This window comes from Nocardioides sp. (genome assembly GCF_036493135.1).
Taxonomy (GTDB): domain Bacteria; phylum Actinomycetota; class Actinomycetes; order Propionibacteriales; family Nocardioidaceae; genus Nocardioides.
In genome coordinates, this window is record NZ_DASXQG010000048.1 from 1 (window position 1) to 55,622 (window position 55,622).

Consider the following 55,622-nt stretch of genomic DNA (forward strand, 5'->3'; position numbering starts at 1 on the left):
CACCCGGACCGGCTCTCGGGCGGCCAGCAACAGCGCGCGGCCGTCGTACGAGCGCTGGCGACCGAGCCCTCGCTGGTGCTTCTCGACGAGGTGACCTCCGCGCTCGACCCGGAGCTGGTCGGCGAGGTCCTCGACATCATCCGGGACATGGCCGGCGCCGGGACCACGCTGATCCTGGCCACCCACGAGATGGCGTTCGCCCGGGACGTCGCCACCGCGGTCTGCTTCCTCGACGAGGGACGCATCCTCGAGCATGGTCCTCCCGCCGAGATCTTCAGCCAGCCACGCGAGGAGCGCACGAGGCGGTTCTTGACGCGGGTGCTGCCCCCGTCATGAGCCCGGCATGATCGAGGTCATGGAACTCGGCCAGGGGACAGGTCCGCTGCGAGGCGTCAAGGTCGTGGAGCTGGCAGGGATCGGGCCGGGACCGCACGCGTGCATGATCCTGGCCGACCTCGGCGCCGACGTGATCCGCATCGACCGTCCCGGCGGTCAGGCACTGACCGGCGGACCGCACGACCTGCTCAACCGCGGGCGCCCCAGCGTCGCGCTCGACCTCAAGCACCCCGACGGCGTCGCCACCGCGCTCGACCTCGTCGCGGGCGCCGACGTGCTCGTCGAGGGCCTGCGGCCCGGTACGACCGAGCGGCTCGGGCTCGGTCCCGACGAGTGCCTCGCCCGCAATCCGCGGCTGGTCTACGGCCGGATGACCGGCTGGGGCCAGACCGGCCCGCTGTCCCAAACCGCGGGCCACGACCTCGGGTACATCGCGATCGCCGGAGCGCTGTTCGGCCTCGGGCAGGACAAGAGCCGCCCGCACTTCCCGGCCAACCTGGTCGGAGACTTCGGCGGCGGCTCGACGTACCTCGTGATCGGGATCCTCGCCGCGCTGCTCGAGTCGCGCCTCTCCGGCGAGGGACAGGTGGTCGACGCCGCGATCGTCGACGGCACCGCGCACCTCAACGCGATGGCGACCGGCTTCCTGGCCGGTGGTGTCCTGCGCGAGGAGCGGGCCGCCAACCTGCTGGACGGCGGTGCGCCGTTCTACGACCTCTACGAGACGGCCGACGAACGACACCTGGCCATCGGGGCGCTCGAGCCGCAGTTCTACGACGAGCTGGTCGCCGGTCTCGGCATCGCGGACACGGCCCCCGGCCGGAACGACCCTGCGCACCACCCCGAGCTCCGCCGGCTCATCGCGGACGCCGTACGTGGGCGTTCGCAGGCCGAGTGGGTCGAGGTGTTCGACGGCACGGATGCCTGCGTCGCGCCGGTGCTGCCGATGACGGAGGCGTTCGGCCATCCGCACCTGGTGGCGCGCGGCACGTTCGTCGAGCGCGACGGAATGACCCAGCCGGCACCGGCCCCGCGCTTCTCACGGACGGCGCCGTCGTTGACGAGCCCGCCACCGGCCAAGGCCGGGCAGGACACCCGCGACGCCCTGCGCGCGTGGGGGATCGTCGACGTCGATGCCCTGCTCGAGTCCGGAGCGGCGGTGCAGGCCTGATGGGCGACCACGTCGACGTCCTGATCATCGGCGCCGGGCTGTCCGGCATCGGCGCCGCCGCGCACCTGACCCGTGCGCTGCCACGCACGTCGTACGTCGTGCTCGAGGCGCGCGAGGTGAGTGGCGGGACGTGGGACCTGTTCCGTTACCCGGGCGTCCGCTCGGACTCGGACATGTACACGATGGGCTACCGCTTCCGCCCGTGGCGGCACGAGGAGGCACTCGGCTCGGGCGAGCGGATCCTCGAGTACCTCCGCGAGACCGCCCGTGAGTACGACGTGGAGCGGCACGTCCGCTACTCCCACCGGGTCGTCCGGACGTCGTGGGACTCCGGCGAGGCCCGGTGGACCGTCGAGGCCGAGCACGGCGGCAGGACGGTGACCTTCACCGCCGGGCTGGTCTGGTCGTGCCGCGGCTACTACGACTACGAGCACGGACACCGGCCGGAGTTCGCCGGCGAAGGCGAGTTCACGGGGACGATCGTCCACCCGCAGCACTGGCCCGCCGAGCTCGACTGGGCGGGCAAGGAGGTCGTGGTCATCGGCAGCGGCGCGACAGCAGTGACTCTCGTCCCGGAGATGGCGCGGCGCGCGTCGCACGTGACGATGCTGCAGCGGTCACCGTCGTACGTGCTGAGCCTCCCGCAGCGCGACCCCTTCGCCGCGCGAGCCCGGCGGTGGCTCCCGGCCGGTCTGGCCCATCGCGCTGTGCGCTGGAAGAGCATCCTGGTCCAGACGGTCTTCTACCGGCTCTCGCGCCGCCGTCCGGAGACCGTGCGGCGGCTCGTGCGCAAGCAGAACGTGTCGCTGCTCCCCGAGGGGTACGACGTCGACACGCACTTCACACCGCGCTACGACCCGTGGGACCAGCGCATGTGCTTCGTGCCCGACGCGGACCTCTTCGACGCCGTACGTCGCGGCGACGCCGAGATCGTGACCTCGACGATCGAGCGCTTCGACTCCGACGGGATCGTGCTGGCCGACGGCCGGCACCTGCACGCCGACGTGGTCGTCACCGCGACCGGCCTGACGCTGTCGCCGTTCGGTGGCATCGAGCTGATCGTGGACGGCGAGAAGGTCGACCCGTCGACCGCGATGACCTATCGCGCGCTGATGCTCAGCGAGATCCCGAACTTCGTGTTCACGGTCGGCTACACCAACGCCTCGTGGACGCTGAAGGTCGACCTGGTCGCGGAGTTCACCTGCCGGCTGCTGACGTACCTGGCCGAGCACGGCTACCGCCGCGTCGTACCCCGGCGCGATCCGACGGTCGGCGAGGTGCCGCTGATGGACTTCACCTCGGGCTACGTGTTGCGTGCGCTGGACCAGCTCCCCCACCAGGGCGACCGCGAGCCGTGGCGGCTGCGGCAGAGCTATCTGCGCGACCGGCGCACGATCCGGCGCGCTCCGCTCGACGACGGCGTCCTCGACTTCTCCTAACCCTCCGGTGAGACAGGGCTCGCGCATGCCGGCGTGGTGCGCGGGTACGTGGTGCGCGAAGGACGACCTTCCAGAGACGAAGGAGCGCACGTGGGACTCGACGACAAGATCAAGAACGACGCCACCGAGGCCAAGGGCAAGGCCAAGGAGGCGGCCGGGTCTGCGACCGGGGACGAGAGCATGGAGTCCGAGGGCAAGGCCGACCAGGGCGAGGCCAAGGTCAAGGAGGCCGCGCGTCACACCAAGGAGGCCGCGAAGAACGTGAAGGACACCTTCAGCAGCTGAGCCGCACGCCGACGAGCGGGGCCTCCGGGGAGGAGACCCCGCCGTGCGTCTCAGGGACGGTCGGACCGGTCCCGGTCGCGCGCGTCGTCGACCAGCCGCCACAGCGACACCAGCCCGACGTACCCGCCGAACACCCCGAACAGCGGGAGGTGCTGGGTGAGTCCGAGGGCGACCATCGCCGCCCCGAGCAGCATCCCGAGCGGGGCGTTCCCGCCCAGCAACCTGACCATGTCCTACGTCCTCTCGAATCGGGCCGCGAGCTCCCTGAGGAGCGCGACGACGTGAGCGATCTCGTCGGCGTCCTCCAGGCCGAGGGCCGGCCCGAGCACGTCCTCGAGTGGCGTCGTCGCCACCCGTGCCGTCAGCGCGGGGATCCTGGCCGAGGGGCGCACCAGCGTGCGTCGCCGATCGGCCGGGTCGGTCTCGGTCAGCAGTGCGCCGCCGTCGCGAAGCCGCGCGACGGCGGCGGAGACCAGGCTCTGCGGCAGGCCCGTGCGCGCCACCACCTCGGAGACCGAGGTGCCGGGATGATCGCCGACGTCGACGAGCACCAGCTGCACGCTGCTCGGCAGCCGGTGGATGCCGGCGCTCGGCGTGGCCTCCTGCCCGAGCCGCATCAGCCGACGGCCCAGGATGTAGAGGTCGAACCCATTCACATCGGAAATGATGCATCGGTTCCGATGCAAAATCAATCCCCGGGTGGTGCGTAGGGTGACGAGCGTGCTGGACGGCGTACGGCGCGGGGTACGCCGCAGCCTGTGGGACCAGGTCCCGCGCGACCATCGCGAGTCCACGCGCGACCTGCGTCGGCGGCAGTGGGTGACGGGCGCGGTCCTCGTGGTCGGCGCTGTCGTGCTCGGGGTGTCGCTGCGCATCGAGCCGGGGAACGACTGGTTCTACCCCGCGACCTTCGGGCTGGCACTCGTCTGGGCCGTCGGCGCCTTCGCCTCCGGGCCGTTGCACCTCGGCCGGACGCTGCACGGGGAGGAGCCGGGGCCGCGTCCGGTCCTGGTCCCGCTGCTGTACGGCGCCCTGCTCGCCGCGTTCTTCGTCGCGGGGGCACTCGGCGTGCGCGAGATGCCGTGGCTCGATCACCAGGTCCAGCACGTGCTCGACCACGCCGACCAGGGCTCGGTGCCGCTGCTCGCGCTGGTGACCGCGGTGAACGGCGTGGCGGAGGAGCTGTTCTTCCGGGGCGCGCTGTACGCCGCGACGCCTCGCTACCCGGTGGCCGTGACCACCGCGGCGTACACCCTCGCGACGCTGGCCACGGGCAACGTGATGCTCGCCTTCGCCGCAGTGGTCCTAGGTGCCGTGCTCGGCCTCGAACGCCGCGCCACCGGCGGCATCCAGGCCCCGGTGATCACCCACGTCGTCTGGTCGCTCACCCTCCTCCTCGCCCTCCCGGCGGTCTTCGGCTGAGCCGAACAGTCCCGCCAGATCGGCTCCTCTGGCCCGACCTCAGCGGCGTTCCAAATGCTCCTCAACCCGAGTCCTCGGCGTCCTCGAGGGCACGCCGAACGGCCTCGGCGTACCGGATCGGGTCGCCGGGGACGATCTCCTCGATCGAGCGATCGGTGACGACGACCTCGGTGCCCATGGAGTCGATCAGGTTGCGGCCGGTGGTGACGTCGACGTCGGTCACGAGCGCGAGCCAGTACGACGAGAGCCGCGGCGTCAGCACCGGCACCTTGACGATCGGCACCGGGTGCCCGCCGGTGACTGCGGAGGCGATCTGGAGCATCTCGAGGTACGTCAGCTGCTCGGGACCGCCGATCTCGAACACGCGGCCCAGTGCCCGGGGCTCGTCGGCCACGCCGACCAGGTACCGGATCACGTCGTCGACGGCGATCGGCTGCGTCCGGGTCGCGACCCATCTCGGCACCACCATCGCCGGCAGGTTCTTGACCAGCTGCCTGGTCAGCTCCCAGGAGACTCCTCCGCGCCCCACGACGATCCCCGCCCGCAGCACCGTGACCGGAACGCCGGCCGCACCGAGCAGGCCCTCAACCTCCCGCCGCGAGCGCAGGTGAGCAGACAGCTCGGCGCTCTCGGCCCCCAACCCGCCGAGGTAGACGATCTGGTGCACACCGGCCGCAGCGGCCGCCTTCCCGAACGTCTCCGCTGCCCGTGCATCACGGTCCTCGAAGTCATCGGCATCGAGCGAGTGGACGAGGTAGTAGGCGACACGGACACCGCTCAGCGCCGCATCGAGCGTCGACTGGTCCTGCACGTCCCCGCCCACGGGGGTGCCGGGCCCGTCGTACTCCTCCGGCCGCCGCGTCATCGCGCGGAGGTCGTGCCCGGCGGCGATCAGGGCGGGCACCAGCCGGCCACCGACGAAGCCGGTGGCGCCGGTCACCAGGATGTCCGTCACGTCAGGCGCCGTACCCCGCACGTGGCGCCCGACACCCGCTCATCGCGCGCGCTTGGCGATGTTGGCGCGCCGGGTGTCGTCCATGCCGGCCTCGTAGGCCTGCACGAGCGAGGCGATCGACAGCGGCTTCAGCCGCTCGACGACCTCCTGGATCTTCTCCGGCGAGACGCCTTGCTCCTTGTAGACCGGCCAGACCCGTGTGCGGAACAGCTCGTACAGCTCCTCCGCGATCGCGCGCCCGTGCGTGGCGTAGACCTCGGCCGCCGCGCGCGCCGCCTCGATCGGGTAGCCGAGGTCGAGCAGGCCGAGCCCGACGCCGAGCTGTGAACGCGAGACCCGGAACCGACCGCGGCTACTCGTTCGCAGGACGCCCAGCGCCTCGAGGGTGTCCAGGTCGGCCGTCGTCAGGCGTCGTCCCGCCTGGCGCTCGAGCTCGGTCCGCGTGCACTCCTGCCAGGAGTCGGCCATCCAGGGCGCGAGCATCGCGCGGTGCAGGGCGATGTCCTCGGGAGAGGCGTTCTCGGGGATGCGCGCGACGTACCTCTCGATCGCCGACAGCGTGAAGCCGTGGCCCTGGAGCTCCTGCACGAGCTGCAGGCGTGCGACGTGGTCGGCGCTGTAGTAGCCGCTGCGACCGCGTCGGATCGGCGGAGGCACGAGCCCCTTGGTGGTGTAGAAGCGCACGTTCCGGACACTCATCCCGATCCGCTCGGTGAGCTCTTCGAGAGTCAACAGCGTGAGCGTCCCCACAGCAGCACCGTCTACCTTGACGACCATGACAGTAAGAGTGTCACAATCGGGAGTATGGCTCCATCCCCACAGCAGACACCCAGGGAAGCATTCGTCTACGACCACCTGCGTACGCCGCGCGGCAAGGGGAAGGCGGTCGGCTCCCTGCACGAGGTGAAGCCGGTCGATCTGATGGTCGGCCTGCTGGACGAGATCCAGACCCGCAACCCGTCGCTCGACACTGAGCGCGTCGACGACGTCGTGCTCGGCGTCGTCTCGCCGATCGGCGAGCAGGGCGGTGACATCGCCAAGACCGCGGCCCTCGCCGCCGGCTACCCCGAGACCGTTGCCGGTGTCCAGCTCAACCGCTTCTGTGCCTCCGGCCTCGAGGCCGTCAACCAGGCGGCCGCTCGCATCCGTAGCGGTTTCGAGGACCTGATCCTGGCCGGCGGCGTCGAGTCGATGAGCCGCGTGCCGATGGGCTCCGACGGCGGTGCCTGGGCGGCCGACCCGGCCACCGCCTTGACCACGGGCTTCGTCCCGCAGGGCATCGGTGCCGACCTGATCGCGACGCTCGAGGGGTGGAGCCGCTCCGACGTCGACGCGTACGCCGCGGAGTCCCATCACCGCGCGGCCAAGGCCTGGGCCAACGGCTACTTCGCCGACTCGATCGTCCCGGTGAAGGACGCGAACGGCGTGACCGTGCTCGACCACGACGAGCTCATCCGCCCCGACACCTCGGTCGAGGGCCTGGCCGGCCTCACACCGAGCTTCGCCTCGATCGGGAAGGATGCGGGCTTCGACGACGTGGCTCTGGAGAAGTACCACTGGGTGGAGCGCATCGACCACGTCCACCACGCCGGCAACTCGTCCGGGATCGTCGACGGAGCCGCCCTCGTGGCCATCGGCTCCGAGCAGACCGGCGCCGACCTCGGCCTCACCCCTCGCGCGCGGATCGTGATGACCGCGGTCTCCGGTGCCGACCCGACCATCATGCTGACCGGCCCGGCCCCGGCGGCTCGCAAGGCCCTGGCCAGGGCCGGCCTCGAGGTCGGCGACATCGACCTGTGGGAGATGAACGAGGCCTTCGCCGCCGTCGCCATGCGCTTCATGAAGGACATGGGCATCACCCACGAGATCACCAACGTCAACGGCGGTGCGATCGCGATGGGTCACCCGCTAGGCGCCACCGGCGCGATGCTGCTCGGCACGCTGATCGACGAGCTCCAGCGTCGCGACCTGCGCCGTGGCCTGGCCACGCTCTGCATCGGCGGTGGCATGGGCATCGCCACCATCGTCGAGCTGGTCTGACGACCATCTGTGACGCGTCGACCGACCATCTGTGACACCTCAACGGAAGAGACCATGACCCAGACCGCCTCTGAGACGACCGCCGTCCGCTACGAGAAGGATGCCGAGGGCATCGTCACGCTCACGCTCGACGACCCCACAGCGAGCGCGAACATGATGACCGAGCTCTACCGCGACTCGATGCATGCGGCGGTCGACCGGCTGTACGACGAGGTGGACGGACTCACCGGCGTCGTCGTCACCAGTGCCAAGAAGACCTTCTTCGCCGGCGCGAACCTGACCCTCATGATGCAGGCGACGCCGGCCGACGCGGCGTCGCTGTTCGCCGGTGTAGAGGCGATGAAGTCCGACCTGCGGCGTCTGGAGAAGCTGCCCCGCCCGGTCGTCGCCGCGATCAACGGGGCTGCCCTCGGCGGCGGCTACGAGATCGCGCTCGCGTGCAACCACCGGATCGTGGTCGACGACCCCTCCGCAGTGGTCGGCCTGCCCGAGGCCACCCTCGGCCTGCTGCCCGGCGGCGGGGGCGTGACCCGCGTGACCCGCATGTTCGGCATCCAGTCCGCGCTGATGGACGTCCTGCTCCAGGGCCCGCGGTTCAAGCCGAACGACGCCGAGGCCAAGGGCCTCGTCGACGCCGTCGTCGCCACTCGCGACGACCTCATCCCGGCCGCGAAAGCCTGGATCCTCGAGCACCGCGACGACGCGGACGCCGCCACCAACCCGTGGGACCGCGAGGGCTACCGCATGCCTGGTGGTACGCCGCGGTCGCCCAAGCTCGCCGCGTTCCTCCCGGCGTTCCCGGCGCTGCTCCGCCAGCAGAACAAGGGCGCGGTCTACCCCGCCCAGCGCGCGATCCTGTCCGCCGCGGTCGAGGGCGCGAGCGTCGACTTCGACACCGCGAGCCGGATCGAGAGCCGCTACCTGACCACCCTGCTCGTCGGACAGAACTTCAAGAACATGACGCAGGCGTTCTTCTTCGACCTGCAGGCCATCACCGCCGGCAAGCTGCGCCCCGAGGGCCACGACCAGTTCAAGGCGACCAAGGTCGGCGTCCTCGGCGCCGGCATGATGGGCGCCGGCATCGCCTACTCGTGTGCCCGCGCCGGGATGCAGGTCGTGCTCAAGGACGTCACCCTCGAGGCGGCCGAGCGCGGCAAGGGCTACAGCGAGAAGCTCAACGCCAAGGGCCTGGAGCGGGGCAAGCTCACCCAGGAGAAGAGCGACGAGATGCTCGGGCGCATCACGCCGACGAAGGACCCGGCCGACCTGGCCGGGTGCGACCTGGTGATCGAGGCGGTCTTCGAGGACCCGAGCCTCAAGCACCAGGTCTTCGCTGAGGTCGTCCCGCACGTCAACCCGGACGCCCTGCTCTGCTCCAACACCTCGACCCTGCCGATCACCGAGCTCGCCACCGGCGTCGAGCGACCCGAGGACTTCATCGGCCTGCACTTCTTCAGCCCGGTCGACAAGATGCCGCTGGTCGAGATCATCAAGGGAGAGCAGACCTCCGACGCCGCTCTGGCCAAGGCGTACGACGTCGTCCTGCAGATCCGCAAGACCCCGATCGTCGTCAACGACAGTCGCGGCTTCTACACCTCGCGGGTCATCGGCACGATGGTGAACGAGGGTCTGGCGATGCTCGCCGAGGGCGTCCCGCCGATGTCGCTGGAGCGAGCGGCCATGCAGGACGGGTACCCCGTCGGACCGCTGCAGCTCACCGACGAGCTGAACATGGAGCTGATCGCCAAGATCGCCCGGGCCACCAAGGACGCCGCTGAGCGCGACGGCACGCCGTACGACGAGCACCCGGGCACCGCCGTCGTCGCCAGGATGATCGAGCTCGGCCGGCCGTCGCGGGTCAAGGGGGCCGGCTTCTACGGCTACGAGGACGGTCGTCGCACGCATCTGTGGCCGGGCCTCGCCGAGGCATTCCCGGTGGCGGACGAGCAGATCCCGTTCGCCGACGTGAAGGACCGGATGATGTTCATCGAGGCGCTGGAGACGGCGAAGTGCTTCGAGGAGGGCGTCATCGAGTCCTCGGCCGCGGCCAACATCGGCTCGATCATGGGCATCGGCTTCCCGGCCAACTCCGGCGGCGCCGCGCAGTTCATGACCGGCTACCAGGCCGTCGACGGTCAGGGTGACGGAGTCGGCCCGATCGGTCTCGACGCGTTCCTGGCACGTGCCGACCAGCTGGCCGACCGGTACGGCGAGCGCTTCCGCCCCACGACGTACCTGCGCGACCTCGCCACGAAGGGCGCAGGGTTCCCCGCCTGAGTGGGGTCAGCGCTTTGGTACGACCATGGTCCGGCTCGCCGGGCCGAGGAAGCCGTTGTGCTCTCCCAGCACGCGGGGTCAGATGGCGACGTCGCGACGGTGGGTCGGACCGTGCTCGTCGCTCGGACCGGCCGGAGCGGGCGGCGCCGCCGTGTGGAGATCGGGCGCCGAGGAGCGGAACAGGTAGACGCCGCGGACTCCGTCACCGTCCGGCTCACGCCACCAGGCGACGTGCTCCAGCGTCCAGCCGAGCTCCTCGATCTGACCGAGCAGGTCGGTGGCTCCCCGGCGCCGTCGTCCCCGCCGCCCGGCCGCAGAGCCATCGGTGTACGACGCGACCGTGACGTGGTCGAGCTCCACCTGGAAGAAGCGGTCGCCCCTGAGCCTGGCCAGGGCAGCGAGCTCGACCGGTGAGGCCGCGCCGTCGGCGGCGTCCGCCATGGCGAGCGGAAGCTCGGTGGGCGCAGGCGTCGGCTGGCCGGTGGTCGGAGTCGCGACGGACCGGCGTTCTCGAGCTCGATGCCTTGCCATCAGGCAGCCTCCCCCGAAGCTTGTCAGGCGAGCACCAGCACGATACGAAACTCGGCCGAGGAAAGGGGGCGAACCGCCGAAGGCTTTACCTGCATCCTCCGGCGCGTCGGAGGCCGACCGCGCGCCGCGTGACGCCGTACCCTCGCTGCGTGGCTCAGTACGAGCAGGAGCTCGAGGGTGACGTGAACGGTCTCGTGGCTCACCTCGACCAGCAGATCCTTCGCGGCAGCGTCAGCGCGAACGTCGAAGACAGCTCCGACCACACGATCGGGGACGCCCGGATGGTCGTGCGTGTCTATGAGCGGTACAGCGCCTTCGGCGGCAACCGGGTGAGCCTGAACATCAGCATCCTCGCGGTCGGGGGCCGACTGGCGGTCAGCGCCATCACCGCCGGCGGCAGCCAGGCGGTGTTCTTCAAGATCAACACCGTCGGCGAGGAGAACTTCCTGAACAAGGCCGTCGACGCGCTCCGCAGCTACGCGGCCTGATCCCGGGGATGGCCCGGCCGGCCCGGGACGGCCTTTTTCCGGTTCGGGAGTCAGAACTCCGATCGGTTGAGAGGATTCTCGGCGTGACTCAACCCCCCGTCGTCGACGTGCGCAGCCTGCACGTGCGCTTCGGCGAGGTCGAGGCCGTTGCCGGCATCGACCTCGAGGCGTACCCCGGTCAGGCGACCGCGCTGCTCGGGCGCAACGGCGCCGGCAAGTCGACCACCATGCGTGTGCTGGCCGGCGTCGTGCCGCCGACCGCCGGCACCGTGTCCGTGGCCGGTCTCGACATCCGCAAGGACACCGTGGCCGTCAAGCAGCTCAGCGGCTACTGCCCCGACGTGGGTGGCCTCGTCCCGCGGGCGACCCCGTGGGAGCACCTCCAGCTCAGTGCGCGGCTCCGGCGCCTCAGCCGCTGGGAGGAGCGTGCGCGTGACCTGCTCGAGCGCTTCGAGCTCGGTGACGTGATGAACCGGGTGACCGGCGGGTTCTCCCACGGCATGGGTCGCCGGCTGTCCGTCGTACTGGCGGCGATGCACGAACCCCAGGTCCTGCTGCTCGACGAGCCGTTCGACGGCGTCGACCCGATCGGGGTCGAGGCGACGTTCGAGGTGATCGCGGACGCTCGCGCTCGCGGGGCGACGATCCTGCTCTCGACCCACCTGCGTGACCTCGCGGTCCAGGCGTGCGGCACGGCGCTGGTTCTCCGCGGTGGCTCGCGGGTCGCCGCGGTCGACGCCGACGAGATGGCCGGCGAGGAGGGGGCACGTGCCTACCGCGCTCTCCTCGACTGACGCGGACACGTCGTACGCCGCTCCCGGCCGGCTCGCCTCGGCCCGCCGCGCCGTCGTCGACGTCGCGATCCTCTTCGAGTTCCGCAGGCAGGCGGTACGTCGTCGCCACCTGTCGCGCGTGCTGTCCCTGGTGTTCGTGGCGATCACCCTGGGAGCGGCGGTCGTGCCCGCCTTCATGCCCGGTGCCCACGGGGCCGGCCGGGCGTTCGACATCCTGTTGCTGACTCCGACCCTCATGGCCGGCATCCTGATCCTGAACATGGGCTCGGCGATCGGCTCCGGAGGCGGACGCGAGCTGATCTCCCGTGACCAGGCCGGTCCACACCCGATCAGCCCGACCACCGACCACCTGGGCGCGCTGCTGCTCGCACCGCTCAACATCGCGTGGATGATCCAGGCCTGGGTGCTGCTCGGCGCGGTCTCCTACTCGGTGATCCCCGGCCGGTTGGTGCAGGCCGAGGTGACGATGGTCCTCTGGATCGTGATGGGGACGGCGCTCGGGCAGGTCATCGCCTGGACGGTGGAGGCCGTCCGCCGCGGACCCGGAGGCATCGCGGTCTCGCGCGGAACTCTGGTCGCGGTCGCATTGGGGGCAGGCGTGATCCAGCTCACCGGGCACACCACGCGCCTGCTGGACCGGTTGCCGACCGTGTGGTTCCTGGCCGGCGGGACGAGTTCCCCGCTCAGCTGGCGCCTGTGGGAGACCGTCCTGGTCCTGCTGACCGGCATCGTGGCCGCGCTGGTGGCGGGGGCGGTCCCTGCCCACGTCGCCGCCAGGCGGATGGCCCGTGACGAGGCGCGCATGGAGACCGACCAGCACGCGCCGCGGCCGATGCCGCGCAGTGTGTTGGGGATCCTGGTCCGCACGGACCGCGCGTCCGTGTGGCGCTCGGTGCCGATGCGCCGCGGCGTACTGGTGCTCGCCGTCGGCCCCGGCCTGGTGGCGTTGTTCGGCGACCTGAAGTGGGCGCAGATGACGATCCTTCCGGGGTTGGTCGCCTCCGGTGGGGCGCTGCTGTTCGGCGTCAACGCCTGGTGCCTCGACGGCCGCGGTGCGCTGTGGCGCGAGAACCTGCCGGCACCCGCGACCACCCTGTTCGACGCCCGCACGCTGGTCCTCGCCGAGTTCCTCGGCATCGCCGCCCTGATCACCATCCTGGTCGGCGCCCTGCGGGCCGGGGTGCCGAACCCCCAGGAGCTGGCCGCCCTCGTCGCCACGCTGGTCGTGGTGACCCTGCAGGTGGTCGGCGCCGCGCTGCGCTGGTCGCTCCTGCACCCCTATCCGGTCGACCTCCGCTCGGCGCGGGCGACGCCTGCGCCGCCGGCCGCGATGGTCGGCTACTCCGCGCGGCTGGCGACCTCGACGACGTTCACCGGACTGGTCTTCTCCGGCTGCGCGCACGTGCCCGACTGGCGGCTCTCGCTGATCGTCGCGATGCCCTGCCTGCTGTGGTCGGCGACCCGGCTGGTCCGCACCCGACACCGCTGGGAGGACCCGGTCACCCGCGCGCGGGTGGTCAGCACGGTCGCCGCCTGACGCCGAAGTGGGAGCTGTCCGCCATCGAAGGGCGAGTCCTCCGCGCCCCGGCGGGCGGAGAAGTCCCATCTGGGGCCTGGGAAAGGCCCACTTCGGTACCGGAGAAGGCCCACTTGGGCACCGGAGAAGTCCCACCTCGGATCGCTAGGGTCGGGCGTATGGACTTCGCCCCGTCCGCCCGAGCCGCCGACCTCACCGCTCGGGTGGCCGAGTTCATGGCCACGGAGGTCAGCCCGATCGAGCCGGCCTACCACCGCGACCTCGCCGAGGCACGCCGTACCGGCGATCCGTGGACACCGCTCCCCGTGCTCGGCGAGCTCAAGGCGAAGGCACGCGAGCGCGGGCTGTGGAACCTGTTCCTGCCGAAGGAGCACGCCGCTGAGTACGCCGCGCGCTTCGGCACCGACGGCGGCGAGGGACTGACCAACGTCGACTACGCGCCCCTGGCCGAGCAGATGGGGCGGTCGGCGATCGCCCCGTTGGTCCTCAACTGCAACGCACCGGACACCGGCAACATGGAGGTGCTGCTGAGGTACGGGTCCGAGGAGCAGCGCGCGCGGTGGCTGGAGCCGCTGCTGGACGGGCGGATCCGCTCTGCGTTCACGATGACCGAGCCCGACGTGGCGTCGTCCGACGCGACGAACATGGAAGCCACGTGCGTCGTCGACGGTGACGAGATGGTCGTCAACGGCCGCAAGTGGTGGTCGACCGGCGTCGGCAACACCGAGTGCAAGATCCTGGTCTTCATGGGCGTCACCGATGCGGACGCCGACCGCCACCACCGGCACTCGATGGTGCTGGTGCCGTTGGACACCCCCGGCGTCACGGTGGAGCGGCTGCTCAACACGATGGGCCTGTACGACGAGCCGCTCGGCCACGGCGAGGTGTCGTTCACCGACGTCCGGGTGCCGCTGTCGAACGTGATCTCGGGGCCGGGCCAGGGGTTCGCGATCGCCCAGGGACGGCTCGGTCCCGGCCGGATCCACCACTGCATGCGGCTGATCGGCCTGGCGGAGCTCGCCCTCGAGCTGGCGTGCCGCCGCGGCCTCGAGCGCACGGCGTTCGGGAAGCCGCTGGTGAACCTCGGCGGCAACCGCGAACGCATCGCCGACGCACGCATCGCCATCGACCAGGCCCGGCTGCTGGTCCTCGACGCCGCCTGGAAGCTCGACCGGGGCGGCCCGATGAACGCGCTCAGCGAGGTCTCTGCGATCAAGGTCGCCGTGCCGAACGTGGCGCAGCAGGTCATCGACATGGCGATCCAGCTCCACGGCGGTGGCGGGATGTCCGACGACTTCCCGCTGGCCGGGGCGTTCGTGAACGCCCGGGCTCTGCGGCTCGCCGACGGGCCGGACGAGGTGCACCGCGGGATGGTCGCGCGCCTCGAGCTCGGCAAGTACTCATGAGCCGGGTGCTGGTCACCGGGGCCGCGTCGGGTCTCGGAGAGGCGCTGACCCGAGCCTTCCGTCAGCGCGGGGACGAGGTGCTCGCGACGGATGTAGCGGGAACGGGTGGCGTCGAGACAGGCGCCAGGGCGTCCTCCTCAACCATCCGAAGGCTCGACATCACCTCCGACGACGACTGGGCCACGGCTCGGGAGTGGGTCGACGAGCACTGGGGCGGGCTCGACGTCCTGGTCAACAACGCCGGCGTCGCGGGTGGCGGCCGGATCGACGTCGCGGGCATCGACGAGTGGCAGTGGATCATCGACGTCAACCTGCTCGGCGCGGTGCGTGGGTGCCGGACGTTCACGCCGGTGTTCAAGCGACAGGAGTCGGGGACGATCGTCAACGTCGCCTCGCTCGCCGGGCTCGTGCACCCGGCCGGGATGGCGTCGTACAACGCGGTGAAGGCCGGGGTCGTCGCACTCACCGAGACCCTCGGCCACGAGCTCGCGGCGTACGGCGTGACCGCGCACGTGGTCTGCCCGTCGTACTTCCGCACCAACCTGCTCTCCTCGCTGCGCGGCGCCGACCTGGCGCTGGGAGCGGTGGTGACGCACCTGGTCGAGAGCTCGCCGTTCACCGCCGACCAGATCGCGACCGCGGTGCTCGCGGGGATCGACGCCGGCGACGAGGTGATCCTGCCTGACCCGATGGCGCGCGCGGCGTACGACCAGAAGCTCCGCGACCGGCCGGCGTACGACGCGCAGCTGCGGCGTCAGGCGGCCCGGCTCCGCGAGCTCGACGGTGCGCCGAGCGAGTAGGGATCTGGTGACACGCGCCCCAACCGGTCGAACCTGGGGCATCGTTGACCCATGACGGCCGGGTACGACGACTGGGCCGCGGCGCGCACGCCGCCGCTGCTCGCGTTCGCGGCTGCCTTGGTCGACGACGACGCCGTCGCCGAGGCGGCGGTCACCCGGGCCCTGGCCCGCACCCGCGTCAGGTGGCAGCGGGTCTCGCGCGACGATCCCGACCTGGAGGCCCGCCGGTTGGTCGTCCGGGCGTGTGCGAGCCCTCGCCGTGCCGCCGTGGTCCTGCGCGTGCTCGAGGAACGGTCGGACGGCGAGATCGCCGAGGTGCTGCACTGCTCCGAGTCGGCCGCCCGGCGCCACCTCCAGCGCGGCTTCGCCGACGTCCATCAGCAGGGCGTGCCGGCCGACCAGCGGGCGGGGATGCGTGAGGAGGTCGTCGCCCGGGCCGGATCCGCGCCGACACAGCTGCTGACCCGCCCCGTCACACCCGACACGACCGGCTCCCCGCCCCGACGCCGCCGCGGCCCCGGGCTCACCGCGCTCGCCGTCCTGGCTCTCGTCGGTGGTGTCGCCTTCATCGCCCACGAGTCGCGCACGCCGAGCGGCGTGATCCGCTATCCGAAGGTCGACGTCCCGCAGGCCTGGCGCTACGAGTCGTACGCCGGCGTCCAGCTCCGGGTGCCGGACACGTGGGGTTGGGGCAGCTCCCCGATCCGGTCGAGCTTCTTCCGCGGACCGCACCACCTCGGGTCGTGCGGCACCAACCAGGCGGCGGTGCTCTCGCCGGCCGACACCTCGTCGTACGTCTCGACGCTGACCGGGTTCGTCGGCCGGCCGGCCGTGACGAACCAGCGGTGCATGTCCTGGGGCTCGTCCGGGACGATGCCGTCGGCGGACGCCGTGTGGTTCGACTCGCCGTTCCGGGTCGGCGTGAGGTCGCTCGGCTCGACCATCGCCGAGACCCGCGCGGTCGGCGACCAGCGCATCACCGCGTTCTCCCCGGAGTCGTCGATGCGCCGGCAGATCCTGGGCACCGTGGAGCAGGTCGACGTCGACGGCAACGGCTGCCCGAGGCAGGCGGTCCTGCGCCCGACAGCGGGCCCGCGCGCGCTGAAGCCGGACTCGCTGTCGGTGTGCGTCTACTCCCAGGACACCGGCGTCTCCACCCTGATGTACTCCCAGCGCCTGCCCGGCGCGGCGGCGAAGGCATACGGCGCCCACCTCGCCGCGGCCCCGACCACGCCGGACTCCACGGCGAACTCCACGTGCGCGACGCCCAGCGGACGCTGGGTGGCGCTCGCGCTGACCGGTGACGCCGGCACCCGATGGGACGTCGCGAACCTGGGGTGCGCACGGATCGCGAGCGCCGACGCGGGCTCGGCGGCGCTGACTGTGGAGACCGTGCGCGACTGGGCCGTCGGCGGTGTGACGGCGTACCTGAGCGCGCCGCGGGGCGGGGACGACGTACTGCAGACGTACTTCCGGGCACCGGCGAGCTGACCGAACGGTCCCGACATACTGGGCCGGTGAGCACCGCCGACGAGTCGCGTCCGGTCCGCGAGGAGGACGCGGTCGACGTCGGGGCCGTGCTCCGCTGGCTCCGCACGCACACCGAGGCCGACGTGCCGGACGGCGTCCCGGAGGTGCGGCAGTTCCCAGGCGGTGCCTCCAACCTCACCTATCTGTTGCGGTGGTCCCGACCAGGCTCGACGTACGACGCGCACGAACTGATCCTCCGTCGGCCCCCGGTCGGCGCGAAGGCGCGCGGCGCGCACGACATGGGTCGCGAGTACCTCATCCAGCACGCGCTCGGGCCGGTCTACCCGTACGTCGCCGGCATGGTCGGCCTGTGCACGGACGAGTCCGTGCTGGGCTCCGACTTCTACGTCATGGAGCGGCTCGACGGCGTGATCCTGCGCAAGGACCCGACCTTCGAGCTGTCGCCGTCGGGTGCGTCGACCCTGTGCGAGCACGCGTGGAGGGCGCTGGTCCGGCTGCACGAGGTCCACGTCGGGCAGGTCCCGGCCCTGGCGTCGCTCGGCCGCGGCGAGGGGTACGTCGCGCGTCAGGTGTCCGGATGGACCGACCGCTTGCGCCGAGCCGCCACCGACGACCTCGGCGACTGGGGCGAGCTCACCGCGTGGCTCGACCGGCACCAGCCGGCCGACTCCGGCCAGTGCCTGATCCACAACGACTGGCGCTTCGACAACCTGGTGCTGGACCCCGACGACGACCTGCGGGTCACCGGCGTCCTCGACTGGGAGATGGCGACGGTCGGCGACCCGCTGATGGACCTCGGCGGCGCACTGGCCTACTGGATCCAGGAGGACGACGACCCGTTCTACCGCGAGTTCCGCAGGCAGCCGACCACGGTGCCGGGCATGTGGACGCGGCAGCAGGTCATCGACTGGTACTGCGCGCGTCGGGGCATCGAGATGACCCGGGAGCGGTGGCGGTTCTACGAGGCGTTCGGGCTCTTCCGGCTGGCGGTGATCATCCAGCAGATCTGGTACCGCTTCGTGCAGGGTCAGACGCACAACCCCGCGTTCGCCGGGTTCGGCGAGGCCGTGGGCTACCTCGAGCAGCGCACCCGGCGAGTGGTGAGCGCCTGATGGGGGTGGTGCTGCTCGTCCGACACGGCCAGGCGTCGTTCGGCGCCCACGACTACGACGTACTGAGCGAGACCGGGGTCGAGCAGAGCCGGGTGCTGGGCCGTGCCCTCGCCGGGCAGGGCGTCACGCCGTACGCCGTCGTGCACGGGGCGATGCGGCGACAACGCGACACCGCGACCGCGATGCTCGAGGGCGGTGGCTGGTCGGTCACGCCCGAGCTCGACGAGGGCTGGAACGAGTTCGACCACGTCGCCGTCGTCGCGCAGACTCTCGACGGACGGGAGGTCGGCACCGACCGGCGGGCCTTCCAGAGGGTCTTCGAGGAGGCCACGTCGCGGTGGTCCGGGGGCGAGCACGACGACGAGTACGCCGAGTCCTGGCCGGCGTTCTTCGCCAGGGCGAACGAGGCGCTCGATCGGGCCTTCGCGCGGGACGACGTGACCATCGTCGTCTCCTCGGGTGGCCCGATCGCTGCGGTCGCCGCAACCCTGATCGACCCAGTGGCGTCGCCCGACGCGGTGCCGCGGCTGTGGAACGCGTTCAACACCGTGCACGCGAACGCGTCGGTCACCCGGGTGCTCGAGGGCTCGACCGGTCGGCGGCTGCTGTCCTTCAACGAGCACTCGCACCTGTCACGGGCGCTGGTCACCTACCGCTAGCTCCGCCGGGTCGAGGGGGTGGGGGCGTGCTGCTGGTAGCAGATCCGCCGACCGCCGATCCGCTCGGAGCAGCACGCCCTTCGCTGGCCATACGTCGGCTGGCACCGTGGCTGCATGAGTGAAGGAACGGCCTGGGGCCGGATCGACGACGAGCTGGCCAGCAGCCTGCTCGACCAACGCACGTTGCTGATGGGTGGCGTGCTCGACGAGGCGATGGGGAACCGGCTCTGCACCGGCCTGATGGTGCTGTCCGCCCGTGATCCCCGCGCCGACATCCACCTCTGGATCAGCTCACCGGGTGGATCGGTCCCGGCGATGCTGGCGATCCGGGACGTGATGACCCTGATCCCCAACGACGTCTCGACCCTGGCGATGGGGATTGCGGCGAGTGCCGGGCAGTTCCTGCTGAGTGCAGGCGCGAAAGGCAAGAGGTACGCAATGCCCCACGCCCGGGTCCTGCTTCACCAGGGCTCGGCCGGCATCGGCGGGACCGCGATGGACATCGCCATCCAGGCCGACGACCTGCGCCACACGCGCGACACGGTGCTCTCGCTGATCGCCTCCGACACGGGGCAGGACGTGGAGACCGTCGAGCGCGACTCGCGTCGCGACCGCTGGTTCAGCGCCGACGAGGCCCTCGACTACGGCTTCGTCGACCAGGTCGTCAGCTCGGTGGACGACGTGCGCACGCCCGTCGTACGCCCGCTCGGACTGGGGGTCTCGCAATGAGCAGCTACCCGATCCCCTACGTGACCACGCAGAGCAACCGCGGCGAGCGGACCGTCGACGTCTACAGCCGGCTGCTGGCCGACCGGATCATCTACCTCGGTACGCCGATCGATGACGGCGTCGCGAACACCGTCATCGCACAGCTGATCCATCTCGAGTCGGAGAACCCGGAGGCGCCCATCAACCTGTACCTCAACTCCCCGGGCGGCTCGATCCCGGCGATGCTCGCGATCTACGACGCCATGCAGTTCGTGCGGCCGCCCGTCGAGACGACCTGCGTCGGCCAGGCGGTGGCTACCGCGGCCGTCCTGCTGGCCGGTGGAGCAACGGGGCGGCGGCAGATCCTGCGGCACGGGCGGGTGGTGCTGCACGCACCGGCGGCCGAGGGCCGCGGCACGATCCCCGACCTGATCCTCGAGGCCGACGAGGTCGAACGCGTCCGGTCGCTGCTCGAGGAGCTGCTCGCGCAGGACACCGGAAAGACGCCGGCGCAGGTGCGCGAGGACACCGAGCGCGACCTCGTGCTGACCGCTCAGCCGGCGCTGGAGTACGGCGTCGTCGACGCGGTGATCACCGAGCGGGACACGCCTCGGTCGGTGCTGGCGGGGGCGCGGCTCTAGGCGGCGAGGCAGACCGGGGACCGGGTGCTGATCGAGCTCGACGCGACGCGGGCCGCGATCTCGGCGACGCTCAGCCCGAGCGCGCCGGCGATCGCGGCCAGCAGCTCCGACGACGGGTCCTTGAGGCCGCGCTCCACCTCGGAGAGGTACTGCGGCGAGACGCCCGCCTCCTCGGCGACGTCGATCAACCTCTTGCCGGAGGCGAGTCGCTCCTCGCGGAGCTCGTGCCCGGCGGACTCGCGCCAGAGCGGCTCGACCCGGGGCTCGCTCTCGCGCGGAGCCCGGGCCGGTGCGACCCGGCGGGGCTCGTCGGTCTGCTGCTCTGACACGTGAGGCTGCTGCTGCCGGCGTACCGGAAGCTGGACGACATCACCCATGGGTCGACTCTAAGCGCCGAGTGGCGCCGACGTAGATGGGTTCTGCTGTGGGCAGAACCTGGGCAACATCGCTCAAGCGCTGCCGGCGCGCGGGTTGAGAGGGTGTGGCCATGGATCGAGCCAGCGTCGACGCCGTCTGCGTCATGCACGAGGTCATCGACGGCTACTACCACCCGACCGCCATCGACAAGCGACCCGTGGCGGGCCCCGTGTGCGTCGGCGAGTGGGGACCGGAGGGCGACGAGCACGTCGACTCCGCGCACGGCGGCGTGGATGCCGCGGTCTATGTCTATGCCGCGGAGGACGCGGCGTACTTCGGTCGGATGCTGGAGCGTGACATCCCGCCTGGGCTGTTCGGCGACAACGTGCGCACCCGAGGGCTCGACGTCACCAGCTCACTGATCGGCGAGCGTTGGTGGCTCGGCGAGCCCGGCAGGGGCGTCCTGCTCGAGGTGCGCAAGCCGCGGACGCCCTGCCACAACCTCTCGATGCGGATGGGCATCGACGGCTTCCATGTCGACTTCAACCGCACCGGCCGGGTCGGCGCCATGTGCCGCGTCGTGGAGCCGGGCGTCATCTGCGCGGGCGACGCCATCAGCGTCGACCATGAGCCGGACCACGAGGTCTCGATCGGCGTGCTGGTGACCGGGATGACGCCGGCTCAGGCGCAGGGCCTCCTCGACTCGGGCATCGCCCTGACCTCGGCCGTGCGGGCCAAGGCCAGGCGGTACGCCGCGCGCCCCTGAGACCCAGCTACCGTCAGTAGACCCGGGGCTGGGGGATGCCTGCGTGGATCACGTAGGTGCTCATGATCTTGTCCGCGAACGTCTGCTTGTGCGAGTCCCAGATCGGCCAGAGGTACCCGATGTAGCAGATCGAGTCGACGATATGCAGCAGGTAGCGCAGGAACGCCCACCCGCCCCCGATCGGTTGCATGTCGGAGTTGACGAGGCGGACCGCGAGCACGCTCTTCCCGACGGAGGCGCCGGTCCGGCCCCGCCGGATGCAGATGTTCCAGACGAAGAACGCGATCCCGGTGACGGCGCCGATCAGGATCAGCGTGAGCGGGACGCCGATGCTGCCGGAGTAGTGGCTGGTCGTCGTCCCGTCGGGGTTGGTCGTCGTGGACGTGTTGGACAGCAGGACCACGTAGCCGACCAGGGCCGGGGCCGAGGCGAGTGCACCGGCGATGTAGTCGATCACCCAGGCACCGACGCGCGTCCACCAACCGGCGTAGCCGTTGAAGGCGAAGGTGGGCCTGTTGGTGTCCACCGGTCCCGCGTACGGGTTGGCGGGACCGCCGGGTGCGCCGGGCGGTGGCTGCGCCGGGGCGCCGTACGGGTTCTGCTGGCCGTAGGGGTTCTGGGGGTTCTGCGGCGCCGAGTTCCAGTTGTCGGGGTACGGGTTGTACGGCGCGGGCTCGGAGGGCGCCGGCTCGGAAGGCCCCGGCGTGGAGCCGGACGCGCCTGGATCGGGCTGGTTCGGGTCGGGGTCTGGCGGTGAGCCGTAGTGCGACATCGGGTCTGTCCCCTCGGTCGTCCGCGGACCGGATCGCCCGCGAGGTGGCACGAGTATGACCGCGCAGACGCCTCCCTTTCGGCCTCGACGCGCGCGACGCCGCTTGCATACCCGGTATGGGTGGGGTATACATACTCGGTATCTACGGCCACGGGGGACGTAGCTCGATGTGATCGACGGGGAGGTGTCGCCGGTGTCGGTGCGCAACGCCTTGCTGGCCCTGCTGGAGCAGGGTCCGCGGTACGGCTACCAGCTACGAGCGGAGTTCGAGGACCGCACCGGCGGCACCTGGCCGCTGAACGTCGGCCAGGTCTACACGACGCTGTCGCGTCTTGAGCGGGACGGGTTCGTCGAGGGCCAGGGGTCCGACGGCGACGGGCACGTCGTGTACGTCGTGACCGCAGCGGGTCGGGAGGAGGTCGCCGAGTGGTTCAGCTCGCCGGTGCCGCGGACCCAACCGCCTCGCGAGGAGCTCGCGATCAAGCTGGCTCTCGCGGTGAGCGTGCCCGGTGTCGAGGTCGGCACCGTGATCCAGCAGCAGCGGTCGGCCACCATGACGGCATTGCAGGACTACACCCGACTCAAGCGGCGCGCCACCGGCGACGACCCCCATGAGCTCGCCTGGGGGTTGGTGCTCGACTCCCTGGTGTTCAACGCCGAGGCGGAGATCCGCTGGCTCGACCACTGCGAGGCGCGGCTGCGGAGGGCTGCCTCGTCCGCCACGTCGGCGACGCCCGTGGTCGCGGTCGGGACCGACGCTGCACACCAAGGAGCGGAGCGATGACCGGCGTGCTCGAGCTCGACACCGTGACCCGCGTCCACGGCGCTGCGGCGACCGAGGTGACGGCCCTGCGCGAGGTGACCTTCGCGGCGTACGCCGGGGAGCTGGTGGCGGTGATGGGCCCGTCCGGCTCGGGCAAGTCGACCCTGCTGACGCTGGCCGGCGGTCTCGACAGCCCGACGTCCGGCGCCGTCCGGGTCGAGGGCACCGACCTCGCGGCCCTCGGCCAGAAGGGGCGCGCGGCGATGCGTCGTACCTCGATCGGCTACGTGTTCCAGGACTTCAACCTGATCCCGGCCCTCACCGCCGTGGAGAACGTCGCGCTCCCACGCGAGCTGGACGGCGCCGGATCGCGCACCGCACGCAAGGCCGCTCTCGCGGCCCTGGAGGAGGTCGGCATCGGCGAGCTCGCGAGGCGGTTCCCGGACGAGATGTCCGGCGGGCAGCAGCAGCGGATCGCGATCGCGCGGGCCATCGTCGGCGAGCGCCGGCTGATCCTGGCCGACGAGCCGACCGGTGCCCTCGACAGCGAGACCGGGGAGGACATCCTGCGGCTGATCCGAGCCCGCTGCGATGCGGGAGCGGCCGGCGTCCTGGTCACCCACGAGGCCCGGCATGCCGCGTGGGCCGACCGTGTCGTGTTCCTGCGCGACGGCGTGATCGTCGACGAGGCCGGGAGCGACCGCCCCGACGCGCTGCTGGAGCAGGCGAGATGAAGGTCGTCTCGGGATGGCGCCTGGCGCTGCGGATGGCCTGGCGCGAGGCGTGGCGCTCGAAGGCGCGCAGCGTGCTCGTGCTGGTGATGGTGACGTTCCCGGTGGTGGCGGTGATCGCCGCCGACGTCGCCCAGGCGACCGCCAGCGTGAGCTCGGTCGAGGGGCTCGACGGGCGGATCGGCTCGGCGCAGGCGAGGGTCGAGACGCAGCCCGGGATCGGGAAGGTGTTCCAGGCCGCCGATCCCGGCAGCGGCGGCTTCGCCGCCGAAGGCGGCCACCACACCGCCCCGGCGACCCTGACCGACATCGAGCAGGCGCTCGGCGGACCCCGGCCGGCCATCGAGCTGCGTACTGCCGAGGCGAACATCAAGACCCGTCTCGGTGTGCTGGTGGTCGGTGCCACGAGCCTCGACCTGCAGAGCCCCCTGTCGCATGGGCTGTTCCGGCTCACCTCCGGGCGCTGGCCGAGCGGCGCCCACGAGGTCGCTGTGAACGATGCCCTGGCCCACCAGGGCTATGCCGTCGGCGACACCGTCACCGAGCGTGACGGCACGGAGCTCTCCGTCGTCGGGACGGCAGAGTCGGCGAGCGAACGCACCGCACCCCTGCTGGTCGGCGACGCCGATCTACTACCGGCGCCGCGAGCCGGCGCACATCACACCTGGCTGATCGGCGGCGCCCCCGTCACATGGAGCCAGGTCCGCGCGCTCAACGACCTCGGCACCTCGGTCCTGTCGCGCGAGGTGCTCCAGCACCCGCCCACGACCGCGCAGCTGCCGCCGCAGGTGCGCGATGTCAGTACCGACAACACGGCGATCTACCAGGTCCTGGCCCTGATCGGGGTGATGGCTCTGATCGAGGTCGTGCTGCTGGCCGGTCCCGCCTTCGCTGTCGGAGCACGGCGCCAGTCGCGCAGCCTGGCCCTGATCGCGGCGAACGGTGGCACGCCGTCCCAGTCGCGCCGCATCGTGCTGGGCACGGCCGTCGTGATCGGCGCCGTGGCCGGGATCGTCGGCGTGGCGCTCGGCATCGGACTGGGTCGCGCCCTGCTGCCCTGGCTCCAGTCGATGTCCGACTCCTACTTCGGCCCGTTCCAGATCCGATGGGGGCACGTGCTCGGGATCTCGGCGTTCGGGCTCGTCAGCGCCTTCCTGGCGGCGGTGGTCCCGGCCTGGATCGCCTCCCGGCAGGATGTCGTCGCCGTGCTGGCCGGGCGGCGGGGGGACCGCGCCGCGAGCAGGCGCTCGCCGTACATCGGGGTGGCGCTGGTCGCCGTGGGCATCGTGCTGGCCGTCCTCGGGGCGCGGCAGGGATCGGGTGGTGGGCTGATCGCCGGGGCCGCGATCCTCACGATCCTCGGCATGATCTTCCTGGTGCCCGTCGTGGTGGTCGGGGTGGCACGTCTGGGCCGGACCTTCCCGCTGCCGCTCCGGTACGCCGTACGAGATGCGGCGCGACACCGCACCCGCACCGTCCCGGCCGTGGCGGCCGTCGCCGCGACCGTTGCCGGTGTCGTCGCGCTGTCGATCGGGAACACCAGCGACCAGGCACAGGCCGAGGCGGAGTACTCGCCGCAGCTGCCCCTCGGCTACAGCTCGATCGCGATGAACAGCGGGCACACCGACTGGGCAGCCGTCGAGGCCGATGTCGCTCGGGTGGCTCCGGCGGCACGGGTCAGCCGCGTGGTCGGCGTACGCGGCTCACGAGGCATCCACGCCCAGGCGGGCCCGGGGGTCGAGCTGCCCAACGGCTTCATGTCGACCCTGCCGGTCCAGGCCCTGGTCAGCGACGGGCACGCCGTACCCCTGCTCGTGCGCCAGGACCTGCCGACGAAGCAATGGCAGCGAGCCGCGTCCGTCCTCCGCAACGGCGGGGTCGTGCTGTTCGGGCAGAAGGACGGCTCGGTCCGGAACGCGTCGCTGGGACTGGACGGGCCGGGCGGGGCTTCGATCCGGGTCCGGGCGGTCGTGGTGGCCAGCCACGACACCCAGCCGACGGTGATGGGCGTCCTGTCGCCGCCGGTCGCGCGGGCGCTGCACCTGCGCGTCCAGACCGTCGGGCTGCTGGTGACCGGGCAGCCGCTCACGACCGCCGAGGCCGGCGACCTCCAGCAGGTGCTGACCGGCATCGACCAGAACGCCTACCTCTATACCGAGCGCGGCTATCAGGTCTCCGGTAGCGAGAAGGTCGTGCTCTGGATCCTGTTCGGCCTGGCGGCCGTGCTGATGCTGGGCGGCACGCTGACGGCGACGTTCCTGGCGCTGTCGGACGCGCGGCCCGACCTCGCCACGCTGTCCGCGGTCGGAGCGTCGCCGCGGACGCGCCGGGTGGTGGCGGCGGCGTACGCCGTGTCTGTCGGGGTCGTCGGGGCGGTGCTGGGTGCTGCGGTCGGGTTCGTCCCGGGGATCGCGATCTCCTATCCGCTCACGCGCACCTACAGCGCCGGGCCCGGGCCGTCGCACTACCTGTCGATCCCGTGGCTGGAGATCGTGGGCCTGGTCGTTCTGCTGCCGGTCGTGACCGCGGTTCTCGTGGGGCTGGTGGCTCGGTCACGGCTGCCCCTGGTGGCTCGACTGGACTAGTCGCCGACTCGGCGAGTGCCCCGCGCCGGGTGGCCGATGGCGGACGAAGGGGTAGTCCCTGACCTTTCCGTTGGGTTCGGCAGGACAATCGAACGGAAACGTCAGGGACTACCCCGGAAACAACAAACAGACAGGCTTGACTGTTTGTTTGTACGACGAGAGCATGGTGGGGTGTCGTCGACGGTCCGGGTGTCCCAGGAGGAGCGGTCGCGGGCGATGCGGGCACGGTTGATGGACGCCACCATCGACTGCCTGGTGGAGCACGGCTTCGGCGGTACGTCGAGCACGCTGATCAGCGAGCGGGCCGGTGTGTCCCGGGGCGCGCAGCTGCACCACTTCCCGACCAAGAACGACCTGGTCGTCGCCGCGGTCACCCACCTGACCGAGGTGCGAGGGGCCGAGCTGGCGGCCGCGGCGGCCGCCGTACCCGCAGCGCATCGCACCCGCGACGTGCTCCGGATGCTCGGCGACCACTTCGCGTCGCCGGTGTTCATCGCGGCGCTCGAGCTCTGGGTCGCCGCCCGTACGGAGCCGGCGCTGCTCGCCGCCGTCGAGCCGCTCGAGCAGAAGGTCGGCCGGGAGACGCACCGGATGACGGTCGAGCTGCTCGGCGCCGACGAGTCGAGGCCGGGAGTCCGCGAGCTCGTGCAGGCGACACTCGACCTGGTCCGCGGTCTCGGACTGGCGGCGACGATCAGCGACGACACCCGCCGTCGCAACCGGATCCTCGACCAGTGGGCGCGCACCCTCGACGGGGCGCTGACGTGAGCGACGTACTGACCGTCGTGCTCGCTGACCTCGCGACCGAGTCGGCCCGCCTGGAGTCGCTCGTCGCCGACCTCCCCGATGCGGCGTGGCGCCTGCCTACGCCCGCACCCGGCTGGGACGTCGCCACCCAGATCGCCCATCTGGCCTGGACCGACGAGGCCGCCCGAACCGCCGCGACCGACAAGCATGGCTGGGACGCGCTCGTGCTCGAGGCGTTGGCCGACCCCGAGCACTCCGTCGACAGGGCGGCCCTGACCGGCGGCATCGCGGCGCCGCCGGTCCTGCTCGAACGCTGGCGTACGGCGCGCGTCCGGCTGGCCGAGACGCTCCGCACCTACCCCGCCGGGGCGAGGATCCCCTGGTACGGGCCGCCGATGTCCGCGGCCTCCATGGCCACCGCGCGGTTCATGGAGACCTGGGCGCACTCGCTCGACGTGCACACGGCGCTCGACGTCGAGCCCGAGATCACCGATCGCATCCGGCACGTCGCCCACCTCGGAGTGCGCACCCGTGACTGGGCGTTCTCGATGCATCGCACCCCGCCGCCGACGGAGGAGTTCCGCATCGACCTCACCGCGCCGTCGGGCGATCTGTGGGCCTGGGGTCCCGAGGACGCCACGCAGACCGTGACCGGCACGGCGTACGACTTCTGCCTGCTGGTCACCCAACGTGTGAACCGCGCCGACACGTCCCTGGTCGCCACCGGTCGCGACGCGAACCTCTGGCTGAACATCGCCCAGGCCTTCGCCGGCCCGCCGGGAGAGGGGCGGGAGCCCAGCAATGGCTGACCCGACCGGCCGGCCTCTGCGCGTGGGCAACTGCTCCGGCTTCTACGGCGACCGTCTCTCGGCGATGCGGGAGATGTTGGAGGGCGGTCCACTCGACGTACTCACCGGCGACTACCTCGCCGAGCTGACGATGCTGATCCTCGGCCGCGACCAGCTCAAGGACCCGGCCCTCGGATACGCCCGGACCTTCGCGCGGCAGGTCGAGGAATGCCTCGGTCTGGCCCTCGAGCGGGGCGTGAGGATCGTCAGCAACGCCGGTGGCCTCAACCCCTCCGGGCTCGCGGCGCGGATCGCCGAGATCGCGGCGGCCCAAGGGCTCTCACCGAACATCGCGTACGTCGACGGAGACGACGTCCGCTCCGTGGGCTTTTCCGAAGCGTTGACGGCGAACGCCTATCTCGGCGGGTTCGGCATCGCCGCGGCGCTGCGCGACGGCGCCGACATGGTGGTCACCGGGCGGGTCACCGACGCGTCCCTCGTCCTCGGCCCGGCCGCCTGGTGGCACGGCTGGAGCCCGACGGCGTACGACGAGCTCGCCGGCGCTGTGGTCGCGGGGCACGTGCTCGAGTGCGGGTGCCAGGCGACGGGTGGCAACTTCTCGGGGTTCCTGGCTTCGGGCTCGACAGTCACCAACGTCGAGAATCCCGCTCAACCACTGGGGTTTCCGCTCGCCCAGATCGCGAGTGACGGCTCGTCGGTGATCACCAAGCATCCGGGCACCGGCGGCGTGGTCAGCGTCGACACCGTGACCGCGCAGCTGATGTACGAGGTGCAGTCGACCGAGTACGCCGGACCCGACGTCACCACCCTCCTCGAGACGGTCACCCTGACCCAGGAGGCGCCCGATCTCGTGCGCGTCTCCGGTGTGCGCGGGATCTCGCCGCCCGAGCGGCTCAAGGTGTGCGTCAACGAGCTGGGGGGCCACCGGAACTCCGTCGAGCTCGTGCTGACCGGCCTCGACATCGAGGAGAAGGCGGCCTGGGTCCGGGCTCAGCTCGAGCCGCGCCTCACGGCGTCGTCGGTGACCTGGTCGGTCGGGGCGCTGCCCGGCCGCGACGCCGACACCGAGGAGGGTGCGTCGACGCTGCTGCGCTGCACGGTGCAGGACCCTTCACCCGACGCGGTCGGCCGCAACTTCAGTGGCGCGGTGGTCGAGCTCGCGCTCTCGTCGTACCCGGGGTTCACGATCACCGCGCCCCCCGGGAGCGGCACGCCGTACGGCGTCTATCGCGCGGAGTACGTCGACCGCTCGGGGGTCACCCACACGGTGCACCATGCCGACGGCCGGACCGAGGTGGTGTCATGAGAGTGCCGCTGGGCACGTTCGTGCACGCCCGCTCGGGCGACAAGGGAGGCGACGCCAACCTCGGCCTCTGGGTCGCGCACGACGCGCACCCGGCGTACGACGCGCGTGTCTCCTGGCTGCTCGACCTGGTCAGCCCGGACTTCGTCCGGACGCTCCTCCCCGAGGCGCGTGACCTCGAGATCGAGGTGTTCGCACTGCCCAACCTCGGAGGCGTGAACGTCGTGCTGCACGGTCTGCTCGGCCAGGGCGTCGCGGCGTCGACGCGCTTCGACCCGCAGGCGAAGGGGCTCGGCGAGTGGGCCCGGTCGCGGTACGTCGAGATCCCGGAGGCGTTGGCGTGACGACCGAGCGTGAGGCGTTGCGGGAGGTGGCGCGGGAGTTCACCCGCCGCGAGGTCGCGCCGTATCTCCAGGACTGGGAGGACGCCGGCGAGGTGCCGCGCGACCTGCACCGCCAGGCCGCGAAGCACGGACTGCTGGGCGTCTCGTTCCCGATCGAGGTCGGCGGTGAGGGCGGCGACCTGCTCGACAGCATCGCGGTGCTGGAGGGCATGTTCGACGAGGGCGCGTCGAGCGGGCTGATGGCCGCGCTCTTCACCTCCGGGATCGCGCTGCCCCACCTCGCGGCGTCCGGGAACGCCGACCTCGTCGACCGTTTCGTGCGCCCCACGCTGGCCGGCGAGCTGATCGGCTCGCTCGCCGTCACCGAGCCCGGCGGCGGGTCCGACGTCGCCGGGATCCGGACGACCGCCCGGCGAGAGGGGGATGAGTACGTCGTCGAGGGGACCAAGACGTTCATCACCAGCGGCGTGCGCGCCGACGTCGTGACCACGGCCGTGCGCACCGGCGGGCCGGGTGCTGCCGGACTGTCGTTGCTGGTGATCGAGAAGGGTCTGCCCGGCTTCACGGTGGATCGCACGCTGTCGAAGATGGGTTGGCACTGCTCCGACACCGCCGAACTCGGGTTCGCGAACGTGCGGGTGCCGGCCACCAATCTCGTCGGCGCTGAGAACACGGGCTTCGCCCAGATCGCCGAGCAGTTCGTGGTCGAGCGGATCGCGCTGGCGGTCCACGGCTACGGGATCGCCGCCCGCAGCCTCGCCCTCGCTGCGTCGTACTGCCGGGAGCGCGAGACGTTCGGCAAGCCACTGCTGGCCAACCAGGTCGTGCGTCAGCGGCTGGTCGAGATGCGGCGACGGGTGGAGGTCGCCCGGACGTACGTTCGCGAGATCGCCCGTCGACACGTGGCCGGAGAGGACGTCGTCGCCGAGGCGTGCCTGGCCAAGCAGACCGCCGTCGAGAGTGCGACGTACGTCTGCGACCAGGCCGTGCAGCTTCACGGAGGCACCGGCTACCTGCACGGGACCGAGGTCGAGCGGCACTACCGCGATGCCCGGATCCTGCCGATCGGAGGAGGTGCGACCGAGGTGCTCACCGATCTCGCCGCCAGACTGCTGGGGTACGCACCATGACGTTCGACGTGCACCTGCCTCTCACCCCCCTCACCCGCGAAGTGTCGGTCCACGTGGACGCTCCGCCGGAGAGGGTGTGGGCGCTGGTCAGCGACGTGACCCGGATCGGCCAGTTCTCGCCGGAGACGTTCGAGGCGAGGTGGACGCGCGGGTCGACGGGTCCCGCGGTGGGGGCGTCGTTCAAGGGCCACGTCAAGCGCAACGGTGTCGGCCCGACGTACTGGTCCCTGTGCCAGGTGACCGCGTGCGTGCCGAACCAGGTCTTCGAGTTCGCGGTCGGCACCGACGCCATCACCCTCAACAACTGGGGCTATCGGCTCGCGTCGGACGGCGACGGGACGACGGTCACCGAGTACTTCCGGATCGAGCCGTCGCTGCCCATGCGGCTGTACTGGACGGTGCTCGGCCCCCTCCGTGGGCGCACCAACGAGCGTGGCATGCGCACGACGTTGGCGCGGATGAAGGCGGTTCTGGAGCGATGACCGCGACCAACCGCGAGGCGATGCTCGCCAAGCTCGCCGGCCTCGACGCCGAGCACGCCAAGGCTGTCGGTGGCGGCGGCCAGAAGTACGTCGAGCGTCACCACGCCCGGGGCAAGCTCCTGCCCCGGGAGCGGATCGAGCTCCTGGTCGACCCGGGCTCGGCGTTCCTCGAGCTCTCGCCGCTGGCCGGCTGGGGCTCGGACTTCACCGTCGGCGCGAGCGTCGTCACCGGCATCGGGGTGGTCGAGGGGGTCGAGTGCCTGATCACCGCCAACGACCCCAGCGTCAAGGGCGGCGCGAGCAACCCGTGGACGGTGAAGAAGATCTTCCGCGCCTCCCAGATCGCCGAGGAGAACAACCTGCCCACGATCTCGCTGGTCGAGTCGGGCGGGGCGGACCTGCCGACCCAGAAGGAGATCTTCATCCCCGGCGGCAAGCTGTTCCGCGACCTGACCCGCGCGTCAGCCCGGAAACAGCCCACAGTCGCGCTCGTGTTCGGCAACTCCACAGCCGGAGGGGCCTACGTGCCCGGGATGTCGGACTACACCGTCATGGTGAAGGAGCAGGCAAAGGTGTTCCTGGGTGGCCCACCTCTGGTGAAGATGGCCACCGGTGAGGAGGCGGACGACGAGTCACTCGGCGGCGCGTCCATGCACGCGCGCATCTCCGGCCTAGCCGACTACCTGGCGGAGGACGAGCTCGACGCGATCCGGATCGGGCGCCGGATCGTCGCGCGACTCAACCGACGCAAGGTGCAGTCCCCGATGTCAGAGTCGGTCCCATCCTTCGTCGTACCCGACGCCGACGTCGAAAGTCTGCTCGACCTGATCCCGGCCGACCTCAAGGAGCCGTTCGACCCCCGCGAGGTGATCGTGCGACTCGTCGACGGCACGAGCCCGGGCAACGCGCGGCCCTTCGACGAGTTCAAGCCGCTCTACGGCGCCTCGCTGGTGACCGGCTGGGCGCGGATCCACGGCCGGCCGATCGGGATCCTCGCCAACGCCCAGGGGGTGTTGTTCAGCGAGGAGGCGCAGAAGGCGACGCAGTTCATCCAGCTGGCGAACCAGGCCGACACGCCACTGCTGTTCCTGCACAACACGACCGGCTACATGGTCGGTGCGGAGTACGAGCAGGGCGGGATCATCAAGCACGGCGCCCAGATGATCAACGCCGTCAGCAACAGCACCGTCCCGCACCTGAGCGTGATCATGGGTGCGTCGTACGGCGCGGGGAACTACGGCATGAACGGTCGTGCCTACGACCCGCGGTTCCTGTTCACATGGCCGAGCGCGAAGTCGGCCGTGATGGGTCCGGCCCAGCTGGCCGGCGTGCTCTCGATCGTGGCGCGGGCCGCGACCGAGGCGCGCGGACAGGAGTACGACGAGAAGGGCGACTCCGAGATGCGGGCGTTCGTCGAGGCCAGCGTCGAGGAGCAGAGCCTGCCGTTCTTCCTCTCGGGGATGCTCTACGACGACGGCGTGATCGACCCGCGCGACACCCGCACGGTGCTGGCGATCTGCCTCTCGGTCATCGAGAACGCTCCGTTCACGGGGGCCGGTGGCTACGGGGTGTTCCGGACATGACCTCGACGATCAGGCGACTCCTCGTCGCCAACCGCGGGGAGATCGCGCGTCGCGTCTTCGCGACCTGTCGCCGGCTCGGGATCGAGACCGTGGCCGTCCACTCGGACGCCGACGCGGCGATGCCGTTCGTCACCGAGGCCGACCTGGCGGTCCGACTTCCCGGCAGTGCGCCCGCGGACACCTACCTGCGGTCCGACCTGATCTTGGATGCCGCACGGCGGACCGGCGCGGACGCGGTCCATCCGGGCTACGGCTTCCTCTCGGAGAACGCCGGGTTCGCCCGCGCCGTGATCGAGGCCGGCCTCACCTGGGTCGGTCCGGCGCCAGAGTCGATCGAGGCGATGGGGTCGAAGGTCAGGGCCAAGGAGCTGATGCGCCGCGCCGGAGTCCCCGTGCTCGAGGCACCCAGGTCGCCGACCGAAGCCGACCTGCCGCTGGTGGTGAAGGCGTCGGCAGGCGGCGGCGGGCGCGGCATGCGGGTGGTCCGGTCGCTGGCCGACCTGCGCGGTGAGCTCGAGGCAGCAAGCGCCGAGGCGGCCAGCGCGTTCGGCGACGGTCACGTCTTCGTCGAGCCGTACGTCGAGCGCGGCCGCCACGTCGAGGTGCAGGTGGTGGGTCATCCGAACGGGATCCTGGTCCTCGGTGAGCGCGACTGCTCGATCCAGCGTCGCCACCAGAAGGTCCTGGAGGAGTCGCCGGCGCCGCACCTGCCCGACGCCACCCGCGCGTCGCTGCACGAGGCAGCTCGCGCCGCGGCCGCCTCGATCGACTACCGCGGGGCCGGCACCGTGGAGTTCCTCTACGACGCCGCGACGGACCGTTTCTACTTCCTGGAGATGAACACCCGGCTCCAGGTCGAGCACCCGGTGACCGAGCTGGTGCACGGCGTCGATCTGGTCGAGCTGCAGCTGGCCGTCGCCGAGGGACACTCGCCCGACCCACGCACGATCGGCGAGACCTATGGCCACGCGATCGAGGTGCGGCTGTACGCCGAGGACCCGGCCGCCGACTGGCAGCCGCAGAGCGGCGTGCTCACCCTGGTCGACGTACCAGGAGTGGACGCGGCGTTCGACCTGCTGAACCGCCCGGGTCTCCGCCTGGACAGCGGGGTGCAGAGCGGGAGCGAGGTCTCGATCCACTACGACGCGATGCTCGCCAAGCTGGTCGCGTGGGCGCCGACCCGTGAGCATGCGGCCCGCAGGCTGGCGGCGGCCCTGCGCGGTGCGCGCCTGCACGGCGTCACCACCAACCGCGACCTGCTCGTCAGCGTCCTCGACCACCCCGCGTTCGTGGCCGGTGAGATCGGCACGACCTTCCTCGTCGACCACCCGTTCGCCCCGCCGTCGCCGGCCCCGGACGCGTTCGTGGCAGCCGCCCTGGCCCTGGCCGAGCGCGACCGTCTGGCCCGGACCGTCCAGCAGGGCGTTCCCGTCGCCTGGCGCAACGTCGTCAGCCAGCCCCAGATCACTCGCTTCACCCGGTCGTCCGCCCAGGTGGGCACTAGAGCAACCGCCCAGGCGGACGACCCGATCACGGTGGAGTGGTACGGCGGGCGCGACGGCTACGTCGTCGATGGCCTCACCGTCCGGGCGACGAGCCCGACCGGCGTGACCCTCGAGGCGGATGGTGTCGCCACGACGTACGACGTGCGGATCACCGGCGAGCGGGTCGACGTCGACGCTCCGAGCGGACACGTCGCCCTGACCGTCGTCCCGCGGTTCACCGACCCGGCCGACGCCGTGGCCGGCGGCAGTCTGCTCGCCCCGATGCCGGGCACCGTCGTCAGCGTCGCGGTGGCGAAGGGCGACGACGTGGCCACCGGCGAACCGGTCCTGATCATCGAGGCGATGAAGATGCAGCACACCGTGTCCGCGCCACAGGCGGGCACCGTCACCGACCTGTCCGTCCGACCCGGCGACCAGGTGGCCGCCGGCGAGGTCCTGGCCGTCGTGGAGGAGAAGCAATGACCACGTTCACCGAGTCCGAGGAGCGTCAGGCGCTGCGCCGCGAGGTCGCCAAGCTGGCCGGGAAGTACGGGCGCGAGTGGTTCACCCAGAAGGCCCGCGCCGGAGAGAAGACCACCGACCTCTGGCTCGAGATCGGGCGCACCGGTTACCTCGGCATCAACATCCCCGAGGAGTACGGCGGAGGGGGCGGCGGCATCGGCGACATCGCGGCGGTCTGCGAGGAGCTGGCCGCCCAGGGCTGCCCGCTGCTGCTGATGGTCGTGAGCCCGGCGATCTGCGGCACGATCATCACGCGATACGGCACCGACGAGCAGAAGCGCCGCTGGCTCCCGGGCATCTGTGACGGCACGGGCACGATGGCGTTCGCGATCACCGAGCCCGACGCCGGCATCAACACCCACAACATCACCACCACGGCTCGGCGCGACGGCGACGCATGGGTGCTGAACGGGCGCAAGATCTACATCTCCGGAGTCGACGAGGCCGCGAACGTGCTCGTCGTCGCCCGCACGGAGGATGCGAGGACCGGCCAGGTGAAGCCGGTGCTGTTCGTCGTCCCGACCGACGCCGAGGGCTTCGAGTACCGACCGATCCCGATGGAGATCGTCAGCCCCGAGCTGCAGTTCACCGTCTTCATCGACGACGTACGGCTCCCCGCCGACGCGCTGGTCGGCGACCCCGACACAGCTGACGGCGGGCTGGTGCAGCTGTTCTCCGGGCTCAACCCCGAGCGGATCATGGCCGCGTCGTTCTCGACGGGCCTGGCCAGGTTCGCGCTCGACAAGGCTGCGACGTACGCCAAGGAGCGCACGGTGTTCCAGGGCCCGATCGGCACCCACCAGGCGATCGCGCACCCGCTGGCCCAGTCGAAGATCGAGGTCGAGCTCGCCCGGCTGATGACCCAGAAGGCCGCCGCGCTCTACGACGCCGGCGACGACACGGGCGCGGCCGAGGCCGCGAACATGGCCAAGTACGCCGCGGCCGAGGCCGCCTGCGACGCGGCCGACCGGGCGGTGCAGACGCATGGCGGCAACGGGATCACGCAGGAGTACGGCATGGCCGGGCTGCTCGTCGCGACCCGAGCCGGCCGGATCGCGCCGGTGTCACGCGAGATGATCCTGAACTACGTCGCCATGCACACCCTCGGTCTCCCCAAGAGCTACTGAGCCGGCTCCGCGAGCCGGTGCTCGAAGGCATAAGCGGCAGCCGCGGTCCGTGACGAGACGTGGATCTTGCCGAAGATGTTGCTCAGGTGGCGCGCCACCGTCTTCTCGCTGAGGAAAAGCGTGCGGGCGATCTGCGGGTTGGTCTGACCTTGCGCGACGAGGCGCAGGACGTCGACCTCCCGTTCGGTCAGCCCGTCGGGCAGCTGCGGAGTCAGCAGCTGGTCGACCCGGCGCACGTCGTCCTTGGCGTCGAGGTCGCGGAAACTCCGCCGGGCCACGGCGAGCTCGGACGTCGCCGAGTCGTCGTCGCCCAGCGCCCGGAAGGCAAGTCCGATCAGGGTCCGCGCGCGAGCCGCGTCGTACCGCGCTCCAAGCTGCTGCCACAGCTGCCAACCGCGTCGCAACGAGGACAACGCAGCGGCCGGGTCTCCGGACGCCAGGGTGACGGCGCCGCGGGCACAGGCCGCGCAGGCGGTGAGCGGTGGAGTGTCGAACGCCGCCGCGATCACGTCGAGCTCGTCCGCGGCCGCGCCGGCCGCAGCTGGGTCGGAACCGGCCAGGAGCACCTCGACGGCGGCCGGCAGCACCCGGCTCCGGTGCACGGGGTCTGCGAACTCGCCGAGCAGCCGTCGTACGGCGCCGACCGCCGCGCTGGTGCGACCGGACGCGAGCCACAGCAGGGCCAGGCCCGGTTGCGGCTCGTGGCCGTGCGCCGCTGCCTCGTCGTACGCCGCGGAGGCCGCCTCGTGATCGCCGCGGAGGCGGAGGACCTCGCCCCGCTCGTAGATCGCCAGGCCGACCGCCGGGTCCATGCCGTTGGCCTGGTACCGCTCCAGGGCGAGACCGAGCTCGGTGAGGGCCTGCTCGTACGCTCCGTGTGACCGCATGATCTGGGCACGGTGGACCGCACACTGGCCGGTGAACGGCACCAGGTCAGGCTGGTCGTCGCACCATCGCGTCAACGCCGCCGTCCACTCGGTCATCCGGCGGAAGTCCCCGATCTCCTGGCAGGCCTCGATCATCGAGCAGAAGACGTGCCCGGCCACGATCGGGGACGCTTCGCCGTCTGCGACCCACACCAGGGCCTCGTCCAGCAGCGTGAGTCCCTCCCGGACGCGCCCGCCGTAGATCAACATGCGACCCTCGCACATCAGCCCCATCGCCAGGAGGTTCGGATCGCCGGACTTCCTCCCCGCCGAGCTGATCCGCGTCGCATACTCGAGGGCCTGCGGGAACTCGGCCCTGTCGATGTGCCGGAACATGTGGTGGATGTCCACGTAGCTGCGCTCGACCGCGTCGTCCGGCTCGGACTCCAGCATCCGGGAGACACGCGCCACCCAGCCCTCTCCGACGGAGTCGTTTCCCGTCGTGTTGAGGACGAAGGCGATCCAGAACGCATCGTCGATGGCCGACTTGGTCTCGCCCGCCTCGTCCCGCCCGCGAAACGCGCGTTGCCACGCGCGCACGCAGGTGTCGTGGTCACCGCAGAGATAGGCGGCGACCGCGAGCGACTCGAGATCGGCCGGGCTCAGGTCCGGGGAGCCAGCCAGTCGGTCGCGGGCGACGGCCCACTCCCGCCGTTCGAAGGCCTCGCGGCCCGCGACCAGATCGTCCACGACGCCCATGACAACCCCTCCGCCCAGGCTACGCCGTTCTGCTCGGGCCTCGCGAGGTCGCATGGCACGGCTCATGCGGCCCGGGCGACGGGGTGCCGCTTCGTCCGCGTCCGCTGCCGGATCCGCTTCGCGATGTACGCCGAGTCACGACGCGCACCGTGGATCAGCATCGAGCTGGCGGCCGATTGGAAGGAGAGACCGCAGAAGAAGAGTCCCGGGGCGCGGTCGACGACACCACGCAGCTCCTCCGGCCAGCCGTGCTCGTCGAGGACCGGCAGGTCGATCCAGTCGAAGGCCTGTTGGAACCCCGTGCACCAGACGACGTTCGCCACGTCGACCACGCGACCGTCGGCGAGAACCGGCCGACCGTCCTGGACGCCGACCACCCTCTCGTGCACGCGCTCGACGCCACGGGCACGCAGGTCGGCGCGCTTCACCCGGAGGGCTGGTCCGCCATGGAACCGGAACTCGTTCATCTCCTTGCGTCCGATAGGTGTCCGCCGGCTCAGGATGTGGGTGAACGTGAAGACGACCAGGGGGAAGACGACCGTGAACATCGGCGTGCCGAGGCGCACCGGGATCTGGCCGGGGTCGCGCCCGCACAGGATGGTGGGTCGGCTCGCGGCGACCTCGTAGGCGACATCAGTGCCTGAGTGCGAGCCCCCGACCACCAGGACCGGGCCGTCTCGGAGCTGGGAGGGCCGGCGGTACTCGCTCGAGTGGAGCTGCGTGATCATCGGGTCGAGGCGGTCGGCGAAGTCCGGGACGTAGGGGGTCCGCCCGAAGGTGCCGGTGGCGACGACGACGTTGTCCGCCCCGATCGTGCGGTCACCGAGAGTGGCGAGATAGCGATCTCCGTCTGCCTCGAGGCCGTCCACACGCTGGCCGAGACGTACCGGGAGGTCGAAGCGCCGGGCGTACGCCTCGAAGTAGTCGGCCACCTCGTCCTTCCCGGGGAAGGACCAGCTGGGCGCGGGGAACGGCATGCCCGGCAGTCCGTCGTATCGGGCGGGGCTGTAGAGCCGCAGGGTGTCCCACTGCCGACGCCAGCCATCGCCGACCCGGTCCTCGGCACCGATGATCAGGAACTCCCGGCCGGCCTGTGCCAGGTGATAGCCCGTCGCGAGTCCGGCCTGGCCGGCTCCGATGATGAGGGTCTCGACGTCTTCGTGTGCCATGGCCTGCTCCCGTCCTCTGGTGCTGGTGATGGCCGCACACGCTAGGGAGCGCGCTCCGCTGACCGCATCGGGCGACCTACCCATTCCGCGGGCGGCTGTGGGTAGATCGACGCATTTCGGCGCGCGAAGCGGCGGCTCCAGAAGAGCATCAGCCCTGACGAGAGCAGGTAGTAGCCGTGCAGGAACCAGATGGGTCCCAGCGGCAGGTGGAAGACGTAGATCGAGTAGACCGCGTTGCCGACGTTGGCGAGCACGAGGTTGCCAGTGCTGTACGACGTGAGATCGCGGCTGCGGACAGCCTTGCCCAGCATGGGCAGCGTCGCGAGCGCGAACACCAAGGTGGCGGCCAGACCCGCCAACGTCGGCATCGAGCTCCACATACCGGCAACGTAGGTGGCCCGGTCGAGGATCCGCGTCGGGAGGATCGATCATTCCGATCGACGGACATGGGTCATCCTGGCCATCGCCCTTGTCCGGCCCTGCCGCAGACTGGTAGGACGGCTCGCACGTTCGGCTCTCGGGTGAGGAGGGCACGACATGGACCGCACCTGGCGGTGGGTGACCGACGGTGGTCTGGAGACGGACCTGATCTTCCACCACGGGGTGGACCTCCCGGAGTTCACGGCGTACCCGCTGCTTCGCTCCGACGAGGGGCGAGCGGCCCTTCGGACCTACTACGAGGGGTACGCCGCCATCGCCGAGCGCGCCGGCGCCGGGCTGCGGCTGGAGTCGCCGACGTGGCGGGCGAACCCGGACTGGGGTGCGGTGCTCGGCGACGACGCAGCGGCCCTGGACGCGGCCAACCACGCAGCGATCGAGTTCCTGCGTGGCCTCGCCGACGAGTGGGGCGGTCGGGTCGACGGCACGACCGTCGTCGGCATGGTCGGCCCTCGCGGGGACGGCTACGCCGCGGGCAGCGCGACGAGTGCGGACGAGGCGGCCGACTACCACGCCGCTCAGGTGGCGTCGTTCGCCGCCGCCGGGGCCGATCAGGTGTCGGCGCTGACCATGACCGACACGCACGAGGCGCTCGGGGTCGCGCGGGCGGCCGCGGCGGCCGGCATCCCGGCGGTCATCTCGTTCACCCTCGAGACCGATGGCCGGCTCCCGAACGGAACTCCGCTCGGCGAGGCCGTGACGACCGTGGACGACGACACGCCTCCGGCGTACTTCATGGTCAACTGCGCGCACCCACAGCACGTCCTGCCGGCCTTCGCGGACCCCGGCCCCTGGGTCGAGCGGGTCCGGGGTCTGCGCAGCAACGCCTCGACGCAGAGTCACGCCGAGCTCGACGAGGCCGAGACGCTCGACGAGGGAGACCTCGACGTACTGGTGCCGGCGCACCGGGCGCTGGAGGAGCGGCTCCCGGCGCTGGAGATCGTCGGCGGCTGCTGCGGCACCGACGCCCGCCACGTCGCGGCACTCTGGGGGGTCCGGCTCACCTGAGCGGCACGAACCGGTACGAGCCGTGCCGCGTGATGCCGACGCCGCGCATCGAGGAGGCGACGCGGAGCATCGTTCCGTTCACCGGCACGACCATCACCCCACCCGTGTGCAGCTGCGCGACCAGGTCGTCGGGGAGCTCGCGTGCCATCGCCGAGACCAGGATCCGGTGGTACGGCGCAGCGCTCGGCAGGCCGAGGACGCCCGTCGTGACCTGGTGGATGCTCGCCCATGGCAGGTCGGCCCGGTCGAGGTTGTGGGTGCCGAACTCCACCAGTTCGGGCTCCAGCTCGACCCCGAGGACCCGCCCGGTCGGCCCGGTGAGGCGGGCGAGCAGCGCGGTGGACCAGCCCGATCCGCATCCCACGTCGAGCACCTTCTGGCCCGACTGCACGTCGAGCAGCCGCAGCATCGCCCGGACCGTGCTGGGCTGGGAGTTCGTCTGGCCGAGCCCGATCGGCAGCGGGCCGTCGTACCCCGCGTTCCGACGTTGTGACGCCGGCAGGAACTCCTCCCGGGGCGTCGCCGCGAACGCCTCCGCCACCCGGTCGACCCCGCCCATCACCCCACGGTAGGCGCCATTCACGGACTACCGGGAACGACGCAGAGGGGGACGCGGGACGAAGAGGGGGACCCGGGCGGCGTACTCGCCCCAGCCGGGGCGCTGCGACATCGTCTTCTCCAGCAGCCGGGCGCCGGTGACGTTGCGGAGGAAGTGGGTCATCGCGAGCGGAGCGAGGACGGACACGAGCGCGGGCCACCAGCCCGACGCCGCGCCGCCCACGAGCCAGATGCCCCACCAGACCAGGGCGTCCCCGAAGTAGTTCGGGTGCCGGGTCCAGCCCCAGAGACCGCGGTCCATCACCGGCCCGCGGTCCGGGTCGCGCTTGTACGCCGCGAGCTGCGCGTCGCCGACGGCTTCGAACGCGGTGCCGACCGCCCAGACGACAACCCCCACCCACACCAGCCAGGTCAGGTCGACGTCCCAGTGCGCGGCGGCCATCACCGGCAGCGAGACCAGGCAGATCGCGAGCCCCTGGGTCACGAAGACCTTGGTGATCGCAACCCGGAACCCGCCGTCGCCCAGCATCTCGGCGTACCTCGGGTCCTCACCGTGCCCCTTGGCCCGCCTGAAGACGTGCCGCGACAGCCGAGCACCCCACACCAGCACGAGTACCGCGACCAGCCACCGTCGCCACGGGGTCCCGGTCCCGACCACGGCGGCGGCGACCGAGATCGCCGCCAGCGCGAGCCCCCACGTCACGTCGACGACCGAGACCCGCCCGGCCCGGCGCGCGGCGTACGCCGTCACCAGCATCGAGACCGCCGCGACCCCGATCGCGAGGAGCGCCAGCCCCCACCAGGTGGAGATCACCAGGCACGCTCGGGCGGCAGGTCGTGAGCCGCGCCGGGCCGGACGCAGAGCATCTGGTCGACCCCCATCCGCCCGTCACGGAACGCGAGCGAGCCGCCCACCAGGTACAGCCGCCAGACCCGCACCACCTCCTCGCCGACCAGCGCGGTGAGCTCGGGCAGGTTCAGCTCGACGTTCTCCAGCCAGCCGGCGACGGTGCGCACGTAGTGCTCGCGCAGGGACTGCACGTCGCGCACCTCGAGGCCGCCGCGCTCGAGGAGAGCCACGGTCTCGCCGACCGGCCGCATGTGCATGTCCGGGGCGATGAACGACTCGATGAACGGCCCCCCGCCGGGATGCCTCGCGGTGCGCGACATCTGTTGCACGAGGACCCGCCCGCCGGGACGCACCACCCGCCGCAGGACGTCGACGTACGTCGGATACCTGCGCTCGCCGACGTGCTCGCCCATCTCCAGGGATCCCACCGCATCGAAGTAGTCCCGTTCCGGGACGTCTCGATAGTCCTGCAGCCGGACCTCGACCCGGTCTCCCAGCCCTCGCTCCGCGATGCGCTGGTCGACGAACCTCTTCTGCTCGGCCGCGATCGTCACGCCGACCACCCGCGCGCCGAAGTGCTCGGCCGCATGCAGGGTCAGCGACCCCCAACCGCACCCGACGTCCAGCAGGCTCCGATCGGGCCCGAGGTCGAGCTTGCGGCAGACCAGGTCGAGCTTCGCGCGCTGGGCCGACTCGACGGTCTGATCGGGATCGTCGCCGTAGTAGGCGCACGAGTACGCCATCGCCGGGTCGAGGACCAGCGCATAGAACTCGTTCGACAGGTCGTAGTGGTGACTGATCGCCCGCCGATCACGGCGCCGGGTGTGCAGCCGTCCGCGCATGCGCGCCTGCGACGCCGGGGGCGGCAGTGGCTTCCCGAGGACGCCGAGGCTGCCCAGCGTGCGCAGGCCGTGGGCGAGCGCCGAGGGGCTCGGCCGTCCCGGGAGGCCGCGCTCGCGACCGACCGCGAAGGCATGCGTGAGTGCCGCGCCCAGGTCGCCCGGCACCTCGAGCTCGCCGGTGACGTAGGCCTGCGCCGCGCCGAGCTCGCCCGGGTGCCAGAGCAGTCGCCGCAACGCGTCGGGGCTGGTCAGCTCCACGACGGGCGCATCCGCCGGCCCCGCCTCGGAGCCGTCCCACGCACGCAACTGGACCGGCAGCTCACCACCGACGAACGGCCGAGCCGCCTCGGCCAGCTCTACGGCGACCCCGCCGACGCGACTCGTCCTACGACGAGAGATGGTCGCGGTCACGGCGCGTCCTCCCGTGTCAGCACGATCTGGTTGACGTCGATGTAGCCCGAGGCGAAGCCGGCCCGGGAGTACTCCAGGTAGAAGTGCCACATGCGTACGAACGTCTCGTCGAAGCCGAGCGTCAGCATGCTCTCGTGCGCGGCCAGGAACCGCTCGTCCCACTGCCGCAACGTCTCGGCGTAGTGCGAGCCGAAGGCCAGTCGATCGGTGACCCGTAGCCGCGTGTGCCGGGAGGTGATCTGCTCGATCACGTCCACCGACGGAAGGAAGCCTCCGGGGAAGATGTACTTGTTGATCCAGGTGTAGGTACGACGCGTCGCGACCATCCGGTCGTGCGGCATCGTGATCGCCTGGATGCCCACGCGCCCGCCGGGTCCGGTCACCCGGTCGAGGATCGCGAAGTAGTCGACCCAGAAATCGTGGCCGACCGCCTCGATCATCTCCACCGACAGCACCACGTCGTACGTCGTGTCGTCCGGCAGGGCGCGGTAGTCGAGCAGCTGGACGGTCACCCGGTCGGCGAGGCCGGCGGCCGTGATGCGCTTCTCGGCGAGGTCCCGCTGCTCGGTGGACAAGGTGATCGAGTGCACGAGGGCGCCTCGACGAGCGGCCCGGATCGCCAGCTCACCCCAGCCGGTGCCGATCTCGAGCACCCGCGTGCCCAAGCCGACCGCCGTGTGGTCCAGCAGCCGCTCGATCTTCCGGCCCTGGGCCCGGGCGAGGTCGGCTCCCTGCTCGGGGGCAGTCATCAGCGAGAAGCCGTTGAGGTGAAGCTCCTCGCCGTCGAACAACGCGGCGGAGTAGGTCAGGCTCTCGTCGAGGAACTGCTCGAACAGCTCGTTCGACAGGTCGTAGTGGTGGGCGATGTTGTTGCGCGAGTTCGTCCGCGTGCTCCGCTCGCGTCGCGGCGGCCGCGCGACGGCGAGGGCGCGCAGCGTCTGCAGCCAGTCGGGCACGAGGCGCGGCAGGTCGGCCGCGAGCACCGTCAGGAAGGCGCCGAGGTCGGGTGCGTCCCACGCCCCGGACAGGTAGCCCTCACCGAAGCCGATCAGCGCCCCGCGACCGAGCCGTGCGAAGAACTCGTCCGGCCGGTGGATCGTCATCTCCGGACCACCCGCCCCGAGGGTTCGGCCCTCGAGGCGGACGGAGACCGGGAGCCGCCGGACGCCGGCCAGGAACAGCCGGCGGGCGACGTACGCCGAGACGGTGGTGCGGGCTCCGGCCGGGACCCTCATCAGGTCGGGCCACTGGTCGATCGCGGGGCGGCTGACGACGGCGGTCATCGAGGCCTCACCTCGTGGGCGACCTCGTCGGAGGCCGGCCGGGGCTGTACCGGCAGCCGGCACAGCCACAGCGCGATCCCGTGCGCGCGGATCAGGGCCGAGCCTCGGAGTGCGGCGGGCGCGGCCCGTCGTGGTGACGACTCGGTACGGCGTCCGTCCAGGGTCGCGGTGAACGTCGCGCCGTCGTCGCTGTGCAGCGTGACCGCTATCAGCAGATCGTCGCCCGGCACCGGAACGCGCACGTCGTACCAGCCGTCGGTGCCGTGGAACGGCGAGACGTACAGCGCCTTGTCGACCCGCGCGCGGCCACGGTCGTCGGGGTGGACGAGGTAGGCGTGCCGGCCGCCGTAGGTGTTGTGCACCTCGACGATGGCGCAGGCGAGACGCCGGGTGTGGTCGAAGCACCAGAAGACGCTGATCGGGTTGAAGCAGTAGCCGAACGCGCGGGCGTTCGCCGCCATCAGCACGCGGCCACCGGTCGGGTCCACGCCGTGCGCGGCCAGGAACGCCGCGACGTTCTCGCGCAGTGACGCCTCGGGTGAGCCGAGGTGGTCGCGCGCCTCGAACGTGCCGAGGACGCCGTGGTCGGGCAGCGCGTCGAGGTCGACCAGCCACGTGTGGGCGTGGTGCTCGAAGGTCCTGCGGAAGGGCCGACGTCGCGTGTGCCGGATGCGCGACGCGAACATCCCCGGCCGCGGCAGCGCCGGCCCGTCCCACGGCAGCCCGAGGTGAGCGGCCGCCGCGGCGCCGGAGCGCGCCCCGTCCTCGTGGAAGCCCCAGCCGTGGTAAGCGCCCGCCAATGCGATCCGCGCGGTGTTCGCCTCCGGGAGCGCGCGCTGCGCGGCGACCGACTCGGGGGTGTAGATCGGGTGCGCGTACTCCATCCGCGCGACCACCGTGTCGGGGTCGACGAGCTCCTCACCGCCGAGCGTGACCAGGTAGTGGGTGTCGGTGGCGAGCCGCTGGAGCCGGGTCAGATCGTAGGTGACCGTGACGCCGGTGCGGGCGTCGCGCGGGCGGAGGAAGTTCCAGGAGGCTCGGGCCCCTGAGTTCCGTGGCAGCACGGAGGTGTCGGTGTGCAGCAGGGCCGCGTTGTCGCGGTACGGGATGGCGGCCAGGGCTCGGCGCTGGGACGCGGTCGGTTCGGCCAGCATCGCCAGTGCCTGGTCGGGATGGGTCGCGACCACCACCGCGTCGTACGTCGTGGTCGCTCCGTTGCCGTCGGTGACCAGCACCCCGGTGGAGGTCTCGAGCACCGACGTGACCTTCGTGCCCACGCGGACGTCGTCGAGGCCGACGGCGACCTTCGCGACGTACTCGCGTGACCCACCGACGACCGTTCGCCACTGCGGCGAGCCGGTGACGGACAGCATCCCGTGGTGTGCGAGGAACTCGAAGAGGTAGCGCGCGGGGTAGTCCAGCGCGACTGCCGGGTCGCACGACCAGACGGCCGCGACCAGCGGCTCCATGAACTGCCGGCGGAAGTACGGCGAGAAACGTCCCTCGGCAAGGAACTCCCGAAGTGGTGTGTCTCCGGAGTGGGAAGACTCCCGGAGGAGAGCGCGGGCGCGCCGATGGAACCGCGGGACCTCACCCAGCATCCGGAGGTACGCCGGACGGGTCAGGTTGCGGGCGGTCGGGAAGAGGCCGCGCGCTCCCAGCGCCCCGGCGTACTCGAGCCCGGTCGCCTCGTCCCGCACGGACATCGACATCTCCGACGGCTGCGTGGCGACCCCGACCTCCGCGAACAGCCGCAACAGCGTCGGGTAGGTGCGCTCGTTGTGCACGATGAAGCCGGTGTCGACCGCGAGCCCGCCCACGTCGTGCGTGTCCGCGTGCCCGCCGAGGCGAGCGTCCGCCTCGTAGAGCGTCACGTGAGCGGTGCGGGCGGCGACGTGCGCGGCGGTGAGACCGGCGACGCCGGACCCGATCACCGCGATCCGCCGGCGCCCGGTCGCTTCGTCGGTCATGCCGGGTCGGTCCCTCCGCCGGCCGTACTCAACGGGAAGAGGGCGACCGCCGGGAGGGTCGGGGTCTTCGACCCGGCCGCGGGCTCGACGCTGACCGCGGCCGCCTGGGCGGTGGAGAGGTTCCCGGTGAGCACGGTCGGCTGGTCGGCGTCCGGCATCAGGCCGGCCGACACCATGCCGCGGCCCGGCTGCTGGAGCCAGAGCTGGTAGGTCTTGCCGTCGCCGGGGTCGGGCACCTGGTCGCCGATCATCACCGCGCGCCCCAGAGACGGCGAGCGCACCAGGGTGAGCCGGCCGCCGCCGTTCGGCAGCTGCTCGGTCACCCGGACCGCATCCGGTGCGTTCAGGACCTGCTCGGCGATCGTGGCCGCGTCGTGCTGCCAGGGGTGCCAGGCGAGCACGCCGACGGCCAGCAGCACCACAGCGGCGGCAGCCAGAAGCAGGTGCGGCAACCGGCGACGCCGTACGGCGGGCTGGGTGGGCTGGGCGGGCTGGGTGGGCTCGGTCGTCTCCGCCGACGCGGAGTCCGGCGGCAGGGGTCGCACCTGGCTGATCCCGGCCAGCACGCTCGACCGCAGCGACGCCGGCGGCGCCTCGGCCTCGGTCTCGGCGAGCCGCGCGCCCGTCTCGCGGAACGACGCGACCTCGGCGCGGCACTCGGCGCACTCTGCCAGGTGCTGCTCGAACTGGGCCCGCTCGATGTCGTCGAGGGCGTCGACGGCATAGGCACCCGAAAGCGCGTGGATCTCGCTCATGCCTGCGCTACCTCTCCGACGCCCAATGCGTCCCTGAGCCGGATCAGCCCGTCCCTGATCCGGGTCTTCGCCGTGCCGACCGGAAGGTCGAGCATGGAGGCGACCTCGGTGTGCGTGTAGCCGCCGAGGAACGCCAGCACCACCGCCTCTCGCTGCTTGCTGGTCAGGTGCGCGAGGGCCGCGCGGACGCGGGTGGCTTCGATCGAGGTGGCCGCGGCCTCGGCCGTCTCGTCATGGGCCACCGACATCTCACGCTGCCCGTACGCCGCGTCGCGGCGGCCCGAGGCCTCGGCCGAGCGGACCCGGTCGACGGCCTTGCGGTGCACGATCGTCAGCAGCCACGAGATCGCGCTGCCCTTGGCCGCGTCGAAGCGCGCGGCGTGGCGCCAGCAGTCGAGGTACGACTCCTGGGTCACCTCCTCGGCCTGGGCCCGGTCACGCAGCACCCGGACGGCGAGGCCGAACGCGCGAGCCGAGGTGGCGTCGTACCACTCGGCGAAGGCGCCCTCGTCCCCGCGGCTCGCCCGCCTCAGGAGCTCAGCCAGGTGTGCGGCGACCGACCCGCCCCCCTCCGAGGGTGGTGGGTCGGACGGCACGGGCCTCAGGTGGCTCACGGTTCGATCCTGTCGTCTCGGGTCCCGACTGTCAGCGTCCGAAGGGTCGCGAACTGTGTGCGGTCAAGGGGCGTTCGGAGCGGCTCGTGGTCCGGATTGGCCAGGGGTGCCGGGGGATCAGGGATCGGCCGGTTTGGCAGGATGCCGCCATGACCGACGAGCTCGTGCACTACGCCGTCGCCGACGCCGTCGCGACCATCACCCTGGACTCGCCGCACAACCGCAACGCCCTGTCCCAGCAGCTGGTGACCGAGCTGTTCGAGCGGCTCGAGCGGGCGAACGCCGAGGACACCGTGAAGGTGGTGCTGGTGCGACAGGCGGGGAAGGTCTTCTGCTCGGGCGCCGACTTGTCGGAGGCGACGACGATCGGCATGGAGGAGGGCGCGCGGCGGATCGTCGCGCTCCAGCGGCTGATCGCGACCCTGGACAAGCCGGTGGTCACCCGAGTTGCCGGCGCGGTCCGGGCCGGCGGCATCGGGATCGTCGCGGCGAGCGACGTCGCGATCAGCGCCGACGACGCGTCGTACGCCCTGACGGAGGTGAAGCTCGGCCTGGCCGCCGCGATCATCTCGCTGACCGTCCACGCCCGGATGAACCCGCGGGCGGCGGCGCTGACGACCCTGGGCGGCGAGGTGTTCACCGGCGCGCAGGCCGCGACGTACGGCCTGGTCACCCGTGCCGTCCCGGCGGACGGGCTGGACGACGCCGTCGCGACCGTCTGCGCGCAGCTGGCCACCGGCACGGCCCAGGGCCTGCGGGAGTCCAAGCGGATCCTCAACGCCGACCTGGTACGCCGCATCGACGCGCTCGGCGGCGACATGGCCGCGCTCAGCGCTCGGCTGTTCGCCTCGGACGAGGCGCGCGAGGCGATGACGGCGTTCCTGAACCGGAAGCAGTCGTAGGCAACCATTCGGGTGGCCCGCCGGGTAGTTCAGGGCATGACCACCAGGACCGTCGTCGACTCGGCAGGCCGCGTGGAGCCCGGTGACAGCAGGGCGTACCTGCTGACGCACGACCACGCGCTCGCCGAGGAACTGATCCAGACATCGCTGGCCAAGGCGTGGTTCGCCTGGAAGCGGATCGACGGCCAGCCGGAGCCGTACGTCCGCAAGATCCTGGTCAACACCTACGCCTCCTGGTGGCGACGGAAGTGGAACGGCGAGCAGCCGAGCGAGACGTTGCCGGAGCCGGCGGTCGAGGAGGCCACGGATCCGACCGATCTCTGGACCGCGATGGAGCGACTCCCGCGCCGGATGCGAGCCGTGGTCGTGCTTCGCTACTTCGAAGACCTCACCGAGGCCCAGGCCGCCGACGTGCTCGGCTGCTCCGTGGGCACCGTCAAGAGCCAGGCCAGCAAGGCTCGGGCGGCGGCGGGCAAGCTGCCAACCCGGACCTGTGGGCACCCGTCGGCGCATCCGTCCACGTCCGCATGACCCGGGGCACCGGCACGTACGGCGTGGCCCTCGACGAGCGCACCGACTGAGCAGTCACCGGGTTGCTTCGTGCACCTGGAGAAGGAGATCCTCCCCGGCGAAGCCGATCCGGTAGGCCACGCCGGGGGAAGAACCACGGAAGAAGGTCAGGGTGTGCCGGCGGCCGCTGACGATGAACGTGCGCCACGTGTCGGTGCGGTCGCGCAGGGTCACGACGTACGACGTCGCGGGAGCGTCTCGCCATCGCTGGAACGGCGAGCGCATGACGCTCGAGCCCGATGCGATCCGCAGATCCTCGGGGCCCGGCGCGGGTCCGGACGCGATCAGAGCACCCGACCCGTCGTACCGGCACACCTGACCTTCGACGGCGGTCATGTCGAGCAGGAAGAACGAGTCGTGCAGCCCCGGAGCGGACGCGCCGTCGACGTTCAGTCGTCCCGCCGAGACAGGTGACGGGGGACACGTGGGCGGAGGTCCGGGTGGGTCGTAGCGGGTGTGGCCGCTCGAGGCCTGGCGGCCGAGCGCCCGCACCAGGTCCGAGTACACCGTGCCGCCGGAGGCGATCCCGATGTACCCCTTGCTCGGGGAGGCCGCAGCCTGGCAGGGGCCAGTGTTGCCGTCGATCCTCGTCGAGGTGCCGTCGGAGAACCCGACCCGGACCGAGAACTCCGTGCTGCCGAAGGCGAACGGACAGCTGTGCGCGGTGCCGGTGCTGGCCTGCCAGGCAGCCACGAGTGACGCGGCATCCGAGACCAGCACGCCCGTCGGCGTGAGTGAGAGGACTTCGTCGCGACCGGAGAGCCGTGTGGGACAGAAGGTCACCCACGCAGCAGTTCCCTGGGTGAAGTCGGCGTGGTCCGGTGTGCCGCCGCACGGGTGAGCCGGTACGTGGGTCCCGACAGGTGGTCGGGCGCCGTCGCGCACCGGCTCCGAGCCGATCAGCAGAGGAGCAACGATCACTGCCGTGACGGCGACCGCAGCGGTCACCAGCCCGCCGGCACGGCGCCTCCGACGCGTACGACGCGCGCCGTTCTCGGAGCGGGCGACGAGCCCGGTCAGGTCGGGTTCGGCCGGGACCGCCTCCTTCAGGCGGGCGTCAAGAGCATTGCGTTCGGCTGCACTGAGCTCGGTCATCGAGCCTCCTCGGCGTCGTCCGGGTCGAGGAGGCCTGAGGTGCGGAGGGCGGCGATGGCGCGGGAGTGGTGCTGCTTGATCGTGCCGACCGAGCAGCCCAGGGCGGCGGCGGTGTCGGCCTCGGTCAGGTCGGCGAAGTAGCGCAGCACGACGACAGCACGCTGCTGGCGCGACAACGACCCGAGCGCACGCAGCAGGTCGACGTCGACGTGCTCGTCACCCACGCGTACGTCCGGGACCCTGCCGCTGGGGATCTCACCGACCCAGCGCCGGCCACGCCACGACAAGTACGTCGTGACCATCGCGCGACGGACGTAGGCCTCGAACGAGCCGTCACCCGACACGCGCTCGAAGTGCGGCCACGCCTTGGTCAAGGCCGTCTGCACCAGGTCCTCCGCGAGATGGCTGTCGCCGGTGAGCAGCCAGGCGGCACGCCACAGCGCGCGTCCGCGCGCGGCGACGTACTCGCTGAAGTCCACCGGACCCCCTCACCACTTCAACCTGCTGAGCCCGGTGGAAGGTTGACACGCCGCCTGGTGCCTCGGGGATCAGCGGGTCTCGACCAGGCTCCGGGTCAGGAGCACCAGGGTCATGAAGGTCCGGTACAGCCGCAACGGGTCGTCGTCCTCGCAGCGCACGCTGGTCGAGGTGACCCGCTCGACGCCGCGCAGCCAGGTCGCCTGCTCGGCCATGTCCGGAGAGATCAGCTGGATCTCGAGGGTGGCCGGGAGGCCGATCGCGGGGGGCGTCGCGGTCACGTCGGAGAGAGCAGCGGCGACGCCTTCGCGGATGCGTTGCTGGGCGACGTGGGGATGCAGGTGCTCGGCGGCGTACCGGCTGATGGAGGTCTTCACCTCGATCACCTCGATGCCCGGGCAGAACGGCGCGGCCTCGGGCCCGACGTACTGGTCGCCGGTGATCACCGCGATCGGGACGCCGTGATGCTGGGCGACCAGCGCGTTGATCCCGGCCTCGCCGGTGAGGGTGCCGTTGAGCACGACGTTCGCGATCGCACGCGGGTTGTAGGTGTGCGACAGGATGCCCGGCGTCGGCATCGCGGCGTGGTAGCCGAGGAACAGCGCGACGTCGTACGACGCGTCGAGCCCCTCCATCATGTAGAGCGGCTTGAACCGCCCCGAGAGGTACGACGCGTGGCCACCGAGCTGCCCGGGCGGGAGGTTGCGCATGAACGAGTGGCTGTCATTGACCAGGATCTGCGTCGCGCCGGCTTCCGTCGCCCCGTCGATCACCCCGTCGATCGCCGCGTTGACCTCGCCCAGCACGAGGTCGCGACCGAGCGGGTAGTCATCGCCGCCCGGGATGCACTGCTCCCAGTCGGAGATGCCGGCGACGCCCTCCATGTCCACCGAGATGTAGACCTTCACCGGCCGAGCATGTCAGTTCCGACGGCTGCCGGGGTTCACCGGTTCTGGTGCAGCTTGGGAGAGAGGGCCAGGGTCGGTCCCTGCTTGGTCAGACCGCGCTTCTGCAGTCCGTCGTCGGCGAACTGGGTGTTGCGGTTCGTCTGGATGTCGAACGCGACTCCCTCCCTCACCGCTGCGGGCGCGCCGAGGCAGGAGGCGGGAAGGGTCGTCCCCACGCGACCCTTCCGGTGCGACACGTGGATGGCGAGCCCGTCGCAGGCGATCCGGGCGCCGTTCGCGTCCTGGAGCTGGAGGACCTTGCCGCTCGGGCTCTGGGCGGCGAACCACTCGAAGTGGGCACTGCCGGTGCGGACCTTGCCGTCCAGCAGCCAGTTCCTGCCGACCTTGCCGCTGCGCAGCCAGACCGTGCTCACCAGGCCGCTCCTCGAGTAGGAGAGGCGCGTGCGCACGATGTCCGCCGCCTTGTTGTGCGGGGCGTTGGTGAGCGTGCTCGGGATGCGGAAGCGCTGGACGTCGTGAGTCGCGTCCCGATGGGTGAACGTCTGGGCGAAGGCGGAGCCGGGGACGGCCAGGACCGCCACGACACCAGAGCCGACCACCGTGCGAAGAAGGTGGCGAGCGTGCATGAGGAACCCCGTGGTTCGTGCAGCGAGCGGCGGGACGACCCCCGCGATCCGAGCATCCGTCGACCGAACCCGCCCGATTCGGGAGATCCTAACGGCGTGCGGATCGCAACAGATATCATGGACGACTTGTCGTTTTGAGCCGGAGCCGCTCACCCGAGCGGTTGGGGATCCGAGGAGACTTCTACGTGGCTGACGAGTTGCTGACCGCTGAGCTCGCCACCGAACAGGGCTTCGTCGACCGCGTGTACGTCCAGCTGGACAAGTCCGCGCGGAACGCCCAGGCGCTGGCCCGTGAGGGGCACGGGCGGGGCGCCCTCGGTCACGAGGGCGGGCTCGTCGAGCGCGACGCCATGGTGTTCCAGGCCGCGCGCCGGATCGCCCAGCTCGACGCGGCGCACGAGGGACTCGTCTTCGGCCGGCTCGACCTGCAGGACCGGGTCGACTCCGAGCCGCGCTACATCGGGCGCATCGGGCTGCGTGACGACCAGCGCGACTCGCTGCTGATCGACTGGCGGGCACCCGCAGCCGCGGTGTTCTACCAGGCGACGGCCGGGTCCCCGCATGACGTGATCCGCCGCCGCGTGCTGCGTTGCGCCGGGCCGAAGGTCGTCGGCATCGAGGACGAGCTGCTGGACGCCGACGCCGAGACGGACCTCCCGATCGTCGGCGAGGGGGCGTTGATGGCGCAGCTGTCCCGCGCCCGCGACCGCTCCATGCACTCGATCGTCGCCACCATCCAGGCCGAGCAGGACCAGGCCATCCGTGCCCCCGCCAAGGGCGTGGTGGCGATCAGCGGCGGCCCCGGCACCGGCAAGACCGTTGTGGCGCTGCATCGCGCGGCGTACCTGCTCTACACCGACCGCCGTCGCTACGAGACCGGTGGCGTCCTCGTCGTCGGTCCGTCGGGTGTCTTCATGCGCTACATCGAGCGGGTGCTCCCGTCGCTGGGCGAGACGGCCGTCGCGCTGCGGTCGCTCGGTGAGGTCGTCGGTGGCCTGCGGGCGACCCGTCACGACGCTCCGGCGGTCGCGGCCGTCAAGGGCTCGGCGCGGATGGCCGAGCTGATGCGGCGTACGTCGCGCCAGCCAGCACCCGGGTCGCCCAAGGAGTTCCGGGTCTTCTGGCGCGACGACGTGATCCACCTCGACCGCGGAGAGCTCGCCAAGCTGCGTCGCCAGCTGACCGGCCAGCGCAACCGCCAGCTTCCGCGGGTCTCCTCGTCGCTGCTCGACGCGATGTGGCGCCAGGTGCGCGGTGCCCGCGGCCGCGAGCGGGGTCGCGAGGCCTTCGACGACGACATGCTGTCCTCGCAGGCGTTCGTCGACTTCGCGCTCTCGTGGTGGCCGCCGCTCTCCGCGCCCGAGGTGCTGGGCTGGCTCCGCGACCCCGAGTTCCTCGCCCGGGTCGGGCAGGGGGTCGTCACGCCCGAGGAGCAACGCCTGCTCGTCGAGTCGTGGCAGGCCGGCGACCTGTCGATCGAGGACGTCCCGCTCGTTGACGAGCTGCGCTACGGCCTCGGCGACGTACCCGACCGGGCACGCGAGGAGGATCACGAGCTCGACGACTTCGTCGGCGCCGACCTCCAGGAGCTGACCACCATGGCCGAACGGGAGTACGGGCCCGGCTCCGGCCCGTGGCAGCCACCGGCGCACCGGATCGACGACGACGGCTATGCCCATGTCCTCGTCGACGAGGCCCAGGACCTCACGCCCATGCAGTGGCGGATGGTCGGTCGACGCGGCCGCACCGCCACCTGGACGATCGTCGGAGACGCCGCCCAGTCGTCCTGGCCGGTTCCCGACGAGTCGGCGGCCGCACGTGCCTCCGCGATCGAGGACAAGGACCTGCACGAGTTCCACCTCTCGACCAACTACCGGAACTCCTCGGAGATCTACGAGTACGCCGCGGCGTACGCCGAGCGCGCGGGGCTCGACGCCGATCTCCCGACCGCCGTCCGGTCGACCGGCGTCGCGCCGCGCGAGGTTCCGGCGGGTGCCGACCCTGCGGTGACCTTGCGCGAGCAGCTCACCGAGGTCGCGGGGGCCGTCGCCGGCACCGTTGCGGTCGTGGTGCCGGCCGACCGTCGTTCGGAGGTCTCGGAGTGGCTGGCCTCGTGGCCGGAGTTCGCCGCCGATGCACCGCACGCGACAAACCCGGCGGCCGCCGGCGACGACCGGATCGTGGTCCTCACCGGCATCGACACCAAGGGTCTGGAGTTCGACGGCATCGTCGTCGTCGACCCGGACGCGATCGAGGCCGAGTCCCCGACCGGCCGGGCGACGCTCTACGTGGTCCTGACCCGCGCCACCCAGCTGCTCACCCTCATACGCTGACCTGTCAGAAAGTGTGCCGCCCGTGTGCGCTGACCTGTCAGAAGTGCGCCGCCTGTGTGCGCTGACCCGCCAGAAGTGCGCCGCCCGTGTGCGCTGACCCGCCAGAAGTCATGCCGGGTGGGACGTCGACACGTGCACTCTTCTGACAGGTCAGCGCGTTTTCGGTGGCATCTTCTGACGGGTCAGCGTGGTCAAACGGCGACCGGCTCCTCGGTCGGCTCGGCCAGCTCGGCCTCCACGGCCTCTTGGTGCGCGTGCACCTGGCTCCGGGAGGGCAGCAGCAGGCTGGCCACCGCGGAGAGCGCGTAGCCGCCGGCGGCCACCCAGCAGGCGGCGATCAGTCCGGACCGCGGTGATGCCGCGTCGTACGACGTGCCGACGACACCGAAGAACACGGTCCCGGTGATCGCCACCCCGAGTGCGGCCCCGACCTGTTGGACCGTGCCGTAGGCGCCCGAGGCCGCCCCCGCCTCGGCGGTCGGGATGGTCGCCAGCGCGACGTCGACCAGCGGCACCACCAGGAGCCCGAGGCCGATCCCGGACACGACCAGCGCCGGGGCCAGGCCCCACGTGGACAGAGCGTCGCCCTGGCCGTGCACCACCGCCAGCACCCAGACGGTCGCCGCCGACTGGAGCACCGCGCCGACGACCATCACGACCTTGCCCAGCTTCATCCCGAGCGGCACCGAGACTCCGCTGCCGACGAACGCCCCGAGGCTGAAGGGCAGCAGGGTGAGCCCGGCGTGGACGGGCGACCAGCCGAGACCGGTCTGGACGTAGACGGTCAGCACCAACGCGAACCCGGCCAGCGCGCCCTGGAAGGCGCCCTGGGTGACCAGGCCGGCGGAGAAGCCGCGGTCGGCGAACAGCCGCATCGGCAGGAGCGCGGAGCCCATGGTGCGCTCACGGCGTACCTGCTGGACGACGAACGCCGCGAGCACCAGCAGCCCGCCCGCACCGAGGGCCAGGATCCAGGCCGCCCAGTTCTGCTGACGACCCTCGATCAGGGCGTACACGATGCCGAGCAGTCCCGTGGTGACCAGCACGAGCCCGACCGGGTCGAGCCGGAGCGGGTGCTCGGAGCGGGTGTCGGGGACCCAGCGCAGCGCGAGCGCGACGAGGACGACCCCGACCGGCAGGTTGATCAGGAAGATGCTTCTCCAGCCGATCCCGAAGGCGTCGCTGCCGACCAACCAGCCACCGAGCACCGGGCCGATCACCGCCGACATCCCCGACACCGCGCCGATCACGCCGAGCATCGCCGCCCGCTCGCGCGGAGCGTAGAGGGCCTGGAGCGATGACAGCACCTGCGGCACCATCATCGCCGCGAACCCGCCCTGCACGACGCGGGCGATGAGGAGGACGCCGATCGTCGGCGCCACGCATGCGAGCGCCGAGCCCACGGTGAAACCGATCACGCCGGTTACGAACAGTCGGCGGCGCCCGAACATGTCACCGAGCCGGCCACCGGTGATCATCAGGACGGCGAAGGACAGCAGGTAGCCGCCCACGGCCCATTCCAGCTGGGCGCCGCTGGCGTCGAGGTCGCTCCGGATCGACGGGAGCGCGACGTTGACGATCGTCGCGTCCA

The 55,622-nt window shown here is 71.5% G+C and carries 56 protein-coding genes (1 of these 56 running past the window's edge); 34 read left to right on the plus strand and 22 right to left on the minus strand.

What is annotated here, in order from left to right:
• The 4 genes from VGJ24_RS08485 to VGJ24_RS08500 form a co-directional block, all read left to right on the plus strand.
• Positions 1 to 336, plus strand: a 336-nt coding sequence (locus VGJ24_RS08485) for an AAA family ATPase (protein ID WP_331500098.1), incomplete at its 5' end; no start/stop codon positions are given.
• 7 nt (positions 337 to 343) lie between these two features.
• Positions 344 to 1,507, plus strand: a complete 1,164-nt coding sequence (locus tag VGJ24_RS08490) for a CaiB/BaiF CoA-transferase family protein (protein ID WP_331500099.1) — start codon at positions 344 to 346, stop codon at positions 1,505 to 1,507.
• Complete coding sequence (locus tag VGJ24_RS08495; RefSeq protein ID WP_331500100.1) at positions 1,507 to 2,946, plus strand: NAD(P)/FAD-dependent oxidoreductase; 1,440 nt, start codon at positions 1,507 to 1,509, stop codon at positions 2,944 to 2,946. Before VGJ24_RS08490 ends, VGJ24_RS08495 begins: the two co-directional genes overlap by 1 nt.
• Positions 2,947 to 3,036: 90 nt before the next feature.
• Positions 3,037 to 3,231 (plus strand): CsbD family protein, encoded by a 195-nt coding sequence (locus tag VGJ24_RS08500; RefSeq protein ID WP_331500101.1) that lies wholly within the window; start codon positions 3,037 to 3,039, stop codon positions 3,229 to 3,231.
• Between the two features lie 50 nt (positions 3,232 to 3,281).
• Here VGJ24_RS08500 and VGJ24_RS08505 read toward each other — a convergent pair whose 3' ends face one another.
• Complete coding sequence (locus tag VGJ24_RS08505; RefSeq protein WP_331500102.1) at positions 3,282 to 3,461, minus strand: hypothetical protein; 180 nt, start codon at positions 3,459 to 3,461, stop codon at positions 3,282 to 3,284.
• Between the two features lie 3 nt (positions 3,462 to 3,464).
• Positions 3,465 to 3,887 (minus strand): helix-turn-helix domain-containing protein, encoded by a 423-nt coding sequence (locus VGJ24_RS08510; protein ID WP_331500103.1) that lies wholly within the window; start codon positions 3,885 to 3,887, stop codon positions 3,465 to 3,467.
• 55 nt (positions 3,888 to 3,942) lie between these two features.
• Here VGJ24_RS08510 and VGJ24_RS08515 point away from each other — a divergent pair, with 55 nt between their 5' ends.
• A complete protein-coding gene (locus VGJ24_RS08515; protein WP_331500104.1) occupies positions 3,943 to 4,653 on the plus strand; it encodes a CPBP family intramembrane glutamic endopeptidase in 711 nt (236 codons plus the stop codon).
• A 61-nt stretch (positions 4,654 to 4,714) separates the two neighbouring features.
• Here VGJ24_RS08515 and VGJ24_RS08520 read toward each other — a convergent pair whose 3' ends face one another.
• The gene (locus VGJ24_RS08520) at positions 4,715 to 5,608 is read right to left on the minus strand and encodes an NmrA family NAD(P)-binding protein (protein WP_331500105.1); all 894 of its coding nucleotides are present in this window, start codon (positions 5,606 to 5,608) and stop codon (positions 4,715 to 4,717) included.
• 39 nt (positions 5,609 to 5,647) lie between these two features.
• Positions 5,648 to 6,385 carry a helix-turn-helix domain-containing protein gene (locus VGJ24_RS08525; protein ID WP_331500106.1) on the minus strand — a complete coding sequence of 246 codons (738 nt, stop codon included), beginning with the start codon at positions 6,383 to 6,385 and terminating at the stop codon, positions 5,648 to 5,650.
• Between the two features lie 27 nt (positions 6,386 to 6,412).
• On the opposite strand from VGJ24_RS08525, the gene VGJ24_RS08530 reads away from it, so the two are divergent.
• Positions 6,413 to 7,648: an acetyl-CoA C-acetyltransferase gene (locus VGJ24_RS08530; protein WP_331500107.1), complete on the plus strand. Its 1,236-nt coding sequence runs from the start codon at positions 6,413 to 6,415 to the stop codon at positions 7,646 to 7,648.
• A gap of 54 nt (positions 7,649 to 7,702) precedes the next feature.
• Entirely contained in the window at positions 7,703 to 9,925 is a 2,223-nt protein-coding gene (locus VGJ24_RS08535; RefSeq protein ID WP_331500108.1) for a 3-hydroxyacyl-CoA dehydrogenase NAD-binding domain-containing protein, read from the plus strand.
• 78 nt (positions 9,926 to 10,003) lie between these two features.
• Here VGJ24_RS08535 and VGJ24_RS08540 read toward each other — a convergent pair whose 3' ends face one another.
• The gene (locus VGJ24_RS08540; RefSeq protein WP_331500109.1) at positions 10,004 to 10,456 is read right to left on the minus strand and encodes a hypothetical protein; all 453 of its coding nucleotides are present in this window, start codon (positions 10,454 to 10,456) and stop codon (positions 10,004 to 10,006) included.
• Between the two features lie 149 nt (positions 10,457 to 10,605).
• On the opposite strand from VGJ24_RS08540, the gene VGJ24_RS08545 reads away from it, so the two are divergent.
• The 10 genes from VGJ24_RS08545 to VGJ24_RS08590 all read left to right on the plus strand — a co-directional run bounded on the left by VGJ24_RS08545 (position 10,606) and on the right by VGJ24_RS08590 (position 20,092).
• Positions 10,606 to 10,944: a DUF6054 family protein gene (locus VGJ24_RS08545; RefSeq protein WP_331500110.1), complete on the plus strand. Its 339-nt coding sequence runs from the start codon at positions 10,606 to 10,608 to the stop codon at positions 10,942 to 10,944.
• Between the two features lie 83 nt (positions 10,945 to 11,027).
• Positions 11,028 to 11,738 (plus strand): ABC transporter ATP-binding protein, encoded by a 711-nt coding sequence (locus VGJ24_RS08550; protein WP_331500112.1) that lies wholly within the window; start codon positions 11,028 to 11,030, stop codon positions 11,736 to 11,738.
• Positions 11,713 to 13,275, plus strand: a complete 1,563-nt coding sequence (locus VGJ24_RS08555; RefSeq protein WP_331500113.1) for a hypothetical protein — start codon at positions 11,713 to 11,715, stop codon at positions 13,273 to 13,275. The genes VGJ24_RS08550 and VGJ24_RS08555 overlap by 26 nt, the downstream gene beginning before the upstream one ends.
• Positions 13,276 to 13,433: 158 nt before the next feature.
• Entirely contained in the window at positions 13,434 to 14,681 is a 1,248-nt protein-coding gene (locus VGJ24_RS08560; protein ID WP_331500114.1) for an acyl-CoA dehydrogenase family protein, read from the plus strand.
• Positions 14,678 to 15,481 carry an SDR family NAD(P)-dependent oxidoreductase gene (locus VGJ24_RS08565; RefSeq protein ID WP_331500115.1) on the plus strand — a complete coding sequence of 268 codons (804 nt, stop codon included), beginning with the start codon at positions 14,678 to 14,680 and terminating at the stop codon, positions 15,479 to 15,481. The genes VGJ24_RS08560 and VGJ24_RS08565 overlap by 4 nt, the downstream gene beginning before the upstream one ends.
• A gap of 51 nt (positions 15,482 to 15,532) precedes the next feature.
• On the plus strand, positions 15,533 to 16,972 hold the full coding sequence (locus VGJ24_RS08570) for a sigma-70 region 4 domain-containing protein (RefSeq protein ID WP_331500116.1): 1,440 nt from the start codon (positions 15,533 to 15,535) through the stop codon (positions 16,970 to 16,972).
• A 26-nt stretch (positions 16,973 to 16,998) separates the two neighbouring features.
• On the plus strand, positions 16,999 to 18,084 hold the full coding sequence (locus tag VGJ24_RS08575; protein ID WP_331500117.1) for a phosphotransferase family protein: 1,086 nt from the start codon (positions 16,999 to 17,001) through the stop codon (positions 18,082 to 18,084).
• Positions 18,084 to 18,743 carry a histidine phosphatase family protein gene (locus VGJ24_RS08580; RefSeq protein WP_331500118.1) on the plus strand — a complete coding sequence of 220 codons (660 nt, stop codon included), beginning with the start codon at positions 18,084 to 18,086 and terminating at the stop codon, positions 18,741 to 18,743. Before VGJ24_RS08575 ends, VGJ24_RS08580 begins: the two co-directional genes overlap by 1 nt.
• A 114-nt stretch (positions 18,744 to 18,857) precedes the next feature.
• Entirely contained in the window at positions 18,858 to 19,472 is a 615-nt protein-coding gene (locus VGJ24_RS08585) for an ATP-dependent Clp protease proteolytic subunit (RefSeq protein ID WP_331500119.1), read from the plus strand.
• A complete protein-coding gene (locus tag VGJ24_RS08590; RefSeq protein WP_331500120.1) occupies positions 19,469 to 20,092 on the plus strand; it encodes a ClpP family protease in 624 nt (207 codons plus the stop codon). The genes VGJ24_RS08585 and VGJ24_RS08590 overlap by 4 nt, the downstream gene beginning before the upstream one ends.
• Here the strand turns inward: VGJ24_RS08590 and VGJ24_RS08595 are convergent.
• Positions 20,089 to 20,469, minus strand: coding sequence for a helix-turn-helix transcriptional regulator (locus VGJ24_RS08595; protein ID WP_331500121.1), 381 nt, complete (start codon positions 20,467 to 20,469; stop codon positions 20,089 to 20,091). The genes VGJ24_RS08590 and VGJ24_RS08595 overlap by 4 nt on opposite strands.
• A gap of 110 nt (positions 20,470 to 20,579) precedes the next feature.
• Between VGJ24_RS08595 and VGJ24_RS08600 the strand changes: the two genes are divergently transcribed.
• The gene (locus VGJ24_RS08600; RefSeq protein ID WP_331500122.1) at positions 20,580 to 21,215 is read left to right on the plus strand and encodes an MOSC domain-containing protein; all 636 of its coding nucleotides are present in this window, start codon (positions 20,580 to 20,582) and stop codon (positions 21,213 to 21,215) included.
• A gap of 13 nt (positions 21,216 to 21,228) precedes the next feature.
• Here the strand turns inward: VGJ24_RS08600 and VGJ24_RS08605 are convergent, their stop codons facing one another.
• Positions 21,229 to 21,987 carry an RDD family protein gene (locus tag VGJ24_RS08605; protein WP_331500123.1) on the minus strand — a complete coding sequence of 253 codons (759 nt, stop codon included), beginning with the start codon at positions 21,985 to 21,987 and terminating at the stop codon, positions 21,229 to 21,231.
• Between the two features lie 193 nt (positions 21,988 to 22,180).
• Here VGJ24_RS08605 and VGJ24_RS08610 point away from each other — a divergent pair, with 193 nt between their 5' ends.
• From VGJ24_RS08610 to VGJ24_RS08665, 12 genes are all read left to right on the plus strand, one after another.
• On the plus strand, positions 22,181 to 22,771 hold the full coding sequence (locus VGJ24_RS08610) for a PadR family transcriptional regulator (RefSeq protein WP_331500124.1): 591 nt from the start codon (positions 22,181 to 22,183) through the stop codon (positions 22,769 to 22,771).
• Complete coding sequence (locus tag VGJ24_RS08615; protein ID WP_331500125.1) at positions 22,768 to 23,484, plus strand: ABC transporter ATP-binding protein; 717 nt, start codon at positions 22,768 to 22,770, stop codon at positions 23,482 to 23,484. The genes VGJ24_RS08610 and VGJ24_RS08615 overlap by 4 nt, the downstream gene beginning before the upstream one ends.
• On the plus strand, positions 23,481 to 26,066 hold the full coding sequence (locus VGJ24_RS08620; protein WP_331500126.1) for an FtsX-like permease family protein: 2,586 nt from the start codon (positions 23,481 to 23,483) through the stop codon (positions 26,064 to 26,066). Before VGJ24_RS08615 ends, VGJ24_RS08620 begins: the two co-directional genes overlap by 4 nt.
• A 171-nt stretch (positions 26,067 to 26,237) precedes the next feature.
• Complete coding sequence (locus VGJ24_RS08625; protein ID WP_331500127.1) at positions 26,238 to 26,834, plus strand: TetR/AcrR family transcriptional regulator; 597 nt, start codon at positions 26,238 to 26,240, stop codon at positions 26,832 to 26,834.
• Positions 26,831 to 27,622, plus strand: coding sequence for a TIGR03084 family metal-binding protein (locus VGJ24_RS08630; RefSeq protein WP_331500128.1), 792 nt, complete (start codon positions 26,831 to 26,833; stop codon positions 27,620 to 27,622). Before VGJ24_RS08625 ends, VGJ24_RS08630 begins: the two co-directional genes overlap by 4 nt.
• Positions 27,615 to 28,928 (plus strand): acyclic terpene utilization AtuA family protein, encoded by a 1,314-nt coding sequence (locus VGJ24_RS08635; RefSeq protein ID WP_331500129.1) that lies wholly within the window; start codon positions 27,615 to 27,617, stop codon positions 28,926 to 28,928. The genes VGJ24_RS08630 and VGJ24_RS08635 overlap by 8 nt, the downstream gene beginning before the upstream one ends.
• Complete coding sequence (locus tag VGJ24_RS08640; RefSeq protein ID WP_331500130.1) at positions 28,925 to 29,269, plus strand: AtuA-related protein; 345 nt, start codon at positions 28,925 to 28,927, stop codon at positions 29,267 to 29,269. Before VGJ24_RS08635 ends, VGJ24_RS08640 begins: the two co-directional genes overlap by 4 nt.
• Positions 29,266 to 30,399, plus strand: coding sequence for an acyl-CoA dehydrogenase family protein (locus VGJ24_RS08645; protein WP_331500131.1), 1,134 nt, complete (start codon positions 29,266 to 29,268; stop codon positions 30,397 to 30,399). The genes VGJ24_RS08640 and VGJ24_RS08645 overlap by 4 nt, the downstream gene beginning before the upstream one ends.
• Entirely contained in the window at positions 30,396 to 30,881 is a 486-nt protein-coding gene (locus VGJ24_RS08650) for an SRPBCC family protein (RefSeq protein ID WP_331500132.1), read from the plus strand. The genes VGJ24_RS08645 and VGJ24_RS08650 overlap by 4 nt, the downstream gene beginning before the upstream one ends.
• Entirely contained in the window at positions 30,878 to 32,464 is a 1,587-nt protein-coding gene (locus VGJ24_RS08655) for an acyl-CoA carboxylase subunit beta (RefSeq protein WP_331500133.1), read from the plus strand. Before VGJ24_RS08650 ends, VGJ24_RS08655 begins: the two co-directional genes overlap by 4 nt.
• Entirely contained in the window at positions 32,461 to 34,431 is a 1,971-nt protein-coding gene (locus tag VGJ24_RS08660) for an acetyl/propionyl/methylcrotonyl-CoA carboxylase subunit alpha (RefSeq protein ID WP_331500134.1), read from the plus strand. The genes VGJ24_RS08655 and VGJ24_RS08660 overlap by 4 nt, the downstream gene beginning before the upstream one ends.
• A complete protein-coding gene (locus tag VGJ24_RS08665; protein WP_331500135.1) occupies positions 34,428 to 35,597 on the plus strand; it encodes an acyl-CoA dehydrogenase family protein in 1,170 nt (389 codons plus the stop codon). The genes VGJ24_RS08660 and VGJ24_RS08665 overlap by 4 nt, the downstream gene beginning before the upstream one ends.
• Here VGJ24_RS08665 and VGJ24_RS08670 read toward each other — a convergent pair.
• From VGJ24_RS08670 to VGJ24_RS08680, 3 genes are all read right to left on the minus strand, one after another.
• Entirely contained in the window at positions 35,591 to 37,222 is a 1,632-nt protein-coding gene (locus VGJ24_RS08670; protein ID WP_331500136.1) for a response regulator transcription factor, read from the minus strand. The genes VGJ24_RS08665 and VGJ24_RS08670 overlap by 7 nt on opposite strands.
• Positions 37,223 to 37,284: 62 nt before the next feature.
• On the minus strand, positions 37,285 to 38,391 hold the full coding sequence (locus VGJ24_RS08675; RefSeq protein WP_331500137.1) for an NAD(P)/FAD-dependent oxidoreductase: 1,107 nt from the start codon (positions 38,389 to 38,391) through the stop codon (positions 37,285 to 37,287).
• 41 nt (positions 38,392 to 38,432) lie between these two features.
• A complete protein-coding gene (locus tag VGJ24_RS08680) occupies positions 38,433 to 38,771 on the minus strand; it encodes a hypothetical protein (RefSeq protein WP_331500138.1) in 339 nt (112 codons plus the stop codon).
• 157 nt (positions 38,772 to 38,928) lie between these two features.
• Here VGJ24_RS08680 and VGJ24_RS08685 point away from each other — a divergent pair, with 157 nt between their 5' ends.
• On the plus strand, positions 38,929 to 39,837 hold the full coding sequence (locus VGJ24_RS08685; RefSeq protein ID WP_331500140.1) for a homocysteine S-methyltransferase family protein: 909 nt from the start codon (positions 38,929 to 38,931) through the stop codon (positions 39,835 to 39,837).
• Here VGJ24_RS08685 and VGJ24_RS08690 read toward each other — a convergent pair.
• The 7 genes from VGJ24_RS08690 to sigK are packed head-to-tail and all read right to left on the minus strand — an operon-like array spanning position 39,830 to position 47,120.
• A complete protein-coding gene (locus VGJ24_RS08690) occupies positions 39,830 to 40,396 on the minus strand; it encodes a protein-L-isoaspartate O-methyltransferase family protein (RefSeq protein ID WP_331500142.1) in 567 nt (188 codons plus the stop codon). The two genes, VGJ24_RS08685 and VGJ24_RS08690, sit on opposite strands and share 8 nt — an antisense overlap.
• A 27-nt stretch (positions 40,397 to 40,423) precedes the next feature.
• Complete coding sequence (locus VGJ24_RS08695) at positions 40,424 to 41,209, minus strand: DUF1295 domain-containing protein (RefSeq protein WP_331500143.1); 786 nt, start codon at positions 41,207 to 41,209, stop codon at positions 40,424 to 40,426.
• Positions 41,206 to 42,498 carry a cyclopropane-fatty-acyl-phospholipid synthase family protein gene (locus VGJ24_RS08700; protein WP_331500144.1) on the minus strand — a complete coding sequence of 431 codons (1,293 nt, stop codon included), beginning with the start codon at positions 42,496 to 42,498 and terminating at the stop codon, positions 41,206 to 41,208. The genes VGJ24_RS08695 and VGJ24_RS08700 overlap by 4 nt, the downstream gene beginning before the upstream one ends.
• Entirely contained in the window at positions 42,495 to 43,781 is a 1,287-nt protein-coding gene (locus tag VGJ24_RS08705; protein ID WP_331500145.1) for a cyclopropane-fatty-acyl-phospholipid synthase family protein, read from the minus strand. Before VGJ24_RS08705 ends, VGJ24_RS08700 begins: the two co-directional genes overlap by 4 nt.
• Positions 43,778 to 45,751, minus strand: coding sequence for an FAD-dependent oxidoreductase (locus tag VGJ24_RS08710; protein ID WP_331500146.1), 1,974 nt, complete (start codon positions 45,749 to 45,751; stop codon positions 43,778 to 43,780). The genes VGJ24_RS08705 and VGJ24_RS08710 overlap by 4 nt, the downstream gene beginning before the upstream one ends.
• Positions 45,748 to 46,506, minus strand: a complete 759-nt coding sequence (locus VGJ24_RS08715) for an anti-sigma factor (protein ID WP_331500147.1) — start codon at positions 46,504 to 46,506, stop codon at positions 45,748 to 45,750. The genes VGJ24_RS08710 and VGJ24_RS08715 overlap by 4 nt, the downstream gene beginning before the upstream one ends.
• Positions 46,503 to 47,120 (minus strand): ECF RNA polymerase sigma factor SigK, encoded by a 618-nt coding sequence (sigK, locus tag VGJ24_RS08720; protein WP_331500148.1) that lies wholly within the window; start codon positions 47,118 to 47,120, stop codon positions 46,503 to 46,505. The genes VGJ24_RS08715 and sigK overlap by 4 nt, the downstream gene beginning before the upstream one ends.
• A 149-nt stretch (positions 47,121 to 47,269) precedes the next feature.
• Between sigK and VGJ24_RS08725 the strand changes: the two genes are divergently transcribed.
• Together VGJ24_RS08725 and VGJ24_RS08730 are read left to right on the plus strand one after the other, a co-directional pair.
• A complete protein-coding gene (locus VGJ24_RS08725; protein ID WP_331500149.1) occupies positions 47,270 to 48,022 on the plus strand; it encodes an enoyl-CoA hydratase-related protein in 753 nt (250 codons plus the stop codon).
• A 36-nt stretch (positions 48,023 to 48,058) separates the two neighbouring features.
• Entirely contained in the window at positions 48,059 to 48,553 is a 495-nt protein-coding gene (locus VGJ24_RS08730) for a SigE family RNA polymerase sigma factor (RefSeq protein ID WP_331500150.1), read from the plus strand.
• 54 nt (positions 48,554 to 48,607) lie between these two features.
• Here VGJ24_RS08730 and VGJ24_RS08735 read toward each other — a convergent pair whose 3' ends face one another.
• From VGJ24_RS08735 to VGJ24_RS08750, 4 genes are all read right to left on the minus strand, one after another.
• Positions 48,608 to 49,687, minus strand: a complete 1,080-nt coding sequence (locus VGJ24_RS08735) for a hypothetical protein (protein ID WP_331500151.1) — start codon at positions 49,685 to 49,687, stop codon at positions 48,608 to 48,610.
• Positions 49,684 to 50,166 carry a SigE family RNA polymerase sigma factor gene (locus tag VGJ24_RS08740; RefSeq protein ID WP_331500152.1) on the minus strand — a complete coding sequence of 161 codons (483 nt, stop codon included), beginning with the start codon at positions 50,164 to 50,166 and terminating at the stop codon, positions 49,684 to 49,686. Before VGJ24_RS08740 ends, VGJ24_RS08735 begins: the two co-directional genes overlap by 4 nt.
• Positions 50,167 to 50,235: 69 nt before the next feature.
• The gene (locus tag VGJ24_RS08745) at positions 50,236 to 51,072 is read right to left on the minus strand and encodes a M55 family metallopeptidase (RefSeq protein WP_331500153.1); all 837 of its coding nucleotides are present in this window, start codon (positions 51,070 to 51,072) and stop codon (positions 50,236 to 50,238) included.
• 35 nt (positions 51,073 to 51,107) lie between these two features.
• A complete protein-coding gene (locus VGJ24_RS08750; RefSeq protein WP_331500154.1) occupies positions 51,108 to 51,698 on the minus strand; it encodes a hypothetical protein in 591 nt (196 codons plus the stop codon).
• A 185-nt stretch (positions 51,699 to 51,883) separates the two neighbouring features.
• Between VGJ24_RS08750 and VGJ24_RS08755 the strand changes: the two genes are divergently transcribed.
• A complete protein-coding gene (locus VGJ24_RS08755; protein ID WP_331500155.1) occupies positions 51,884 to 54,031 on the plus strand; it encodes a HelD family protein in 2,148 nt (715 codons plus the stop codon).
• A 191-nt stretch (positions 54,032 to 54,222) separates the two neighbouring features.
• Here the strand turns inward: VGJ24_RS08755 and VGJ24_RS08760 are convergent, their stop codons facing one another.
• Positions 54,223 to 55,622: the 3' portion of a DHA2 family efflux MFS transporter permease subunit gene (locus tag VGJ24_RS08760; protein WP_331500156.1), read on the minus strand. The gene runs 61 nt beyond the window's last position; the window shows 1,400 of its 1,461 coding nt (coding positions 62-1,461); its start codon lies off the right edge, out of view — the gene reads right to left on this strand; it ends in the stop codon at positions 54,223 to 54,225.

Bases quoted from the DNA above. Each gene is read 5' to 3' on its own strand.
- VGJ24_RS08725 (WP_331500149.1), top strand. From the start codon at position 47,270: ATGACCGACGAGCTCGTGCACTACGCCGTCGCCGACGCCGTCGCGACC.
- VGJ24_RS08580 (WP_331500118.1), top strand. From the start codon at position 18,084: ATGGGGGTGGTGCTGCTCGTCCGACACGGCCAGGCGTCGTTCGGCGCC.
- VGJ24_RS08600 (WP_331500122.1), top strand. From the start codon at position 20,580: ATGGATCGAGCCAGCGTCGACGCCGTCTGCGTCATGCACGAGGTCATC.
- VGJ24_RS08495 (WP_331500100.1), top strand. From the start codon at position 1,507: ATGGGCGACCACGTCGACGTCCTGATCATCGGCGCCGGGCTGTCCGGC.
- VGJ24_RS08660 (WP_331500134.1), top strand. From the start codon at position 32,461: ATGACCTCGACGATCAGGCGACTCCTCGTCGCCAACCGCGGGGAGATC.
- VGJ24_RS08530 (WP_331500107.1), top strand. From the start codon at position 6,413: ATGGCTCCATCCCCACAGCAGACACCCAGGGAAGCATTCGTCTACGAC.
- VGJ24_RS08710 (WP_331500146.1), bottom strand. From the start codon at position 45,751: ATGACCGACGAAGCGACCGGGCGCCGGCGGATCGCGGTGATCGGGTCC.
- VGJ24_RS08620 (WP_331500126.1), top strand. From the start codon at position 23,481: ATGAAGGTCGTCTCGGGATGGCGCCTGGCGCTGCGGATGGCCTGGCGC.
- VGJ24_RS08750 (WP_331500154.1), bottom strand. From the start codon at position 51,698: ATGCACGCTCGCCACCTTCTTCGCACGGTGGTCGGCTCTGGTGTCGTG.
- VGJ24_RS08565 (WP_331500115.1), top strand. From the start codon at position 14,678: ATGAGCCGGGTGCTGGTCACCGGGGCCGCGTCGGGTCTCGGAGAGGCG.
- VGJ24_RS08685 (WP_331500140.1), top strand. From the start codon at position 38,929: ATGGACCGCACCTGGCGGTGGGTGACCGACGGTGGTCTGGAGACGGAC.
- VGJ24_RS08690 (WP_331500142.1), bottom strand. From the start codon at position 40,396: ATGGGCGGGGTCGACCGGGTGGCGGAGGCGTTCGCGGCGACGCCCCGG.
- VGJ24_RS08715 (WP_331500147.1), bottom strand. From the start codon at position 46,506: ATGAGCGAGATCCACGCGCTTTCGGGTGCCTATGCCGTCGACGCCCTC.
- VGJ24_RS08675 (WP_331500137.1), bottom strand. From the start codon at position 38,391: ATGGCACACGAAGACGTCGAGACCCTCATCATCGGAGCCGGCCAGGCC.
- VGJ24_RS08595 (WP_331500121.1), bottom strand. From the start codon at position 20,469: ATGGGTGATGTCGTCCAGCTTCCGGTACGCCGGCAGCAGCAGCCTCAC.
- VGJ24_RS08590 (WP_331500120.1), top strand. From the start codon at position 19,469: ATGAGCAGCTACCCGATCCCCTACGTGACCACGCAGAGCAACCGCGGC.
- VGJ24_RS08490 (WP_331500099.1), top strand. From the start codon at position 344: ATGATCGAGGTCATGGAACTCGGCCAGGGGACAGGTCCGCTGCGAGGC.
- VGJ24_RS08735 (WP_331500151.1), bottom strand. From the start codon at position 49,687: ATGACCGAGCTCAGTGCAGCCGAACGCAATGCTCTTGACGCCCGCCTG.
- VGJ24_RS08615 (WP_331500125.1), top strand. From the start codon at position 22,768: ATGACCGGCGTGCTCGAGCTCGACACCGTGACCCGCGTCCACGGCGCT.
- VGJ24_RS08655 (WP_331500133.1), top strand. From the start codon at position 30,878: ATGACCGCGACCAACCGCGAGGCGATGCTCGCCAAGCTCGCCGGCCTC.
- VGJ24_RS08560 (WP_331500114.1), top strand. From the start codon at position 13,434: ATGGACTTCGCCCCGTCCGCCCGAGCCGCCGACCTCACCGCTCGGGTG.
- VGJ24_RS08665 (WP_331500135.1), top strand. From the start codon at position 34,428: ATGACCACGTTCACCGAGTCCGAGGAGCGTCAGGCGCTGCGCCGCGAG.
- VGJ24_RS08540 (WP_331500109.1), bottom strand. From the start codon at position 10,456: ATGGCAAGGCATCGAGCTCGAGAACGCCGGTCCGTCGCGACTCCGACC.
- VGJ24_RS08640 (WP_331500130.1), top strand. From the start codon at position 28,925: ATGAGAGTGCCGCTGGGCACGTTCGTGCACGCCCGCTCGGGCGACAAG.
- VGJ24_RS08670 (WP_331500136.1), bottom strand. From the start codon at position 37,222: ATGGGCGTCGTGGACGATCTGGTCGCGGGCCGCGAGGCCTTCGAACGG.
- VGJ24_RS08680 (WP_331500138.1), bottom strand. From the start codon at position 38,771: ATGTGGAGCTCGATGCCGACGTTGGCGGGTCTGGCCGCCACCTTGGTG.
- VGJ24_RS08605 (WP_331500123.1), bottom strand. From the start codon at position 21,987: ATGTCGCACTACGGCTCACCGCCAGACCCCGACCCGAACCAGCCCGAT.
- VGJ24_RS08505 (WP_331500102.1), bottom strand. From the start codon at position 3,461: ATGGTCAGGTTGCTGGGCGGGAACGCCCCGCTCGGGATGCTGCTCGGG.
- VGJ24_RS08730 (WP_331500150.1), top strand. From the start codon at position 48,059: ATGACCACCAGGACCGTCGTCGACTCGGCAGGCCGCGTGGAGCCCGGT.
- VGJ24_RS08705 (WP_331500145.1), bottom strand. From the start codon at position 43,781: ATGACCGCCGTCGTCAGCCGCCCCGCGATCGACCAGTGGCCCGACCTG.
- VGJ24_RS08570 (WP_331500116.1), top strand. From the start codon at position 15,533: ATGACGGCCGGGTACGACGACTGGGCCGCGGCGCGCACGCCGCCGCTG.
- VGJ24_RS08535 (WP_331500108.1), top strand. From the start codon at position 7,703: ATGACCCAGACCGCCTCTGAGACGACCGCCGTCCGCTACGAGAAGGAT.
- VGJ24_RS08650 (WP_331500132.1), top strand. From the start codon at position 30,396: ATGACGTTCGACGTGCACCTGCCTCTCACCCCCCTCACCCGCGAAGTG.
- VGJ24_RS08525 (WP_331500106.1), bottom strand. From the start codon at position 6,385: ATGGTCGTCAAGGTAGACGGTGCTGCTGTGGGGACGCTCACGCTGTTG.
- VGJ24_RS08635 (WP_331500129.1), top strand. From the start codon at position 27,615: ATGGCTGACCCGACCGGCCGGCCTCTGCGCGTGGGCAACTGCTCCGGC.
- VGJ24_RS08585 (WP_331500119.1), top strand. From the start codon at position 18,858: ATGAGTGAAGGAACGGCCTGGGGCCGGATCGACGACGAGCTGGCCAGC.